Source organism: Burkholderia sp. FERM BP-3421 (assembly GCF_028657905.1).
GTDB lineage: Bacteria > Pseudomonadota > Gammaproteobacteria > Burkholderiales > Burkholderiaceae > Burkholderia.
The window spans coordinates 1,549,750-1,607,087 of record NZ_CP117781.1 but is presented as its reverse complement, the minus strand read 5'-3'; the positions used below and the strand labels follow the sequence as shown (position 1 = coordinate 1,607,087).

Sequence of the window (57,338 nt, the reverse complement as noted above, 5' to 3'; positions counted from 1 at the left end):
TCCCGTGCGCGGCGTCGCCGTCGAGGAACGCGGCATCGACGCCGCGCATGCGCAGCAGATTCCGCGCGATCAACAGATGCCCGAGCAGGCCGTCCGGGACATCGAGACGCCATGCGATGCGGTGCGGCGCGTCGTCGCTGCGCTCGGCGAGCCAGCCTACGCGCGGCGCGGGCGTGCCCGGGGTCGCAGCGCCCTGCGTGGCGGGAATGCAAAATCCCGCGTCGACCAGATCCACGAACATCCGCACCGGATCGCGAACGTCGACCGGCAGGTCATCGACTTCGAGCAACTCGCCGAGCTTCGCGCCCGTTGCGTGCACATCGACTTTCACGTCTTGCCTCCGTCAGGAAGGGGCCGGATTCATTGCGGGGTGTCGAATGCGCCAAGCCATCGCGCGACGCCATCCTGCTCGAGCGCGTAAACGAGTGTCGATCCGGTCACCGATTCGACGCGCACCGGCCTCACCAACGCGCCGACCGACTGGTAAACCGACACCCAGTCGCCCTTCGCCGTGTCACCGATGCTGGGCCGTTCCCCCGCCCGGATAGCTATGCCGTGCTTCAGCTCGCGGACCATCACATCCGGCAGGTTTGCTATCCGGCTGCTGAATTGGTTCTGCTCATCCAGCAACGCGACCTGATCCCGGTTCAGAAAGGTCAGCCAGTTCACACGCTTGACGAAGGTTCTCCGCGCATATCGTGGGGCATCGCCGCCGGTCTGGGCTTCGATTCTCAGCAAGCGGTTCTTGATGCCGATCCCGTAGCCCGGCACATCGAGGCCCGGGTAACGCTGGATCGCGGCGGCAACACGCCGTCGCGCCTCGTTGGTCTGCTCCATCGTAGGGAGGTCGATCGAGAAATTCATGGCGATTCCACACGACCCTGAAATGAAGGCTTGATTCGCCACGATGTCGAGTTCGCCGAGCCAGTCGATCACCCCGTCCTCGACGAGCAGCGGATGGTCCAGCGGAATCGAGCACGCCACCGACGAATAGGGATAGACATCGCCCGGTTCAGGCTCCGTATCCGGTTTGCGCGGCCAGAATGCGATCTTGATTTGCGCGTCGCTCGTCCCCTCCGGCGCACCGCCGAGCAACATGAAATATTGCTTGCCGCGCGCATAGGTCGGATTGCCGCACCAGGTCGGCACCAAGGTTTCCGCGCGCGCCGACCAGCGCTTCGTGCGGCCGTCACCGAGATCGTAGTGCGACAGGCGCGTGCCGAGCAGTGCTCGCGCTTTCTCGTAGAAGTCGAGGACTTCCGGGCCTTGAGCATGCTCGAAAAATATTTCGAACCATAAACAAGGCCCCGCAAGCCGTAGGCCATCCTCTTCGTAAGTCAGGTTTTCCAGAATCGTCATATCGGTATCGAATAGAGAATCTCACTCGTCCGTTCTTCAGGGAAGCTCGAATATCGGCTCGCCTTCCATCACGCCGCGCCCGCCCATCCCGCCCAGCAACTCGCCGAGCCCCTGCAGTCCGCGCCCTGCCGCTGCAAGCCCCTGCTGCATCGCCTCCACCGTCCGTGGGTCCATGCCCTGGAACAGCAGCTTGTCTTTCGCATAAGACTCATCGGGTGCCACGACGAGCGCCTCCACTTTGGTTCCTTCGCCGCATCCGCAGCTTTTTGCGCTCAGCTCCGGCTTCCCACCATAAGGATCCTTGCCGCCGTTTTCCTGGGTATTGATGTCGTTGTAGTCATCGAGCTGCGTGTTTCCATTCGCCCCCACCTTGGTCCCCCACTTGTCCGGCGTCTTGTCGGCCCGTGTGAACTTGAGATCCACCACGCTCGTGTTGCCGTTCTCGGTGATCGTCAGGTCGGGCCGGCGCACCTGTTTCGCGACCTTGCCCATGAGGCTCCGGATCGCCTGCCACCAGTTGCCATAGCCGGACACCCAGCCGCCGCTTTCCAGCCCCCACGCTCTCTGCGGCGCCACCTTCATTCCGCCGACGTCCGTGACCCCCTTGACCGCCTCCCACGCCGCCTGGAAACACTTTTCCTTGTCCGACATCTTGCCTTGCGGCTTGTCTTCGTCGTCCACCATCATGTTCTCCTAGGCTTCCATACTGCCGCTGATCCCGCCCATCCTTTGCACGAAATCCTTCCCCATGGCCTCGTCCGCCTTGTCCTGATCGCACCAGCAAAAAATCCGGCACAGCAACCCACCCTGCGCGAGCAGGTTGCCCTGCGTTTCTGCCGGGCTACCGGTGTTCGGCCCATTGCCGTTCATCATCATCGGATCGGACAGGCGGGCCGCATTGCGCTGCTCGATCTTCACGTCGAAGCTGTAGTTCGTGAACTTCGCCCAGCCCCGGTTGACCCCGGACACCACGCCGCCCCCCGCGCCCGGCTCGTTGCCATAGCTCGGCCGGAACTCGGATTCCTTCAGCGCGGCAGGCACGCCGTTCGTCGTCACGGTTCGCGAGCCGTTCACGAGATCCTTCGAGAACGCGGTATTCACGTAAGGCACGACGCCCGCGCCCGGCGTCTTGCAGAAATCCGGCCCGGCGCTCATGACCGAGCCGTCGCTGTGCTGATGCACGATCGTGAGGTTATTGACAATCACTGTCGGAATCATCGCTTGCTCCCGCGCCTCGCAAGTCCAGCCGGACCGCCGCGCGCCACGGTTTGACATCGGACGAGGCCGCCACCATCGCGCGGCGATAGCCGTCCAGCCCATCCAGCAGGTCGTGGTGCGCGAGCAGACAGTTCAGCGCCGCCGAGGCCGCGCCGGTATCTCCCCACACCTCGGCCGGGTGCCGCAAGTCGAGCGGACTGCGGAACGCATGCCCATTGCGCAGGAATGCGAAGTCCCACTCCGCGCTGCGCCATGTCTCGCCGTTCAAGTCGGCGTAGCAGCAATCGATGCGCGCCGCCCCGGCAGGCGCCGACGCCTGAGTCTGAGCCAGCGCCAGCGTCAAGCCGCGCCCTTGCGTCGCCTTGCCCTCGAACCACAGATCGGGCTCGGCGCCGAAGCCGACGCCGCCCAGCACCACGCCCGGACGGCCGCTGCCCGCGACGCCCTGGTCCCGTCGCACGACGGCGAACGCGGCGCCCTCGCCGGGCGTGAAGCCATGCGGCGTATCGCGCGCCTTCACGCGCCGCCCTTGTTCCAGCCAGTGCAAATAGTCGAGATCCACGAGCGAATCCGCCGCGCCGACGACACAGGCCTCGTATCGCCCCCTCGCCGATCCAGTGCGCGGCCAGCGCGAGCGCCGAGATGAAACCGACATGCCCCGTATCGAACACACGGCTCGCCTCGCGATCCGCGCCCTCGTAAGCTGCGATGATCGCGCGCGCGATCGATCCCATGCTCGTCTTCGGCAAGCCGACGCGATGCGGCGGCAAGGCCAGCAGCAACGGCACGCCGGCGCGCAGCGCGCGCGCGGCGTCGAGGTCGCCAGCGCCCTCGCGCAGCGCCTGCGCGAGCGCCGTCCGGCCGAGTTCGACGATGCGCTCGCCGACCGGCAGGTCGTCGTCCAGGCAGTCGAGCTTCGCGACGACGAGGTCCGCGCCGAGCCACGCGCTCGGATGACGCCGTGAATGCGCGATGCGCGGGCATCCGGCCAATACGGCGTTGGCCGCTTCCGCTGCGTTCAAGCCCGCCGCGCAGATCGCGCCGAATCCGGCGAACGCCACCGGCGCGGTCGCCGTGGACGCCGGCTCAGATACCGAAGCGGGTGCGATCGTAGGCATGGCGTTTGGTGTCGATGTGCGTGACGTCCACGATGCGCGCGTCGCGTCCGCAATTGAGCGTGCTGCGCCACACGAGGATCAGGCGCGCATCGTCGGGTTCGAGCATGACGCGATCGAGCTGCACATCCTGCCGCACGCGTTGCTTCCCGAGGTAGGACTGGATATTGAAGAACACCCGCGGCAGCGTGAACGCAAGCCGCGCCTGCGGCGCGAGGTGCGACAGCACCGCCCGCTCGCCGCCGACCAGGGGCGCGTCGGTGCGCATGCCCGGCGCACCCGCATTGAAAAAGGCGGGCTGGAAGTCGTCCGGAACCAACGGTGCGCGGGTCCGCATCCACTGTTCGTCCGCCGTACCCGCCAGCCGCTTGCGCGCCGCCCATGCCGGCGGAATCGCAGCCCAACCGGCAGGGGGCGGTCGATCCCCGCCAACTGCGGATCAGCGACGCAGGCGCCTCGACCTGCGGCAACGGCCGATCGACGGCGGAAGCAGCGTTCGCATAGTAGCCGCACCCGACAGGATTAGGTTCGTAGACGCTGTCGTCGTCCGCGCACACGCCGCCGAACGCCTGTTCGTAGCGCAGCGGCACCCGCGCGAACGGTTCCGGCTCGGAGCTGCGCACTCCGGTAAAGCGCCGCTCCCAGCGGCGGCTGCCGAACACGCGCAGCCGCTGCGCGAGCGGCCCCACCTCGACACCCACGTCGAGCCGCCGCACTGGCGCACCGTCCGGCGCATGAGCGGATGCGTTGACGATCACGGCCGTCCCGGGATGCGCATAGACCAGTTCGGCGTCGCGTCGCAGCGTGGAAGCGCCGGCCTCGCCGAAGTACTCGGGCGCGCGCATCACCGGCTCCTGCGCGTCGGCTAGCTCGATCGAACCATCCGGTTCGACGCGGTAGGTCGCCTTGATCACGACCACCCAGATGTGGTCGCCGGCCGCGTTGTACACGACCGCGCGCTCCGCAGCGAACGGCGTCGCGTTGACGATCTGCAGCACGCGCGCGCCTAGTTGATCTCGACCGTCGCGCCGCGCAGGCGCTGCGTGCCGGTGGCATAGCTCGCGATCGTGCTGCCGCGCAAGACGATGCGCCCGTCGCGGCTCAGCGACAGGCTCGCGGCCCCGCACCGCAAGGACAGGTCATGCGCGGACTGGAACGCGAGCGACCCCGCGAGCGCGCCCGCCGGCTCGACGGATCGTCGGATCAGGCCCAGCACGATCGGGCGCAGCGGGTCCGCCTGCTGGAACAGCAGCGCAGCCTGACGCCCCACCGCCGCCGCATCGAGCGCCGCGGCGCACAGCGCCGCGAGCGGCGTGCCCGCTGGATTGCCCGGGTAGTCGACGTACACGCCGCGCAGCGCATCGACGCACGTGATCGTACCGATCGCGATGTCGCCATCGGTACGCGCCTCCGCGTGTTCGTCCAGCACGTGCAGTCTCTCGATCTTGCCCATGGAACCTCTCCCCGTTGTCCGGACCGTCGCCCGTCGGTGCTGCGAATGGATGTCCACCTTGTTGCCGTTGATGCGGATCGGCGCCGCCCCGTCGAACGCGATGCGCGCCCCGTGCGGGAAAAGGGCCGCTGCTGTCGAGAATCAGCGTCGCCTTGCCGCGCTCGTGGCCGGGGCGTCGAACCGGAAGCACGTCGGTTCGTCGCCCCGACCGGAGGAATCAAAGCCGCGCGGCCCGCCCTCGGCGTCTTCGTGCGTGAACGGCGCGGCGCAGCCGTGACAATGCCGCGCCGAACCGCCGGACCTGCCGCTCGATGCTTGCGGCGAAACCGTCGCGGGCGGCCCGATCAACGGCTTCACCGTTATGTTGGAATCGCGCGGAACCGGACCGCGCCGCACGTCGAACGGCGTCGATAATCCCTCGGCGCACTGAAAATCGCCGAACTCCCATGCGACGGTTCCGGAAAGCCATGTCTTGATCGTCAGCGGGCGACTGCTTTGCAGATTCAGGAAACCCGCAATATCTGACATTTGCATTATCGCCCCCGAATATCGAATTATTGGCGCCGATTAAGACGACGCATCATAGCGCCGCGCCGCCTTTAAAACCACTGCCATTTCGTCGAGCAACGCAACCGCCAGCACCAGCCGATACGATCCGGTAAATTCGACAAATCGAGCCAGATCATAATTTTTCGGAAAGGTAAATAATTCAAGCTTTCTTGCCTGGCAACATTAATTCCGCAAAATATCCGGAAATCCGAACCTCGATCGACCGAATGGCCTTAAATTGAACCGCGCATTATATTGATGAGCCGTAACGTGATGCATGCCGCGCCGACATTTACCTTTCACCGGGTTACGTTCGAATCATGCCGAAGTCCCCCGCTTTCCGGGAATCGTATTGCCGCCGTTTCAAAGCGGAATGCCATTTATCGAATTGCGCCGCGCGCGTCGCAAGCCGTCAATCCGGCGCGCTTGAGTTCGACGGCGTGAATGCCGCGCGCCTCGAATCGACCACCCCGCCGGCGCGAACCTCGGGCGGCCGCTCGATCCCAGGCTCCCCCTCATCCCGCGTACCTGCACGCGCCCGAGCAGCCGCAGTCCGGCGCGCCCCGTTGCGCGCCGCCCGCTGCGATTCCGCGCCGGGCTCAGCCCTCCCCCTGGAAACGCCCCATGACGGATCGTGTGCCCCACGCCGCCGCGCCCGAGCGTCCCGGCAACCGCCCGCCGGGCGCGCCGCGTCGGGCGACCGTCGCCGGCTGCGCGTTCCACGTCGGCGTCGGCATGACGCGCCGCCGTGCGAATGGGAACCGTCGGCGCGGCGCATGAGCGGCCATTGACGTCGACCGCGCCCGAAGCCACCACCCCGCCCCGATCCGCGAACGCCCACATGGATAACCTGCTGCCCTACTACGAACGCGAACTCGCGCTGCTGCGCGAGTCGCTCGGCGCGTTCGCGCTGCGGCACCCGAAGATCGCCGCGCGCTTCGCGGTGAGCGACGGCCATGCCGAGGACATCCATGTCGAGCGCCTCGTGCAATCGTTCGCGCTGCTCGGCGCGCGCATCGGCGAGGTGCTCGACGACGACATCCCCGCCTTCACCCACGCCCTGCTCGGCACGCTCGATCCCGCCACGCTGCGCCCGTTTCCCGCCTGTTCGATCGCCCGGTTCGAGCCCGGCGATGCAGCCGGCCAACTGACGACCGACATGACCGTGCCGCGCGGCACGCAGCTCGAAAGCCGGGTGGGCGCCTGCCGTTTCCGCACCGCCTACGACGTCGTGCTGACGGCGCTGACGGTTGCCGACGCGCGTTACGGGCCGCCCTCGAACGCGCCCTCGCATGCACGCCTGCCGGAGCGCACCGCCGGGATCCTGTCGATCGGCTTCACGCCGTCGCAGGCCGAACGCCCGTTCCCCGCGAGCGTGGCGCCGACCGTGCGCCTGCATCTGCACGGCGACCCGATGCTCGTGGCCGCGCTCAACGATGCGCTGCTGCTGAGGGCCTCCGCCTCCTTCATCGAGGTGGACCGCGACGGCCGCTGGAAGCCCCTCGCCAAGGTGCCGCTCGCCGCGGCCGGCTTCGATGCGCACGACGCGCTCGCGACGCCCCCCGAGTACTCGCACCCGGCCGCGCGCCTGCTCGGCGAATATCTCGCCTTCCCGGCCAAGTTCGCCTTCGTCGATCTCGATTTCGCGCGGCTCGCGCGCGCGGCCGGCCCGTGCCGCCACCTCACGCTGCATCTGCCGATCAGCGGCGCGGCCGACGACGCGCCCGCCCTGCGCGCGCTCGACGCCGTCGCGGCCGCGCACCTGAACCTGTTCTGCACGCCGATCGTGAACCTGTTCGAACTGGACGGCGCGCCGATCGCCGTCAAGCCGGGCGTCGCACACTACCCGGTGGCGCCGCAGACGCTGCGCGCGAGCGGCGTCGACGTGCATTCGGTCGACGCGGTCGGCATGCTGCGCCGGAGCGCGCCCGGCAGCGACGCGGGCACGCCCGTGCCGCCTTACTGGTCGCTCGGGCACGGCCGCGCCGCGTCGCGCAGCGCGTGCTTCTGGATCGCCGAAACACAAGGGCCGGCGGACCGCGCGCTCGCGATCACGCTCGTCGACCTCGACGGCAAACCGACCGCGCCCGACGCGGATCAACTGAGCCTGAGGCTGACCTGCTCCAACGGCGACCGGCCGCGCACGCTGCCCTATGGCGCGCCGGACGGCGACCTGCTCAACGAAAAGGACAACCTCGCCGCGCGCATCGCGATGCTGCGCCCCGCCTCGCCCCGGCAGTCGCCGCGCCAAGGCCGCGGTGCGCACTGGCGGCTCATCGCCGGCCTCGCGCCGCACGTCGTCATGCTGCTGCCCGCCGGGCTTGCCGCGCTCAAGGGTCTGCTGCTGCGCGGCAACGCGGGCGACGCGCCGCAGATCGAGGGCATCGTCGATCTCACGCACCGCGCGGTCATGCAATGGATGGCCGTGAAGCCCGTTTCCACCTTCGTGCGCGGCGTCGAGATCACGCTCACGCTCGACGAAGCCGCCTTCGTCGCGAGCAGCCTGCATACGTTCGCCGTCGTGATGGACGAATTCTTCGCGCCCTATGCGCCGCACAGCGGATTCATCCAGATCGTGCTGCGCGGCCGCGGCAGCCGCCGCGAGCTGTGCCGGCGTCCGCCCCGCATGGGCGAGATGCCCTTGCTGTAGCGCCCCCGTCGCCCGCGAGCACACGCGAGACGCTATCATCGTCCCCGCACCATAGTTTTTTTAAGCTGGCGCGCATTATTTTGACTTCGTTAGATGAATGACATTTTCGCCACACACGACAAATATCTAACACACCCTCATGCCGCCCGCCTTCGCCGAGACCGTCGAAGCCCGCTTTGCCGACCTGACGCCCACGGCGAAGCGCATCGCGAGCTACATGCTCGCGAACCTGGATCGCCTCGGTCTGGAGACGGCTGACCAGATCGCGCAGCAAACCGGCACCAGCGGCATCTCGGTCGGCCGTTTCCTGCGCAGCGTGGGCTACCGGAACCTGGATCACCTCAAGCGCGAGCTGCGCGGCGACGCCGAGCGGCCCTGGCTCATCACCGACCGCCTCGACGCTCACCGGCGCACGGCGCCCGCGATGGAGGCCCGCACGCTCGACGCCTCGCTCGCGCGCGAGCTGGACGCGATCCGCCACGTCTACCAGTTGGCCGACGGCCCGGTCTTCGCGCGCGTCGCCGACCGCATCGCGCAGGCCGACGCGGTATACATCCTCGGCATCCAGTCGACGCGCGGCGTCAGCAATGCGTTCCAGAGCTACCTCGAATACCTGCGCCCGCGCGTGTTCTATGTCGACGGCCTGTCGGGCGCCTACGTCGATGCGCTGAATTCGGAATTCGCGCAGCCTTATTGCATCGTCACCGACATCCGCGCCTACGCACGGATCGCGCGGCGCTATTGCACGGCGGCCGCCGAACGCGGCGTGCCGTTCGCGCTCGTCACCGACCCGTACTGCGCCTGGGCGCGCGAGCTGCGCTGCGACCTGTTGCAGGTCAAGACCGACGTGGGCCAGTTCTGGGATTCGCTCGCGCCGCTCACCTGTCTCTTCAACCTGCTGATCACGGCGGTGGTGGACCGGCTCGGTCCCGCCGTCGACGCCCGGGTTGCCCGCAACCGCGCGTTGCAGCGCGCCTTCGATCAGTTCGAATCCTGAGGCACCGCGCCATGACCCCATCCCGCCTCGTCGAAATCACCCCCGCCGCGCACGACGTCGAGCTCGATCTCGTCTACGCGACCGACCGCAACCTGACCGGCCGGCCGATCTACCGGCATGCGCATTGCCTGCTGCTGCCCGCCGCCGCGGCGGCGCTGCGCCGCGCGGTGCGGATCGCCGCGCAGGCCGGCCTCCGGCTGCGCCTCTACGACGCGTACCGCCCGCCCGAAGCGCAACGCATCCTGTGGAACTGGCTGCCCGATCCAGCCTACATCGCCGATCCCGCGCGCGGCTCCAATCACAGCCGCGGCGCGGCGCTCGACCTGACGCTGGTCGGCGCGGACGGCCACGCGCTCGACATGGGCACCGGCTTCGACGAGATGACGCCCGACTCGCAGCATTTCCGCGACGGGCTGCCCGAGGCCGTGCAGCGCAACCGCCTGCTGCTGCTCGGCGTGATGCGCGCGGCCGGCTTCGCGCATATCGCCGGCGAGTGGTGGCATTACGAACTGCCCGACGCGCGCGCCCTGCCGCAGATCGGCCATGCCGACTGCGGCCCGTGGCGGCTGATGTGAAGCCGCTCCGCCCCGGCCATGTCCCGCCCATGATTCACCGACTTCCGGAGTTCGCATGAAGCCCCTGCTGCCCAGGCTCGCCCTCGCGCTGGCCGTCGCGTCCGCCTGCCTTGCCGCGCCGCCCCCCGCGCGCGCCGCCACGCCGAAGGACATGTTCGTGATGGCGACCCTGCTCGACGAATTCACCTCGCTCGATCCGGGCGAGATCTACGAGCTGGTGCCGGAGGAATACGTCGCGAACACCTATGACCGCCTCGTGCGCGTCGATCTCGCCGACCCGGCGAAATTCAACGGCGACGTCGCGCAATCGTGGCAGGTGAGCCCCGACGGCCTCACCTACACGTTCAAGCTGCGCCCGGGCCTCGCGTTCCATTCGGGCAACCCGCTCACGGCCGACGACGTCGCCTGGTCGATCCAGCGCACGGTGCTGCTCGACAAGGGGCCGGCCGCGGTGCTGGCGGGCCTCGGGCTCACCAAGGCGAACGTGCTGCAACGCGTGAAGAAGCTCGACGACACGACGGTCTCGATCACCACCGACCAGAAATACGCGCCGACCTTCGTGCTCAACGTGCTCGGCGCCTGGCCCGCGTCGGTGCTCGACCGCAAGCTGCTGCTCTCGCACCAGCAGGGCGGCGACTTCGGCAGCGGCTGGCTGAAGACCAACGAGGCGGGCTCGGGTGCGTACCGGCTCGTCAAGTGGGCCGCGAACGACAGCCTCGTGCTGCAGCGCTTCGACGGCTATCGGCTGCCGCTCGCGATGAAGCGCATCGTGCTGCGCCACGTGCCCGAAGCGGCCAGCCAGCGCCTGCTGCTCGAAAACGGCGACGTGGACGCGGCGCGCGACCTGAGCCCCGACGATCTCTTCGCGGTGCAGAAAAGCGGCAAGGCGAAGGTCACGCCCTCGCCGCAGGCCACGCTGCTCTATCTCGGCCTGAACACGAAGAACCCGACGCTGGCGAAACCCGAGGTGCAGGAGGCGCTGAAGTGGCTGGTCGACTACAGCGGCATCCAGAGCCACGTCGTCGAGACGACCTACCAGGTGCACCAGACCTTCCTGCCCGACGGTTTCCTCGGCGCGCTCGCGCGCAATCCATACCGGCTCGACGTCGCGAAGGCCAAGGCGCTGCTCGCCAAGGCCGGCGTGCCGGACGGCTTCACGGTCACGATGGACGTGCGCAACGATTACCCGTACACCGACATCGCGCAGGCCGTGCAGGCGAATTTCGCGCAGGCGGGCGTGAAGGTGCGGCTGATCCCCGGCGACAACAAGCAGACGCTCGCGAAGTACCGCGCCCGCCAGCATGACATCTACATCGGCGAATGGTCGGCCGACTACATCGACCCGCACAGCAACGCGCAGGGCTTCGCCTGGAACCCGGACAACTCGGACCGGTCGAGCTACCGGATGCTCGCGTGGCGCAACGCCTGGGCCATCCCGCAACTCACCGCGCGGACCCAGGCCGCGCTCGCCGAGCCGTCGGCCGCGCGGCGCGCGCAGCTGTACCAGGCGATGCAGCAGGACGTGCTCGCGCACTCGCCGTTCGTGATCCTGTTCCAGAAGGTCGCGCAGGTCGCGACCCGGCCCGGCGTCGGCGGCCTCGCGATCGGGCCGATCAACGATCTCGTCTCGTACCGCAACCTGAACAAGCAGCCATGACGCCCGCGCCCGACCCGGTTCCCCGCTCGCCGCGCAGCCGGCCCGCCGCGCGCGCGCTGCTGCGCGCGCTGCGCTGGGCGCTGACGCTCGCCGTCACGTTCGCCGGCCTGCTCGCGCTGACCTTCGTGATCGGCCGCAAGGTGCCGATCGATCCCGTGCTCGCGATCCTCGGCGATCGCGCGTCGGCCGACGCCTATGCGGCCCAGCGCATCGCGCTCGGCCTCGACCAGCCGCTCGCGACGCAGTTCATGATCTATGCGCGCGACGTGCTGCACGGCCAACTCGGCATCTCGCTCCTGACCGCGAACCCGGTGCTCGACGACATCCGCCGCGTGTTCCCCGCGACCCTCGAACTCGCGACGCTGGCCACCCTGATCGGCATCGCGCTCGGCGTGCCGCTCGGCGTCGCGGCCGCGGTCCGCCACAACCGGCCGCTCGACCACGCCGCCCGGTTCGTCGGCCTGATCGGCAATTCGGTGCCGGTGTTCTGGCTCGGCCTGATGGGCCTGCTGCTGTTCTACGCGAAACTGCACTGGGTCGGCGGCCCCGGCCGGCTCGATCCGCTGTACGACGGCATGGTCGAGCCGCGCACCGGCAGCCTGCTCGTCGACGCGGCGCTGGCCGGCGAGTGGGAGGTGTTCCGCAACGCGCTGTCGCACATCGCGCTGCCCGCCGCGATCCTCGGCTACTACTCCGTCGCCTACCTGAGCCGGATGACCCGCTCCTTCATGCTCGACCAGTTGAGCCAGGAATACATCGTCACCGCGCGCGCGAAAGGCGTATCCGAGCGCCGCGTGATCTGGCGTCATGCGTTCGGCAACATCGCGGTGCCGCTGCTCACGGTGATCGCGCTCACCTACAGCAACCTGCTCGAAGGCTCGGTGCTGACCGAGATCGTGTTCGCGTGGCCCGGCATCGGCTCCTACCTGACGGGCGCCCTGCTGAACGCCGACATGAACGCCGTGCTCGGCGCCACGCTCGTGATCGGCGCGATGTTCATCACCGTCAACCTCCTGACCGACGCGCTGTATCGCGTGTTCGATCCGCGCGCCCGCTGAACCGGCCGCGCCCGCCTCTCCGCCTACGTCGACCCTCATGGCCACGCTTCCCGACTCCCCCGTCCCGCCGCCCGCGCCTCCCGGCCTGCGCGCCTGGCTGCTCACCGACGCGCCGCGCTCGCGCCGCCAGGCCGCGCTCGGTCTCGCCTACCGGCGCTGGCGGCGCTTCGCCGCGAACCCGCTCAACCTGTTCGGCCTCGCGATCCTCACCGCGCTCGTCGTGGTCGCGCTGATCGCGCCGTTCGCGATGCCGCACGACCCGCTCCAGCAGGTGCTGCCCGATCGGCTCCTGCCGCCCGGCACGCCCGCGCACTGGCTCGGCACCGACCAGCTCGGCCGCGACATCCTGTCCCGGCTGATGGACGGCGCGCGGCTGACGCTCGGCATCGCCTTCCTGGTGGTCGCGATCGTGGTGCCGATCGGCCTGCTGATCGGCACCACGGCCGGCCTGTGCGGCGGCTGGATCGACAGCGTGCTGATGCGCCTCACCGACATCGCGCTCGCGTTCCCGAAGATCGTGCTCGCGCTCGCGTTCGCCGCCGCGCTCGGGCCGGGCGTGCTCAATGCGGTGGTGGCGATCTCTCTGACCGCGTGGCCCGCCTATGCGCGCCTCTCGCGCGCCGAGACGCTGCGCATCGCGCAGGCCGACTTCCTGCACGCGGCGCGCCTGCAAGGCGCGTCCGGCCCGCGCCTGCTGCTGCGCTACGTGATGCCGCTGTGCCTGTCGTCGGTGATCGTGCGCGCCACGCTCGACATGGCGGGCATCATCCTGACCGTCGCCGGGCTCGGCTTCCTCGGGCTCGGCGCGCAGCCGCCGAGCCCCGAATGGGGCTTCATGGTCGCCTCGGGCCGCAACGTGCTGCTCGACGCCTGGTGGGTCGCGACGCTGCCCGGCTGCGCGATCCTGCTCGTGAGCATCGCCTTCAACCTGCTCGGCGACGGCTTGCGCGACGTCCTCGACCCGCGCCATGGAGCCTGACATGACGCCTCCATCAACGCCCGCCCCGCCGCCGCTATGCGAGATCGACGGGCTGCAAGTCAGCTTTCGCGGCCATGACGGCCGCGAGATCGAGGCCGTGCGCGACCTGTCGCTCACGCTCGCGCCCGGCGAACGGCTCGGCATCGTCGGCGAATCGGGCTCCGGCAAATCGCTGACCGGCCGCGCGCTGCTCGGCCTGCTCCCGGACAGCGCGCACTGGCGCGCGCGCGGCCTGCGCTTCGCCGGCCGCGACCTGCTCGCGCTCTCCCCGCGCGAACGCCGCCGGCTGTGCGGCAGTGAAATGGGCATGATCCTCCAGGATCCGAAGTTCTCGCTGAATCCCGTGATGACGGTGGGCGCGCAGCTCGCGGAGGCGTTCCGGCTGCGCGAGCCGCGCCTGCGCGGCGCCGCGCTGCGCGCGCGGATCGAGGACGCGCTGGCCGCCGTCGAGATCCGCGAGCCGCGCCGGGTGGCGGCCGCGTATCCGCATGAACTGTCGGGCGGCATGGGGCAGCGCGTGATGATCGCGATGATGGTGTCGACCGGGCCGCGCCTCCTGGTCGCCGACGAGCCGACCTCCGCGCTCGACGTGGCGGTCTCGATGCAGGTGCTGGCGGTGCTCGACGCGCTGGTCGCGCGCCACGACACCGGGCTGCTGTTCATCAGCCACGACCTGCCGCTCGTGATGTCGTTCTGCGATCGGGTGGCGGTGATGTATGCGGGGCGCGTCGTCGAGACCTGCGCGGCGCGCGACCTCGCGCATGCCAGCCATCCGTATACGCGCGGATTGCTCGCCGCGACGCCGCCGCTCGCCGATCCGCCCGACGCGCTGCCGGTGCTGCGGCGCGATCCGGCCTGGCTCACGGGAGAACCGCGATGATCGAAATCCGCCATGCCTCGGTACGCTTCCCGACCCGCGGCGGCCACGTCGACGCGGTGCGCGACGTCAGCCTCGACATCGCGCGCGGCGAGGCATTCGGCCTCGTCGGGGAATCCGGCTCCGGCAAGTCGACGCTGCTGCGCGCGCTGACGGGCCTCGCGCCGTTGTCGGCCGGCACCCTGGCCATCGACGGCCGCACGCCCGACGGCGCACGCGATCGCGCGCTACGGCGCGACGTCCAGATGGTGTTCCAGGATCCGTATGCGTCGCTGCATCCGCGCTTCACGGTCGATACCACGCTGCGCGAGCCGCTCGCGATCCAGCGCCTGCCGGATCCGGATGCGCGCATCGGGCGCGCGCTCGAGGAAGTCGGCCTGGATCCGTCGTTCCGGTTCCGCTATCCGCATCAGCTGTCGGGCGGGCAGCGGCAGCGCGTCGCGATCGCGCGGGCGCTGATCGTCGAGCCGCGCGTGCTGCTGCTCGACGAACCGACATCCGCGCTCGATGTTTCCGTTCAAGCGGAAATTCTGAACCTGCTGCGACGCCTGCATCGCGAACGCGCGCTGACGATGCTGCTCGTGAGCCACAACCTCGCGGTGGTGGGGTTTCTGTGCGGGCGGGTGGCGGTGATGCGCGACGGTGCGCTCGTCGAGCAACTCGACGTCGATGCGATTCGCGCGGGGCGCGTGGCGAGCGATTACACGCGCGGGTTGCTGCGCGCGACCCAGGGTTACCGTCGGCATGCGGCATCGGCCGCCTGACGCGATGCGCGCCGCTGAACTCCGCGGCCGCGCAACGGTCTATGATGATCTGCTGTTGTCAACAATGGGGGGCTTTTTTTCATGATCCAACTCATCGAAACACTGATCGTCGGCTTCGTCGTCGGGCTGCTCGCGCGCGCCATCAAGCCCGGCGACGACAAGATGGGCTTCCTGATGACCATCCTGCTCGGCGTCGCGGGCTCCGTGATCGCCGGCTACCTCGGCCGTGCGGCCGGCTGGTATCAGCCCGGCCAGGGCGCGGGCTGGATCGCGTCGATCATCGGCGCGATCGTGCTGCTGTTCGCCTACGGCGCGATCCGCAAGCGCGCGACGTGATGCGCTGAAGCACGGCGCGCCTCGCGCGCATACCGCTGCAAGCCGCGGCCTTCCTGTTCGGAAGGCCGTTTTTTTTGCCTGTCTCGGCACAACGCCATCCGTCGACGCCGACCATCCGCTTAAACGCGTACGTAGTCTCCTGACTTGCCCTCGATCATTCGCATTTCTATCTTTCACTTGTGATTCGGACAAGTATGATCTAACCGTCAGCTTCGCTGAATACTGCTTAAGTTTCTCCGGGAAATGTCGTTTACGCAGAGAGCACCGTGGCGTATCGGACTGCTGTTCGTCGAGAACCTTGGCCGCGCTGCGCACAATCGAAGGAGCTACACATGCTACGCCGCCCGACCCTCGCGTCTTTCGCCGTTGCCGCCACGTTGCTGAGCCTGTGCGGCGCGGCACTCGCACAAAGCGGCATGATCCGCTTCTCCGGCATGATCGTCGAACCGCCCTGCAACTTCAGCCTCGCCGCCGCGCCGGCGGATCGGCTTCAACTGCGCTCGGCGTGCCCGCGCCCCGCCTCCGGCAACGTCGCGTTCGTCGACAACGACAATCAGAAGGTCCTGCGCACCGTCCGCTTCACCGAAGCCAGCCAGCCGATCGGCGTGCCCGCGAACCAGCACGATCGCGGCCAACGCCTGATCGCGGTCGTTACCTATCAGTAATCTCGACGGCTCGGCGCCTGCTATGCACGGTGGGCGGCGAGCCACTCGCTGAGCAGCGCGACCTGGCGCGAGCGGGCGGCGCTGTCCGGATAGACGAAGTAATAGCGCGCGCCCGTGCGCAGTTCGATGTCGAACGGCTTCACGAGCCTCCGAGCAATGACGTCGTCGTCGCTCAGCGTGACGTCGCTGATCGCCACGCCGAAACCCTGTAGGGCGGCTTGGGTGGCCAGGTCCAGCGTTTCGAAACTGGGCCCGTGAGCGGGATCGACGTTCGTCACGGCGGCGTGGTCGAGCCACATGCGCCAGTCGCGGTGGTCTCGGGTTGGGTGGAGCAGCGTGTGTTGCGCGAGGTCGGCCGGGCCGACGAGCGGCTTTTCGGCGAGCAGTTCGGGCGTGCAGACGGGTGTCAGGCGCTCGTCGAACAGCGGCACCGCGCGCACGCCGGCGCCGGGCGACACGCCATAGACGATCGCCGCGTCGAACGGCTCGCGCTGGAAGTCGACTTCGTGCTGCCAGCTGGTGGTCATCTGCACCTGCGGATCGGGATGCTCGCCCTGGAAGCGCGTCATGCGCGGCAGGATCCAGCGCATCACGCAGGTTGGCACCTTCAGCGCCAGGCCCGCGTGTTGACGCGTGAGCCGCAGGGAAATCTCCTCGATGCGCGCGAAGCTGTCGGCGACGACCGGCAGCAGTTGCTCCCCTTCCGCCGTCAACGTCAGGCCCTTCGCCTGGCGGCGGAACAGCGGGAAACCGTAATGCGCCTCCAATGACTGGATCTGCCGACTGACCGCGCCCTGTGTGAGGCACAGGGCATCGGCCGCGCGCGTGAAGCTGCGGTGGCGCGCCGCCGCAACGAAGATTTGCAGGGCGTTCAGCGGAGGAAGACGACGCATGGCGGCAAGCGGAAAACGTGAAGCGGGACGCGTGCGGGTGGGCGCGCTTGGATCGTCACGATAAGCGAAACGAAAAGATTGCGCGAGCCGGCGTGTGCCGCGGCGTCTAGCTTTGGCTTTGCTTGCCCGGCAGGTACGGCATCGGGTCGACCGGGCGGCCGTCGCGACGGACTTCGAACAGCACCGCGACCTGACCGTTGTCGACGTCGCCCATTTCGGCGATCGCGTCGCCCTGGCGCACGACGTCGCCGGTTTTTACGAGCAGCTTGCGGCTGTGCGCGTAGGCCGTGAGGAAATCCGCGTTGTGTTGAACCAGGATCAACGTGCCGTAGCCGTTCAGGCCCACGCCCGCGTACATCACCCGGCCGGCCGCCGCCGCACGGATCGGATCGCCGGGGCGGCCGGAGATCTGGATGCCGCGATTGCGGCCCGGTGTGAAACCTTCGATGACCGAACCCTGCGCCGGCCACGCGAGTGCGACGCGCTGGGCGTGGCGGGTGGCATCTTGCGCGATGCGGCGCGCGGCGCCGCGCTCGACGGGGGCGGGTGTAGTTGTCGGGGCGGCTGCGGGGGTGGCTTGCGCGGTTTGCTGGACTTGGACGCGCGGGACGATCCTGAGTACCTGCCCTGCCGCGAGCCGGCTGCGACGGCCGAGCCGGTTCCATGCGCGAAGGTCTTGAACGCTGCAGTTGTTGGCTTTCGCGATCGTCGTCAGCGTGTCGCCGCGCTTGATCACATAGCGGATCGGCGCGGGTTTGGCCGCTGCTGCGACGCCGGCGGCCGAGGCGGCGTCCGGCGCAGCCGCCGAGGCGGGCTGCGCCGCCGACGCACTCGCCTCGTCGGGCGGCGTCGTGGTCTGCGGCCCCGCGCAACCCGCGAGGACAAACGCAACCGCCATGCCCGGCAGCCATGCCGCGCGCTTCGTCATTCCGCCTTTCTTCATGCTCGATCCAACTCCCCGCGTGCAACCCGCCAAGCATCTCAAAATTAGGCCGGCCCGCCTGTAACCGGATGAAAGCATTGGTGACAAGCCCCCTCCGGAGCGCGCCCCGTGGATGTAAGTACGGCCCGGGAAGGGAAAACTTTAGGCCGGGGCGGTCAGTTTTGCCGGTTTGCGTGGGGTTGGGTTGATGGAAGTGGTAAGAATCGGGGCGATGCGTCGAACAGGGTGATGACTGTGATCAAAAGCTCAACTAACACGCACTCATGATTCGACACGAGCGAATAGGCGGCCGCCGTTCAATCAGGGAAGCCTACTTAGCTCCAACGCTCGAAGCATTTCTGCGTGACGGTAGCCATCGAGCCGTGTGAAACTGAGATTGTTTTCCCCGAAGGCTGTCCCGATTGAGTCTCAATCCGATAAATTCCGATTGTTCAACGACGACTTCATCAAAATGGCTAATAACAGACCACGAAAGCGAAAAACAAATCCCCCTCGCAGAACGAAACTCACAAAAGAAAGCGCGATCGCACTGATACTCGCCGCGATTAGCGCGGCGTGCTCTTTATCTCAGGCCGGAGCAGACCCCAATGTCCATACCATGATCCGGCACGCGGCCAATGCACTTGGCATTGGCTTTCAAAAATCTGCAGCGATCATCGGGAACGACATGATGGGACGAGGGCTCCCGGAGGATCAAGTCGTCGTGGAAATCTGCATGCGCCTGCCCATCATTCTCGACGCAATCAAGGAACTGAGCCACGAGAACGCGCAGGCCTCCATGAGATACGTGATGGCGCACGGAAACGAAACGCGAAATGCTGCGCTACGCCGCTTACAGGAAATAACGATCGAGCGATTACGGGAAAATCGGGATCTAGCAGGGGTGGTGATCGCTGTCCTGGAGCAACACGCACTCGCCCCGGAAGCTCAAGGTTGAGCCGGAGTTCCACCACGCTGAACCAGCGCTTGCGACGCCAGCCACATTCAGCGGCAAAGAAACAGCCGAACATCGAGGCACCCATGTCGGCTGTTTCCAGCTTCGCAAACGCTCCAGCGAGCACTTGAAAAGGTACCTCCCGCCCTCTCAAGCCTGCTCACTCCCCCCAATCGAACTTGCGCCCGACGACGGAAAGGTCACGCTGCGCTGGAACATGTGGTCCAACATGCCGCCCAAGCTGCGCGCATTTTTCGATCGATTCGTCGCGACGGCGCGGGAAGCGATTCGGTAGCGGAGACGTACGAGCATGCGGGCGCGATCACCGTTAATCGGGCCGCCTGCAGTGCAACGGACGACGCGACGCCTGCGCGGGCTTTGCACACAGCCCCACCGCGACAGCTGACGACGTGGTTCGTCGACAAGCCCCGGCGGCCGCCACCAATCGTGCGGTCAGCGTGGCGTGTGGCAATTCCGGCGATCGACGCGAACCCGTTGGAGAGGCAGCAGCTACCGCGACGGTGGAGATTGATCCAGTTATCGGCATTGACACCGCTCTCGAACATCCTGATGGCTTGGCACCGCACGTGCCGTCGTCAGACCGTTCATTCACGGTTTCGATTCGTCGCTCGATAGGTTCCACATTCCCAGCTTACCGAGCTTCGACGCCAATTGCAGGCGAGCCGAACGCCAATCGGTCAGCGCTTGAATCCGCTGCCGCTTCGCGCTGGCCATTGACGACTGCGCGTTGAGCAATTCCAAAATCTGACCGATCCCAGTCCGATAACGGCGCTCTGCTGCGTCATAAGATCGTTGCGCCAGCGTGAGTAGCCTCTCACTGTTGTCGAGATTTTTCGTGGTGCTTTGCAGCGTCTGGTAGCTGGTCCAGACATCAAGTCCCACCTGTTGCCGAATTTCATCCAGTATGCTCCGCTGCAGTTCAATCTGAGCTTCGGCCTGCCGGACCTGATAAGTCCGCATGAAACCCTCGAAAATCGGGATCGTCACCTGAAAGCCGAGATACCACTCTCGATGCGTCGCGGGGAACACGGGGTATCCCAGTTGCAGGCTGGTTGGCTGGTTGTTGTAGTTATATTGAACGACGAGGCTCAAACGCGGCAGGCCTTCGGCCCGGGTCTGGGCCGCCTTGGCCTGCGCAGCAGCGACCTGCGCCTGCGCCGCCACGACGCCGGGATAGGTGCGTTTCGCCTCGTCGATCAAGGCCACTACCGAATCGCTGAACTCCGGCGTCGGCGTAACGCCATCACCAACATCCGGCAGCACGATCGCGATCGTCGGCGCCAGATTCATATCCGACGCCAGCGTACCCATCGCGCCCAGCCATTCGCCCTCCACCTTCGTGCGGCTCACGGTCGCCTCGGCATACGAAGTCTGCGCCTGAAGTTGATCGCTGATTGCTGCCACACCGCGGTCGACTCGTCGAGTCGCCGCATCAGCACTCGTACGTGCGGTCCGCTCGATTTCACGCGCGGCCGCGAGTGCGCCTTGGGCGGCTTGGGCTGCATAGAAGTCCTTCGCGACCGACGCGAAAACCGTTTCGAGGACGGCTTGCTGGTTCGCCTGTGCTGCCGCCAGCAATTCGGCGGCGTTGCGCAACGCCGCCGAGCGCCCGCCGAAATCGTAGAGCACCCAGCTGAGCGAAACGCTGGCATTCTGCAGGTTGGCCTGATAGTTCGAATCGTATTGTGGATAGCCCGTGATGTGATTCGTCGCGTTGTCGCGCGTACCTTGCCAGCTGCCGTTCACGGTAGGCAGGAACGCGGCCCGGCCCAAGCCGACCGCCGCCGCCTGAATTTTCACGTTCGCCCATGCTTGCCGCGTTTTCGGATGATTGCAAAGTGCCCGCTCGACGGCATCCTGCAAACGCAGCGGCGTTGGCAGATCAGTGAACGTGCACAGCTTCGCGGAAGCGGCCAGCATGTCGACAGCCGCGGTTGCCGGAACCGCGCCGTTTGTCAGCAGCGGGTCCAATGCCCATGCGCCCGTGGAAGCCAGGCCAACAAGCGCCAGCACGCATCTTGTCCACCACACGCCGACATGTTCATCGATGGACTTAACGCTCACGCAAACTCTCCTGCCCCGTCTGGATGACGGGATCCAGGAAGTAGTGTGCGACGCTGCGCTTTCCGGTCTTGACTTCGGCGGTGACCGTCATCCCCGGCGTGAGGTTGATCCAGGTATCGTTTGCTCGGATCCGATTGGTCTCCAGCCGAATCCGAGTGACGAAGGTCAGCCCGCGCTTACTTTCCTGCACGGCATCGTTCGACACGGTCTCGACCGTACCTTTCAGATAGCCATAGCGGGTGTACGGAAACGCCTCGATCTTGACGATCGCCAGCTGCCCGACCTTCACGAAGCCGATATCCTTGTTCTCGATATTGGCCGCGACTTCAAGCACGTCATCCGGCACGATCTCCATGACTGGATTGGCCGCCGTCGCGACACCGCCGAGGGTGTGAACCCGCAACTGCTGGACGGTCCCGTCAACCGGCGCGGTCAGACTGAGCAGCTTCTGCCGCGTATCGGCCTTGGTTTCGTCGTTTCGACTTTGCGCCAATTGCTGCGTGGCCTTGTCCAGCAGATCAAGCTGCGCGCGCCTGAAATCCGATGTGACCGAGGCGATTTCTGCACGCTGCTGCGCAATACCAGCCGTCAGTTCCCGGGCATGGCTGCGCTGGGCAGCGAGTTCGTGTTCCTGGCCCAATGCGGTTTGCTCCTTATCGAGATACTCCGTCCGCGCGACATATTTGTCCGATGCCAACGCGCGATAATCATCCGCTTGCTGGCGTGCCAAAGGCGCGGTCGCGACCAATTTGGCAATCTGCTGTTGCGTTGTGCCGAATTCGGCCTCGCGTTTCATCAGTTCTGCCCGAGCACTATTCAGCTTGTCGCGATATTCGTTATAGAAGCCCTCAGCGAAATGCTGGGCCTCCGATTGCTGCTGTTCGCTGGCACCCTCCACCAGGCCGAGCGTCGGCGCCTGTGCGTGGACCTGTGCCAATAGCAGCGCGCGCGACCGCTCCGCTGTTAGCGCGGCATCGATCCGGCTTAGCCGTGCCTTGTCGGAATCCGCCGCCGCCTGGGTCGTATCAAGCTCCATCAGCAATTGCCCGGCCTCGACCCGTTGTCCGTCACGGACCATGATCTGACGGACAACGCCCGTCAACGCCGGTTGAATGGTCTTGACCTCCTCGCGGGGAATCAGCTTGCCCGGCGCGGTGGCGACAATATCGAGTTTCCCGAAAAACGCGATCAATACCACCACCGCACTGAGCGCCACGAAGACGCGCATCGTCCAGAGTGGCAGCGGGTGAACCGGTGTTTCGACCAGCTCGAGACTGGCGGGCAGGAAGGCGCGCTCGTGTTCGAGGCGTGGTTGGGTGTCGAGCTCGCGGCGAATCAGCCACGATTCTCGGAAAACCGCGACGTAGCGGCCCAGCAGCGTGCTGACCCCTGGGAGTATTGATTTCATGGACAGCAACCGGAAGAAGAGGAAGAGTCAGGCGTTCTGGAGCGATACCAGATGTGCGTAGTACCCTTGTTGCGCCAACAGGCTGTCGTGCGTGCCGCGCTCCACAATGCGGCCCTTGTCCATCGCGACGATGTGATTGGCGTGCCGTACGGAACTGAGACGGTGGGCGATGATGATCACTGTCCGGCCGTTACACATCGCCCGCATGTTCCTCTGGATGATGTGTTCGGTTTCGAAGTCCAGCGCGCTAGTCGCCTCATCGAAAATCAAGATGCGCGGATTGGTGACGAGTGCGCGGGCAATCGCGAGCCGTTGGCGCTGGCCGCCAGACAGATTCGAACCATGTTCGCCGATGATCGTGTCATAACCTTCTGGCATCTCGGAAATGAAATCGTGCGCGCCAGCGAGCTGCGCTGCGTGCATGACGACGTCGAGGGCAATACCCGGATCCGTGACGGCGATGTTCTCGCGAATCGACCGATTGAACAGCTGGTTCTCCTGCAACACGACGCCGATCTGCCTGCGCAACCAGGCAGGATCGGCAAGTGCGAGATCGATGCCGTCGACCCGCACGCGTCCCTGTTCGGGTAAGTAGAGCCGCTGTGCCAGTTTGGTCAGCGTGCTCTTGCCGGAGCCGGATCGTCCGACGATGCCAACGATTTCACCCGCAGAAATGTCGAGTGAAATGTCATTGAGGATAGTCGGACCATCGGGGCGATAACGAAATCGGATGTTCTGGAAACTGATGTCGCCTCGAACCGTGGGCAGGGCCTGGCGACTTTGAGGCAGTTCGGTCCGGGTATTGAGAATATCTCCCAGCCGCCCCATCGAAATACCCACCTGCTGGAAATCCTGCCAGAGCTGGGCGAGCCGCAGCACGGGCACCGCGACGTGCTGCGACATCATGTTGAAGGCAACGAGCTGACCGACCGACAATTTGCCTTCAATCACAAAGCGCGCACCGAGATAAAGCGTCACCAGCGTAACAAGCTTTCCGACGAGTTGGATCAGCTGCTGGCCGACGTTGCCAAGCGCACTGACACGAAACCCCGCCGACACATAGCCGGCAAGTTGATTGTCCCAGCGCCGTGTGAATTGCGGCTCGACAGCCATCGACTTCACGGTTTCGACACTTGATACGGTTTCCACCAGAAAGGACTGATTGTCGGCGGTCCGGGCGAACTTCTCGTTCAGCCTGGTGCGCAGAATCGGCGTGATCGTCATGGAAATCGCTGCATACACCGGCAATGAAATGACTACGACCAGCGTCAACCACACGCTGTACAGGCACATGACCCCGAGGAAGATGATCGAGAAGAATAGATCGATTACGGCAGTGACTGCCTGTCCCGTCAGGAAGCTGCGGATGTTCTCCAGTTCCCTGACCCGGGCGACCGTATCCCCGACGCGGCGCACACCGAAGTAGGCAAGTGGCAGCGTCAGCAGATGCCTGAACAGCTTCGCGCCAAGTTCGACGTCGATGCGGCTCGCGGTGTGTGCGAACACATAATTGCGTACGCCCGACAGCACCACCTCAAAGATCGCGCTTACCAGTAAGGCAATGCAGACGACATTGAGGGTAGTGAAGGCACGGTTGACTAATACCTTGTCCATCACGACCTGGAACATCAGCGGCGAGACCAGGCCAAACAATTGCAGCACGGCTGAGACCAGCAGAACTTCCAGCAGGAGCTTCCGGTACTTGACGACAGCTGGGACGAACCATGAGAAGTCGAAATGCGCCAACGCCCCGGTAAGCGATGCCCTCGACGCAAACAGCAGCATCTGGCCGCCGGATCGGGAGATCACTGAGGCGGGCTCGCAAATTGATGGCCCGGACGCCCCGGCATCGAGAACCAGCGCTTTATTCTCATCGCATTTTGCGAGAATAAAATGTTTGCCGCGCTCGTCGATCACCAGGGCAGGCAACGGGGTCTTGGGCAACCGACTTTCAGTGATCCGAACCTGGCGGATCTTGAGACCAAGGCTGCGTGCCGCTAATAGGAGATCGCTGACTGAAAGCTGATCGCCCGTTGATCCCGAGGCATGCCTTATTTGCGCGGCGTTTGCCGCGATACCGTGAAACTGTGCAATCAATACAAGCGCCGACAGGCCGGGATCGTCCGGCGGCTGCGGCAATTCTTGCTGAGGAGCATACATGCGTGGAAATCGCGTCAGCGTTTCAGGAGGACAATACCTCCCCTGCCGATACAGGGGAGGCTGCATAACTACCGGACCGGCTTAGCGGCCAACTGCCAATTGCAGCGTTGCGTGCGAATCATTTATCGCACTCAGGTGGCTGACAACTGCAGCTTGAGGCTCGAAAGCTCCCATCGCGCTGATCAGGTTGCTGAGCGTCCGGGCGGCCAATGTCTGGCCAGCACTGACGTCAGGGAGATTGGCGGGCGACATTCCCATCTGGTAAGTGTCACCCGTGATGATCTTGCCGCCGCTCCATTCGGCATAGGTGTAGGTTCCATCACCCTTGGGCGTGCTGTGTTCTGTCGGGTTCACTTCGTTTGGCAACCCGAACCCGAGATGGTTGTAGCGTAACGTCTCCCCCAGGTCGGTGGCGATGAGATCCTCTTTGGCCACCGCGTATTTTTCGGCATCATTGTCGTACTGCGCATTAAGGGTCCCACTATGCGTTGCCAGATCTGGATCCGTCGAATGCGCACCTTCATGAGCCAGACCGAGCGCTGCGGATTGGACGCCCACGGCCTGTCCTGTTGCGTTATCTTGGACCGTCAGTGCCGAGTGGGGATCCCAGGCAATAGTATTGCTGTCAGGGGAATAATGATCGTCGCCGTTGTGAATAATCTCGATTGCCACCTTGTTGGCCTTCATACCCTGAATGATTTTTAGGGCATTCGCACTGGTTTCGAGATAAGCGAGACTGGTATTTAGATCAGCAATGTCTTGGGCTGTAGCGCCCTTCACCACGAAATCATCAGCAGTGATAGCCGTTGCTGCTGTGTTCGCTACTCGCTCGAGGTTGATTGGATTCGCCTTCGGAAAAATTCCCTCTGACACTTTCGGAGGAAAACCTGATCTCCCATGGCTCTTGAGGAAATCTTCCAGAGAGAAAGCAGTCGCTTCGAAATCTTTGGTCGTCAACAAGGCAATGCTCCTTCGACATAAACTGGCCAAAGTTCATGTTGGCCAAAAAAATCACTCGATTCACTTGAGATCGAGTGACGCCAGTTGAGTGCACAGCCTTTCTTGCGCACTCAAATTTGCATACCCGCAAATCAAATAATCTGATTTAATTCATATGATTGAGATTATTCATCCACCCAAGACTGAAGTGCGCGCGGAATCGAACTTCTTGCCGTAATCGGCCTTCCATTAAACGACCCTTGCACCGTCGAAGCGCCTTCATATTTTTTTGAAAAAAGAAACTTATAAATTTCACCATCTTTTGAAAATAAATAAATCCCCTCTCTCGGCTCAAAATCATTACTCGAAATATCGGATGCAGCGACACCGGAACCAACGCGATCATGAACATCGGACTCCTCAATGATTTTTATAAGACCAGAAATTCGATCGCGATCTTCCGTGCCATACAATTTACCTACTTCCTGCATTTTTTCTTCGCTTATACGCACCCGAAAATTCAAACTCGGATCAACGATAATCACTTTCGCAGAATTTATTTGCTGCTGATTTTTTAAAAATGAAGTAAATTTAGCCATCACGTCGCTCGGCGGCAGCATAGCAAAACCCAAAAATAGAAAATATTTAACCAAATAAAAATACCGACGATGAATTCGACCTTTAAACATTCAACCCCCATCTCTACGGTCAATATATTTTTGCAGACGGCGCACTCGCTCCAAAATTAACACTGACGAAATACGCCCACCGCCGGATGGCAGTGTTATATCAATCCGGACACGTGGCGGTGACGTTTTCGCGCAACGACTGGGACGATGCCTCTGATTCATAGACCGTGTTTCGCTTGCCACTGCGCGCCCTGCAGGGTTTTGCGCAAAGTTTGCACGATCTGGCCTTCGCCACCTTGCCGATACCGAACTACGCAACGCCGACTCGCCGCGCACAAACGCTTGATGTACAACTGCCGATCGTTCGCGACGGCGACCCAATTCATTTGGAGGTCGACACGGCGAAGGCGAATGAGGTCCGCCAGTATGGCTATTCGAAACGCTGCACGTGGCGCGAGGTGTATCTCGCGCTCGACACACGCACCCGTCAGGTGCAGGCCGCGCTGATGACGCATCATGACGTTGCTGACGGCAATGTCTTGGCCAATCGATCGACTGGATTCCGGCCGACGAACGATTTGATAGCGCACGAGGCGATGGTGCGTACGACTCGAAGCCGTGCCATGCCGCGCGAGGGCGCCGGTCACTGGAAGGCGACCGTGTCGGGCGCCGCAAGGTGCAACGGAGCGAGCGACGCGATCGTACGGCTCGGCCGCCGGGAATGGAAGAAGGGCTCCGGCGGCTATTACTGTCGTTCGTTGGCCGAGAATGCGATGCCTCGGCTCAAAACGTTCACGGGTTTTTACCTGTGGGCACGCCGAACCGACTCGCAGGCGGCCGACGTCGCGATCCGCGTGGGCGTACTCAATCGCATGACTGAGCTCGCCCGCCTGCACTCCGTACGCATCACATGAAATCATGAACAAAGGCTCCACCTCGTCATCACGAAGGATTTATGCAACAACGCCGATGTATGGCAGAAGCAGCTATGCACGTGCGATAGTAGTTCTCAATAAATTATTGATCCGCAATTTAATTGTGCAGAAATGTATAAATTTCCAGTACATTAATATACAAATTAAATAAAATTATGATCGCCACTGATACGGAATATAAAACACGCTGCCTTTATTTTTGATGCCGATCTTCGATCATCGAGCAGAAGATGCATCCTTTTCAAGGAGTCGACGCTGCCGCGCGGCCTAGTGACGCTGCACATCGAGCCGAAGCGGCCGGGCCCGTGCGCTAGAGCGCGTCAAGCGCAAAGTGCTGGTCGGCTACGTGCGCACGCCGGCGCGCGAGGACCCAGCGACCGACGCGTTCGACCGGGTCGTTGATGACTTGATGGTTGCGATCGCGTTGATCGCGGAACAATAGCGTTGCGTTTCAGAAAGTGACGCCTGGGCAAACATCGGTGGCGTGCGTTGGATTTGGTAGCGGGTGCGTCTTATAGTTTGCATCGCGCCTACTCATATCTTCTGGCGGAAGGCGGTGATCTCCAACTCCGCGCTCTGGATGAAGGTGTTCAACGAACTTAAAACACGCGGCGTCCACGATGTCCTGATCGCGGTGACCGACGGTCTCAAAGGGATGCCCGAGGCCCTGGCTGCCGTGTTCCCGGCGACCACGCTGCAAACCTGCATCGTCCACCTGATTCGAAACAGCCTCGATTACGCAAGCTGGAAGGACCGTAAGGGGCTGGCTGCCGCGATCAAACCGATCTGCACGGCCCCCCGTGCGGAAGCCGCTCAGGCCGCTTGATGCGTTTGCTGAAGGTCCCTGGGGCCAGAAATTCCCGCCTGTCAGTATCGCCTGGCGCAAGGCCTGGGATCGCGGGATTCCGTTCCTTGCATTTGCGCCGGATATCCGCAAGGTTATATACACACGAATGCCATTGAGAATATCAATTCGCCACTGCGCAAGATCATCACGACGCGCGGGCACTTCCCGACCGATGACGCAGCAGCGAAGCTCATCTGGCTGGCGCTGCGCAATATCACCGATGTCGGGGCGCTGTACGTCAAGATAACCGGCCAACCGGTCCGGCCGATAAAACTGGCCGAACCGGGTGTCTGCCTTTAAAACTTCCAGTTCAGATTGCCCGTCACGGCATGATCGGATTCACGACTCGCCAGCGAACCTGCATATCCCACACTCAGCATGCCGTTCTTGCCGAGGGCCAGTCCCGCACTCACGTTCACCACCGCTGCGTCCTTCGCCACCGGTACGCCCGACACGCTAAACGGCGAGCTGCCCGCCACGAACGACAGCGTGCCTACCGGCTTCCCATCGCCCAGCGCATGCTGCCAGCCCGCCGATCCGCGCAGCGTCAGCTGGACCTTCGCGCACAGGTCCAGCTGCGTCGTCCCCCGCAACCCCAGCGTCGAGAACGTCACGTCGTTGTTGCCGCCCTGCACCTGCAGGGCCGCCGCTCCGCCGCTCTCCGTCATTCCGTGGTTGTTCAGATGCACGAATGCTACCCGCGCGAACGGCTCGACCACCGAGGCAGCCCCCACGTTCAGCCTGTACCCTGTCTCGCCGAATACCTGGGTCGTTTCGGCTTCCAGCGTCCCTGTCTCGCTCTCCGGCGCAGCGCCGTACTGCACGGCCCGGTCCACCCCGCCCCGGTGCCACGAATGGATCGCACCGATCCGCAGGCCGAATGGCCCCGGCTGCCAGCCCGCGTACGCCCCGAGATGGAAGCTGTCGAACGAAGCCGATGCAGGCTGGTCGTCCAGACTCACCGAGTTGTGGCTATATCCTGCCAGCGCCCCCACGCGCAGGTCCTCGCGAACCGCACCGTCGACCCCGGCCAGGAAGCCCCCCGTCGAGCTCTTATAACCACTTGCGTTGCCATTGCCTCCCGTGCTGCCCCACGAGCCCAGTACCTGCGCCCATGCCCCCGTACGGCTCGCCCCGGGTACCGCATCGCGAATTACCGTCCACAGACGGTCCAGCGCTGCATCGCGCACCTTGCGGCTCTCGTTGATCAGCATCCCGTATGCCGCCGGGTAAATCTCACCCGAAAGCTGATGGAACGCCGCCTGCGGCACTGCCGCGTCCGAGGCCAGCAGCACGCTCCGGTACACCGCGTTGTTCCCGTTCACCGTCTCCAGCGCGTTTGCCACGCTGCGACCGTTGGTCGTGTCTGCCACGCTCGCAAACGGTGTCGCGTTGCGGTTCACGGAGAGATTCACGCTGTTCGGGCCGTAGGTCAGCGCCGTGCCGACGAACAGGTAACGCTGCGGCATCGCGTCGAACCGGCCATCGATACCGCCGGCCGCGTTCAGGATCGTGAAGCTGCGGCCCAGCAGCGTGCCCATCTGCGACAGGCTCAGCGGCGGAGGCAGACTCTCCAGCGCTGCGTTCACCGTGCCACCCGAGAGGCGTGCGCGGCCGCCTACATCGATGCGGTCGCTGCTTCCGTTCGGCGATACTTCCACCGCATAGGTGGAACCCGGCGCAAAGCTGGCGTCATGCGCCACGTTCAGGCTGCCGATCGAGTGGCCCGGCGCTACTGTACCGCCGGCTTGCGCGCTCAGCGACTGCAGTGAACCGTTGCCGCTGACGACTCCGCCGTTGCCCACCGATACCGCACCGCTCGCTCCGTCCAGCCACGCCCGTCCGCCGTTCACGGTGACGTCCGCACTCTTGCCAGTGATCCTCGCAGTGCCCTGCGCCGTAATCGATACGTTCGCGCTCGTGCCTGAGATCGATGCCAGCCCACCGTTGACCGCGACATCGGCACTCGTGCCGTTCACAGTCAGGAGGCCGTTAGGATTGACTACCGTGCCCGAAGTGACGGACCCGTTGATTCTCAACTCTCCGCCATTGACCGTCGTCAACCCGCGATATGTATTGGCACCCGAGAGTGTCAGCAGGCCATCACCGGACTTCGTCAAACTGCCCTCGTAGGCGCGATGTTGATACGCATACTCACGGATCGTACCGACCTCGAATATGAATCGGTCGTCGGCGCTGGCATTGGCGGGGAGACCATTCTGCCAGCCCTTGTCCTTGAGCGTTTCCACCCACTGCGCGTGTTCCGCGCCATCTTCCTGCTTGCGCTGAACGAGTGCGTTGTCCGTGATGTTGTTAGACCAGGTATCGCTGACGCCCTTGTCCAGCTTTGCTTCAAAGAGGCCGGTCAACTGCCCCGGGCCTTTCATCGCAGCACGAAGATCGATATTCCCCCACCCATCGATTTCGTTCGGCTTTTGCGTGAGCACTCCGTTATGACCCGCAGTAGTCAGCAGAACGCTGAGGGCCTGCTCATTCGTCATGTAGGGAAATCGTTGCATGATGACGGCCAGGGCTCCCGATGCATGCGGTGCCGACATCGATGTGCCGTCAACTGATTCATACAGCCTCCCTTTATGCGAGCCATCAAATGGATAATTGGGATTGACTGTGCTTTTGATGCGACTCCCCGGTGCATCCACACACCAGTATTTGGCAGCACCGCAGCGATTCGAATACGATGCAATCGTCGAGTCAGCCGTCTGTCCACCGGGTGACGTTGACGGAGGCGGGTCTGATGCCGCCACCGCCAGCCAGCGACCTTCCACATCGGGCCGGAAATATGGAATGCTGGCATTCATGTCCGGGTTGGCGCCAATACCTGCACTCGACGTTCCATCGCCACTGTTGCCCGCCGAAACGACCTGAATAAATCCGTGCTCCTTGACCGCTTCGGTCATGGCCTCCAGCCACGTTTTCTGTCCTGCCTGATTTTTATCCCAGAACCGACGGTATGCAGTCGTCATACTCTGGACACTGCTCATGTCGTTGTCCAAAGGATTTGCCGAATTTTGTCCCCAGGAATTATTAACCATACGGACACCTTGACTGGCAAGCGCCTGATAGGCCGCCTTGAAATAGCCATAATCAAGAAAATCTGGCCCCTGCATGGCATTGTCGTCCGTACCATTGGTATTCGCGACATATACCTGCGATCCAAAGGCGACCCCGTGCATCCCAACACCATCGCGCGTCGCGCCAATGGTACCGCTCACATGAGTTCCGTGCGTGTTGTTGACTTCATCAATGAACGTTCCAGGAACATTGAATGGTTGTCCCTTTTTAAACGCGCCAGTTATATCATCCTTGGTGTATTTCGGATCGTAGCTCAAACCATTGGCGTCATCCGATCCATCACTCAAAGACCCATTGGAAGAGTAGGTGCCGACTGTCGAAACAGGATGGAAGCGATCTGATGAAAATTCAGGGTGTTGAATATAAATCCCGGAATCCAGCACGCCAGCCTTGACGTTTCCTCCGTTATAGCCTTGGGCGTAGGCGTACTCGGCATTCATCTGATTCAATCCCCAATCGGCCTTGAATTCCGGTGTTTTCCAGCTACCCGGATCTCCGAGTCGACCCGGATCAACGTAGCCTTGTGCGTGCGCCGCGGGAGTAATAATGGCGAACAAGGCCATCACGCCCACTGAAATCGCACGCAACCCCGAATTATTAAATGATATATTATGGTGAGCTAAGTTATTCATTTTTGATCTTTTACCCCATCATCTGTCAAGGGGAGGCTCCCCCTGTAACACCCGGCATCAAATAGCGAGGGCTGCTGAGAAGCTAAGAGATCAAAATGATGACTGGCGTCAAGAAATGTCGAGAAATGTCGCGAATCGACACAATTGGGCCTGAGCCGTTTCGACAATGGATGATCGATGGCGGTCGCAGACAACAGGCCTTGACCGAGCGGCGTTCCCTGGCAGACGATGTTTCAGATTACCGGATCGAGGCAGCATTGATCTGTGTCTTGAACATCAAGGTGATCCGCATGACCGGGCAGGTTCGCGACACGCCACGCGCAACGTGATGGACGAATCCCGGAAAAATCAGCAACCGGTTTGGCTTTGGATAGATCGCTGCCAGAATGTCGTCCTTCTGCTCGTTAAACAGGATGGTCTCGCCACCCCAATCCGGATCCCACTCGGTGTGCGGGTAGTACACCGCCGTGCAGGCGCCTGGAGCAAGCGAGTCAGTGTGAAGTGCACCGTCGGTGCCATATGGCAAACCATTTGCATAGCAGCTATGCAGGTCATGCGCGCTCAGATACGACGTTGACAACCTCCCCCAGAACGCGTGCAACAGCGGCGCGTCACGAGCGAGTTTCTCCTCGCCTTGTTCCTCCTGCCCGGTTTGCAAGGAGCCTTTCGGGCCAACAAAATGTTGATGCCAGAATGGCTGTGCACCCTCGCCACTGCGTGAACGCCACCCGTGAGTCCATGCTCCGTTGGACAGCGTGTGGTAGATCGCTGATTGCTCTGCGCCAGGCAAAAAATTATCGACAACCGTGATGTCCTGCCATAACCGGGCTGTATTGTCTGATGTTGCTTCGTTCATTTTTCTTCCCGTGGTGGGTCAATGTGGAGACAAGCGACGCTCGATACTCGCACAATCGATATCGCAATCGCCATGTTTCAATTCGAAGGTCAGATACCGTTCACGCGTCCAGCCGCTGCGGCCAACGGCAATGATGCGCGTCTCGGGGGGCAGGCTGCTGTGCAGATGCGCCATGTAGAGCGCCGGAAGCGGCTTGCGCGCGGCCAGATCGCCGGCGCCGCCGAAAATCACCATGTCGAGCGGCCGCTCGGGCGCGGAAGAAAAGGCGTGCGTGTTCATCGTCTACTTGGTGAATCAATGGTTGGCAAACCGGGGGACCGGCACGCCTGACAGGCGCATCGTCGATGTTCGCGGCGTCAGTCAGCCGGCCCGCCGACGATCGCGTCGCGCACCTGCCTAGCACTGCCGAGCTTCAGCACGCGCCGGGCCAATGCGCGGCACGCGTCGAAGTCGAGCTTCGCCAGTTCCGCCTTGATCGCGGCAATCGCGGGCACGCTCACCGATAACTCATCGACGCCCAGCCCGACGAGAATCGCCGTCGTGGCAGGATCGGAGGCCATCGCGCCGCATACGCCGACCCACTTTCCGTGGGCGTGCGCGCCCGCCACCGTCAGGTCGATCATCTTCAGCACGGCCGGATGCAGTGTATCGACCTGAGACGACAGCTTCGCATGCCCACGATCGATCGCAAGCGTGTATTGTGCGAGATCGTTGGTGCCGATCGAAAAGAAGTCGACCTCCCGCGCCAGCGCCTCGACGATCGCCACCGCCGCAGGCACTTCGACCATCACGCCGATTTTGACCGGATGCGGGTATTTCTGCTGCTCGTCCTGCAGGATGCACTTCGCGGCCAGCACCTCGTTGAGATCCGAAACCATCGGGAACATGATGTGAAGGTCTCCGTGCGGCGCCGCGCGCAGCATCGCGCGCAACTGATTGCGGAACAGCTCGGGATACGCGAGGCTGACGCGAATGCCGCGCAGGCCGAGGAATGGATTGGCTTCCTTCGGGAGCGGCAGGTAGCGCAGCGGCTTGTCGCCGCCCACGTCAAGCGTACGCACGACGAACTTCCGCGCTCGCCCGAGTTCGGCCGCAATGGCCTCGTAGGCGGCGGCCTGCTCGTTTTCGTCGGGCGCGGTCGCGCGATCTTCGAACAGGAATTCGGAACGCAGCAGTCCGACTCCTTCGGCGCCCGACGCAACCGCCTCCTTCGCTTCCACCACATCCCGCACGTTCGCGACAACTTCCACGCGATGACCGTCGCGTGTGCTGCCGATCCGATGTGCGGCCTGCTCGTTCGCCCGCCGCTCAGCGACTTCGGCATCCATGCGCCGCGTCACGTCGGCGAGCAGTTCGGGATCGGGATCGATCCGTAGCAGCCCCGCCGTGCCGTCGAGCACCGCGGTCGCACCGTCGCTCAGGGACAGCGCCTCCGCGTCGATTCCGCAGATCGCCGGAATCCCCATCGACCGCGCGAGGATCGCCACGTGGCTCGTCGGGCCGCCGGATACCGTGCACAGGCCGATGACCTTGCTGCGGTCCAACGATACCGTGTCCGATGGCGTCAGGTCATCGGCGAGAACGATCGACCGGTCTCCGAAGACTGGCATTGCGCGCCGAACGCCGGTCAGCAACGACAGTACGCGCGTGCCGACGTCACGGATGTCCGTCGCCCTCTCGCGCAGCAACGGACTCGGGTGGCCGGCCAGCCGCCGGGCGACGGCCTGGCACGCTTGGTACCACGCCCCCGGTGCGCTCGCACCGGTGCGCAGATTGGCTTCCGCGGCATCAAGCAGCACCGGATCCTCGAGCAACGCGAGATGCGCATCCATGATCTCAGCCCGACACGCGGCCGATTCGCCGCCGCCGGCCACAAGCGCCTGAATCTGCTCGCCCGCGAGCCGCAGCGCCGTGGACAGGCGCGGACGCTCGTCGTCAAACGTACCGCCCGCTTCGTCGAACTCGAGCTCGGCTCCGCGCCACTGTACGATGCTGCCGACGGCGAGCCCAGGCGACGCGCCGACGCCCGCGAACGTTCCCACCGCCGCATCCGCGGCTGCGGCGCGCGCCGTGTCCTGCCACCGTGGACCGGACGCGGCGACATGGTCGATACGCTCGCCGCACCCATCCAGCAGCACACCCACGAGGCGCTCGAGCGCCTGCGCGGCATCGCCGCCGCGCGCGCTCACGCACACTTCGTCACCCTGCCCCGTTGCGAGTGCCATCACGTCGACCGCCGATTTCGCATCGGCGTCGAGCGCCCCGCACGACAGCACGACGTGCGCGGAGAACTGCCGCGCCTCCCGCGCGAGTACCGAGGCAGGCCGAGCATGCAAGCCCGCGGGGTTCGGCAGTAGGATAAACGGGGAATACAACCACTCCCCGTCCTGCTCGGGCGCTGCACCGCCGGTGGTCTGCGATGCGAGATGCAGCGTCAGCAGCACGCTCTTTCCCGCTTCGACGGCGCCCACGCTCTTGTCCATCCGCGACACGCACTCGCTATTCACGACGACGATTTCCGTGAGCATGCTCGCCGCATACGCGGCCACGTGCGCCAAGTCGAAACGCAGCAGCGGTTGACCGGCGAGCACGTCGTCCCCCTTCGCGACGAGCGCGTCGAAGCCCTCGCCGTCGAGCATGACCGTGTCGATGCCGACATGCACCATCACCCTGACGCCCCATTCGCCCTCGACGACGACCGCATGCCTCGATGCGTGAAGATCGATCACGCGCCCTGCGATCGGCGACAGCACGATATTGGTCTGCGGATTGATCGACAGGCCGTCGCCGACCATCTTCTGCGCGAACGCGGGATCCGGGACCGCTTCGATCGGCACGACCGTGCCCGACAGCGGCGCAAGCACGCTCATCTGAATTTGTTTAGACAACATACGCACTCCTGAAAATCGCAACGTTGAAAACGACACGCTGGAAGCCCCGGATCACCACCAGCTTTCGACTTGCGCACCGATCATGTTCGTCGAATTCCGGCCCGCCGACCACGAACCCCAGTTCATCCCCTGCGCGTCGAGCGCCGCCTGATTCCACGCGACATGGGTCGCGTAAAGGCGCAGCTCGGGGCGCGTCATCAACTCGGGCCCTGTACTGAATGCAAGCGCCGCTGTATATTTGTCTAGCTTCTGAAGCGGCCCACCGTTGGCGCGCAGCGTCGTCCAGCCGCATTCCGTCAATAGCTTTACGTTGTGCGCGACCGCATACGACAGGCGGCCTCCGAACGACGTGCCCGTAGCGCTGCCGGAATCGTGCTGACCCTGACTACGCTGGTACACCGCCAGCGCCTGACCGCCGAAGCGTCCGAATTGCCAGTTCACCGAATCGACCAAGCGCACGCTGCGCGTGCCGCTCGGGTTCTCGAGCCCGCCGAATCCCGTCTCAAGCGACGCATAACCGGTGCTGCCCTGCAGCCATACCGAATTCGTCACGCCGGGCAGCAGGAAATTCGCGTGGTCATATTTGAACGTCAGTGCGGCGCCCGAACTGCCGCCGGGGAAATCTCCGCGCATCACTTCGCCGATTACGCGCAGCTTGCCGCCCTGCGTGACGGGAATGTCGTAGACGTCGACGTTCATCCGCGTCGCGTCCTTCCGGTTCAGCGTCGGGCTGTAATGCTGTTCGCTGCGGAACAGGCTGACGCCAAGCTTGCTCGATCCGATGAACGGGATGTTGGTCGCGCCGATGCCCGGATCGATCGTCGGGCCGCCAACACTGTAGAAGAAGTGGTCGACGATATGCACGTCCTCGCGCTCGATATAGCGCCGACCAGCCCAGAATTCCGTTTGCGGCGAGAATGCGTAGCCGCTCGTCGCGACGTACATTTCCTTGCCGAAATACTGGCCCTGGCCCTGCATCCCGCGGAAATTCGCCTGCGGGTTCCAGTAGGTCGCAGTATAGGCCGCCGACCATGTGATACCGCCGTCGAAATGAAACGTCTTCTTGAAAGTGAGTTCCGCGTAGGTGTCGCCTTCGTTGCCGAGGCGGAACAATTCGGCACCATTACCGAGCGCGTATTTGTTGACACCGCCAGTATCCGTCTTGTGCCCGGACACGAAGCCCGCGCGAACGTAGCCGTTGAAATTGAAGTCGTCGCCGAGATCCACCGCGAAAGCCCTTGTGCACGGGCAAAGCGAAGCCACCGCGATCAGCGTGCTGATCCACGTTTTCATGAAAGTCTCCAAATAATTATTGATTTAAATATTCGAGAACGTCTTCGCTACGCGTCTCTTTTTTGTAAAGGCCACATGCAGGTGCGATGCAGCGTCAGCGGATGCATGGCGCTCACTCGTGGCAAAGCCAGCTCCGACGTGGGGTAACAGCGCGTCGTGAACACCTCTTCGCCATCGTTCACGAAGATCTCGACCGAACTACTGTCGACAAATAGCCGAAGCCGCGTGACGTCCGATGCGCTCTCGCACTCCGCGAGGTCGTCGAAATGCCCGGCCATCGGGCAATGCCGAATGAGCGTGAGCGTGCCGCGACGTCCGTCGTGCACGATGCGCAGAGTTTGCTCGTCGCTTTCGAAGACGTGCAGCACCCAGTCCGCTCCGGAGCCCGCGTGGATCGACACGTCCAGTTCCCATGCCGCGCCCGGCGCCCGCGGCAGCGCTGCGGATTCGCCCGCCGCGAGGGCGGTCTCAGGCATCGTGACGGCCGCCCCACGCAGACGCTCGAGTTCGCGCAGCGGCCGCTGCCGTAGCCGCCTGCCTTCGAGACTCAGTTCGCGCGGGATCGTCAGGCAGTGAGTCCAGCCAGACGCGATTGTCGGCGTATCCGGCTGTAACGGCAGCCCCATCCAGCCGATCATCAGCCGTCGCCCATCCGGCGCAAGCAGCGTCTGGGGTGCGTAAAAATCGAAGCCGCGGTCGAGCACGCGAAAGGCGCCATACGAAAATTTCGGCGCGTCCAAGTCCACGTCGCCGACCAAATAACCAGCAACATCATCGCGGCGCGTCTCGCCGCCACGGGTTTCCTCGCTCTGCCAGCAGCCAATCAACACCGTGCTGCCACCGAGCTCGAACAGATCCGGGCACTCGACCATGTAGCAGGATGCAACCGACTCGACCAGTTCACCGACGATGCGCCAAGAACGCAGATCCGCGCTCTTGGCGAGCACGACGGTCCCGGTCAGATCGTCCCGCTGCGCACCGATCACTGCGTACCATGCATCGTTTTGCCGCCACACCTTCGGGTCGCGGAAATGGTCCGTATAGCCGGGTGGCGCGCCGTCGATCACTGGCCCGAGCTTGTCGAACCGCTCGCCGTCGGACGACCGTGCGAGACACTGATAGCTCGAGCGGCCGCCCGCGTCATCGCGCACGTTGCCGGTATACATCAGCACCATCGCACCGCCGTCGTCGATCGCGCTGCCGGAATAGCAGCCCTGCGCGTCGTACGGCATGTCCGGCGCGAGCGCGATCGGCATGGACTCCCAATGAATCAGGTCCGTGCTTTTCGCGTGAGCCCAGTGCTTGTTCAGATGCACGCAACCACTCGGATTCCATTGATAGAACACGTGATACGCGCCTTGCCAGTAGATCAGTCCATTCGGATCGTTGATCAGCCCTTGCGGCGGACACAGATGGAACGACGGCCGCCAGCGATCGGCGATGACATCGAGATCGGTCACGTTAGGCACCGGCGATCTCTCCGTATGCCACCTTCGCCTTGACGCCGCGCAGCCACGTACCGGCAAATGCAACCGAGAATGCGAGCACGCCGCCGATCAGGTAGTTCAGAATGCCGTCCGGGCGGACGATTGCCAGCCCCGGCAGGCCGGTCAGGCCGATGCCCGTCATGCCGACGTGCGTCGCAACCACCCAGCCGCCGCCGACCGCACCGCCGATCGCCGCGAACACGAACGGCCAGAAGAACCGCAGGTTGACGCCGAAAATCGCGGCTTCGGTGATCCCCATCAGGCACGACAGCGCAGAGGGCACCGCGATTTGCCGGATCTTCTCGTCGCGCGTCGTGAAAAACACGGCGAGCGCCGCGCCACCTTGCGCGACATTGGCCATCGACCAGATCGGCAGCAGGAAATTAACCCCGATCGACGGATTAGTGAGCAGACCCGTCTCGATCGCATGGAAACTGTGATGGATGCCCGTGACGACGATCGACGAATAGAGGCCACCGAACACCACGCCGGCGAGCGCGCCACCATGCTGATAGATCGCCTGCAGGCCGAACGACAGGCCATCGCCAAGCGCGCGCCCGATCGGGCCGACCACCGTCAGCGCGATCGCGCCCGAGATCAGCAGCGTCAGGAACGGCGTGAAGATCAGATCGATCGCGTTCGGCATGAATCGCTTCACGCCACGCTCGATCCACGACATCATCCAGACCGCCAGCAGGATCGGCAGCACCGTGCCCTGATAACCGACTTTCGCCACGTGCAGGCCGAACAGATCCCAGTATTCGTGCACGCCGCTGCCGAGCGTCCAGGCGTTCTGCAGGTCCGGGTGGATCATGATCCCGGCGAGTGCCGCCGCCAGGAATGGCGATACGCCGAAATCGCGGGCCGCCGAGAATGCGATCAGGATCGGCAGGAACACGAACGCCGTGCTCGCGAAGATGTTCAGGATCTGGAACACGGCGCTGTCGCCGGTGATCCACCCCATGCTCTTCAGCATGCCGAGCAGGCCCATCAGCAAGCCCGATGCGACGATCACCGGAATGATCGGCACGAAGATGTTCGACAGCGTGCGCGCGAGCTTCTGCGCGGCGTTCTGCTGGGCGACGGCGGCCTGCTTCACGTCCTCGAGCGATCCGGTTGCCGACGCACCCAGCAGCGCTTGCAGCGCATCGTGAACCTTCTCGACGGTGCCCTGGCCGATGATGATCTGCACCTGTCCGGCGCCGCTGAACGACCCTTTCACGAGACCGAGCGCGCCGATCGCCGTATGGTCGACCTGCTCGGCGTCATGGACGACGAGCCTCAGTCGGGTCGCGCAGTGCGAGAGCCGCGCAATGTTCGCGGGACCGCCCACCAACGGCAGCAGCGCCTGTGCGGTGTCGATTTCAGTCATTTGTCTCCTCCACTTCCTGGTTGTCATGGTATCGGTGCCATATGGTATCGATACCACATTACCGAATAGTTCAACCGGCTCGTTCGCGACCCGCATCTTCGGTCAAACACCATCGTAATGGGACCGGCTCAGGTGCTCCGCCGCAATACGAGCCGATACGGCATCACCACCCGCGCAACGTCGCCGCTCTTGGCTTCGCGCATGTCCAGCATCAGGCGGGCAGCCTTCGCGCCCGTGTCCGCATAGTTGTAATGGACGGTCGTCAACGCAGGACGCACCATCCGCGCCATGTCACTATCGCCCATGCCCGCGACCGCCATGCCGTCGGGTACCCGGATGCCGTGGTCGTGCAAACACGCCATCACGCCAACCGCGAGCCGGTCGGTCACGGCCAGAATCGCGGTGCAGCGCGCCTTGCCCGTCGCTCGCAAGAGACGCTCCACCGCTTCCTCGCCTGCTTCGGCCCGGAAGCTCACGCGGACGACCAAATCCGGATCGACCAGTAATCCATGCGCCTGCAACGCATCGACATAGCCGGCCGTTCGCTCTCCGCCGACCTGAAAATCCTCTTCGCCCACCGTCACCAACCCGATCCGCGTATGCCCGCAATTGAGCAGATGCTCGGTCATCTGGCGTGCCGCCGAGCGTTCGTTCTGAATCACGCTCGTGACGCCCAGATGGCTCGCGTCCTGCCCGATCATCACGATCGGGAGGCCCGCCTCGCGGATCGCATTGATCAGACCGCCGTTGACGGTCGTCGCCAGATGCAGCACGCCCGCGACCCGCTGCCTGCGGAACAGATCGTAGGCGGCCTCTTCTTCCGCCACCGAATTGTCCGTGTTGGCCAGCAGCATCTGGTACCGTAGCGGCTCGAGTGTCGACGAAATGCCGGCGACGACCTCCCCCCGTCGTATACGAGTTGATCTTTGGAATGATCACGCCGATCAGCCCGGACCGATGGGATTTTAGCTGCTTCGCCAGTTCCGACGGCGTGTAATGCGTCTGCGATATCACGGCTTCGATGCGCTCGCGCACCTCGGCCTTCACATATCCGGAGTTATTCAGTACCCGCGAAACCGTCGACGTCGATACACCAGAGAGCGTCGCAATATCACGGATCGTCAGTCTTTTATGTGGCATCGTTACCATGTGCGGAAGATACGATGTGCCGACCGATCTGTAAAATGGGGTAAACACGGTAATGCCGTTCAGCTATGGGCCGGGCCCCCCTCGGCCTCGCCGATATCGAGTTCGCACGCGAGGCATGCAAGACATCGCTGACATCCACCGCGATCCGCTACGCGGAGCTGACGGACGACGCCATCGCGGTCATTCTGAGCACGGGCCGTGTCATTGGCAGCCGGGGCGACAGCTACGACAATGCGCTGGCTGAAACGATCGACGGCCTGTGCAAGACGGAACTGATTCATCGGCGCGCCCCTTGGAAAACGAGGGAATCCGTCGAACTGGCAACGCTGGAATGGGTGGCCTGGTACAACCATCATCGCCTGATGGAACCGCTCGGCTATATCCCGCCTGCTGAAGCTGAGGCAAACTACTACAGGCAATTCAGAAATGCCGCTGACGTGTCCGCATTAACTTAAACCAACCAGCCTCCACGATTCCCGGTACGGTTCATTCCGGTGCGAACACTGTGGCCCCACCAGTTGATGAAACTGGACTGACCGGGGCGCGACCATTGGGCCACCGCACGGTTTGCCTGGGCTTGCGGGATCTTGCCGATGCCCGCCAGCGTGCGGGTTGTTGCCGAGTTCCCGGTCCTAAAATGCTCTGGATCGATCAGAGCCACGCACGCGACATCGCCATCCCGACGGCGGCCGGGCGCATCGAAGCGATTGTCATCGATATGACGGCCGTCCATGAATTGCGAACTGCCCGCCGGGCGAAAATCGTCGATGACCTGTTTCGTGGCGTGACCAAGCCGTTGACCGCGACCAGACCGGCCAGCTTCGGCATGATTGTCCGGCGCGCAGCGCTGCCGCGCAGCCGGCGACAGCTTGCGATATGGGGCCCTCGATCAAATCAAACCGAGTGCCCCATCCATCAATCAAAGGCCCTTGGTTGGAATGGTGCTGAAGAGCGTTTTCATAAACGGCTTCCCCGTTGTCGAGTACATCCACATCGTGTACTCCATACCGAATCCGACCGTAACTTTTTCAGCCTCGATCACCGAAACCGGAAGCTGAAAAACGACAAACTCACCATTTGGAATACTTCCAGTGTATTTGTCAGCCGTATAAATCCACGAGACATTCGCCTGGCCATTTTGGCGCTGGTCAACGCTCAGATTCGGCATGGATCTCGACGAACCGAAACTAAACGAGGGAGACAGGCTAACCGCGCCCTTGGGATCAATCGACCCGCCAAAACTGAATCCGTCATTGTAGCCAATCGTCCCCACCGAACTTGATGGCGTGACTGTAGAGACAGATACGCCGCCAAGACTTGTACATTCGTATGGCAAGGACGGCGCTCTTCCGCCACTGACGAAGCAAGCAAATTTCGGATCCTTGTATGTGTTCTCGTCGGATGAATCACTATAGACCCGCAATTTATCCAGGCCGGAATCATGCGCGAAAACTCTGATGCCGACAGATTTCGAGAGTGTGTTTGACGCATTGCACTCACCTTTCGGATTTGATTGACCCGCGCTATTACCCCTTTTTTGATAGAGGACATCTCCACTGCACTGCTTGTAGGCATTTCCAAGAACTTGAACGGCCAACCTTGGGATACCGTCGCTACCCTTCCAGATAACGCTGACAATCTCGCCAGACATGCTGGCGTAATTTAGATTCTTTCCGTTGTTTGGCACTCCGTCATCGGAGGGAGATGATGCAATCGATGTCCTGGTATACGAGCACGCCATTTTTCCTTTGTTCTGGGACGCCAGTTTATTCGCGTCCGCGCATGCCAGGCCGATATCCTCAAACTTCGAGGTGGAAAAATTTGAGGCAGCCATCACATCGAAAATAAAGAATTGAGAAAAAATCAATGCCGATAAGGCAACTTTTACGTCATTCATATCGATCCCTTTTTATTAAAAAACACCTTGACCGCCCGGCGGCGCCATGCGCCTTCTTGGCGGCTCAAAGAATCCCGCTACCCATGCAAATTTTGAATTGAGTGCCCGGCGACGGGAAATTCAAGTCTTCCGGTCGAAATTAATTCGCCCATGGTTCTTCGCGGCACCTTCGCCGCAATTCAGCAGGAAGGCGTCATTTCACCGTCACGTAATAATTGACGCTACCCGTCAGCACCGGGATAGGAACGCTTGGAGGCGTATTAGGCGGAAGAAGGCTTGGGTCTTGATAATAAATGACGCTCCCGCCCAAAAAGATACTCCCAGCCGTGCTTTTTGGCGAGATTTGGACCAATGGCCGAAACTCGATATCCCCTTTTACGTTAACCACGCCATTTGCCTGAGGATCAATCTTGCACTGCAACTCGGTATTGCTGGCATTTGTCTTGCAATTGGTCGCCAAGCTGATACTGTTGCTCACAACAGCAACCGTGTATTGAGGCAAGAAAGTAAACGTATTGGGAGGCGCCGTGAATATCACATCCAAAGGCTCCCGTCCAAAATGAATGGGATCCGAGCCGGGAACGGTCAGCTTATATTTGACGCTAACCAATAATACTTGACCAGGCACTCCGCCAGCATTGGCCGGAGGACCATCTTGAGCAAAAATGGGCGGACCTGCCATTGCCGCCGTCGATCCAAAAAGCAGGGCACCCCAAAAAACCAGAGCAGACACCAATGACGATAGCCTCGGCATGATTAAACACTCCTTGAATTATATTTTCATGGCCCTTATAATTCCTGAACATCGCAACGAATGACACCGCGATTGTGAAGGGGGCGCAAAAACACTTTCAAATACGCCTCAACACCATTTCAAAATAATTTCTAATCGCCCGAGAAAGCATAAGCAATACGACACACTTCTTTCCAATTGCGACTTTATGCACTTCGGATATCTAATTTTTAATAAATCGCCAATTTGCTTCTTCGCGCCGTTTAATTTTGATTGCTGTCGCACAAACGCGCTTGGAAGCGAGACGGCTTACCTTGTTAACCGCCAATCCCCCTAAAGCAAAAACGGCGGAGCCCCCACCGGGACCCCGCCGTCTCAATCCAACCAGCCCTACACCCCATCCTCAGCGCAACGCCTTCACATCCCTCGCACTGACATTCGCCGGCTGCCCGCCCCAGCTTGCCCTGAGGTAATTCGCGAGCAACGCCAGATCCTGATCGCCGAGCGTCCGCGCGAACCCCGGCATCGCCTGCATGTTCTCGACCCCGGCGAACCGCTGCTCCTCGATCCCATCGAGCATCGCGACCAGCAGGTTGTGCGGATCGGCCTGTCTGAGCGTCGAATTCCCGCGCATCGGCACGGCCACATGCGGCTTGCCCTCGCCGGACAGTCCATGACACCCCGCACACACCGCGAGATACACCGAACGCCCCGCCGCGAGCTGCGCGGCATCCGCCGAAACAGCCTTGAGCGGTTCCGGCGCGGGCGGCGTATCGCCCATCAAATACACCGACAACGCGCGCAAATCATCCTGCGTCATATATTGCGTGCTCAGATGCACGACCGGATACATCTCGCCGAACGCCGACCCTTGCTGCGCGATCCCGACACCGAACAGCGTCTGCAGATCGGCCCCGGTCCAGCCACGCGCGGCCAGCCCCGTCGGCGTGATATCCGGCGCGATCACGCGCCCGAGCGCCGCGCCATGCAGCGGCTTGGCCTTATCCAGCTGCCCGAACACCCCGCGCGGCGTATGACACTCCGCGCAATGCCCCAGCGCATTCGCCAGATACCGCCCGCGCTGCCAATCCGCCGACTTCCCCCGCGACGCATCGGGCAGCGTGTCCGACAGGAACATCATGTTCCAGACCGCCATCCCGAAGCGCATGTTGTACGGGAAGCTCAGCTCGTGCGCGCGGCTCTCGACCGCCACCGGCTTCACCGTCATCAGATACGCATACATCGCGTCGGTATCCGCGCGGCTCAGCTGCCGATACGACGTATAAGGCATCGACGGATACAACTGCTTGCCCGGCGCTTTCCCATCATGCAGCGCGGCATAAAACTCCGCCGCGCTCCACTTGCCGATCCCGTCATCCTTGTCCGGCGTGATGTTCGAGCCATAAAACGCGCCATACGGCGAATCGAGCTTCACCCCGCCCGCAAACGGCGCGCCGTCCTTCGCGGTGTGACAGGCCGCACAGTCGGCCACCTTCACGAGATATCGGCCGCGGGCGATCAATTCGGGCGTCGGCACGGCCGCAACGCTCGGCGTATCGTGCGAGCCGCACGCGGCGAGCGCCGCCGCGCACAGACCAAGCAGCGTCGCATGGCGCGCCGCGCGCGCGAACCGGGCCCCCAGTGTCGTCATCGTGCTCATGCCGCGTCCTTCACGAGTCCGGGCGTGCCGAGCACGAGATCCTTCACCGCCTCGTAATAGCGCACATACCCCGTGCAACGGCACAGATGCGGATTCAAGGCCTCGGTAATCACGCTCTCGACATCGGCGCGCGCGATCGGCGCGAGCTTCAGCCGTTCGAGCAGCACGGTCGCCGCATTGACGAACCCCGGCGTGCAGTACCCGCACTGGAAACTGAAGTGCTCCAGGAACTTCTGCTGGATCGGCGAAAGTTCGACCACGTCACCCGCGTCGTTGCGCTTCGCGTGCCCCTCGACCGTCCGCACCCGTCGGCCGTCGAAGAAATGCGCGCCGGTAATACACGTGCGCACTTCCTCGCTGCTGCCGTCCGGCTGATCGACGATCACGACGCACGCGTGACAAATACCCTGCCCGCACCCGAGCCGCGAGCCGGTCAGGCCGAGATACTCGTGCAGGAAATCGATCATCATGATCCCGGCCGGCACCGGCATCGGCCCGACCGACTGGCCATTGACCGTCATGCTGAGCGGCTGCGGCCGATACTGAACGAGCGGACGCTCGACCGGCGCGGCCGCAGACGCGCCGCTGGCCGGCGCGGCCGCAGCCGCACTCGCGGCCGAAGCGTTTTGAACCTGGGAAGCCGTCGGCGCGCCGGCGGCGCCCTGGGTCGCCGATGCGGCAGGTTGGGCGGCCGTCATGCAAGTACCTCCTGAATGTTCTGCGGGGTCACCGGCAAATCGGTGAAACGGTGGCCGATCGCGTGCGCGATGCCGTTGACGATCGCGCCGACGACCGGAATCATCACGACCTCGGCGACGCCCTTCGGCGGATCGGTTTCGGACAGCGGCGGCAGGGTTTCGCCGGTCTGCGACCAGACGGCGACGTCCTTCGCGCGCGGCAGCTGGTAGCGGTTGAAGTTCCACGTACCGTTGCCGGGGCCGTCCTCGTAAAGCGGCAGATATTCGTGCAGCGCGTGACCGATGCCCATCGCGAGGCCGCCTTGCAACTGCCCCGACACGAGTTGCGGCGAAATCTGGTTGCCGCACTCCATGATCGAGTGGTGCGTCAGCAGCTCGACCTGCCCGCTCGCTTCATGCACGGTCAGCTCGACCAGCGTGCCGACCGCCGTGTAATAGGTCACGGCCGCGTTGTTGCGTTGCACGGGCGGAATGAACACACGCCGACGGTCGAGCACGTGATAACCGTTCGCAGTCGTCGGCAACGTGGACTTCGCAACCGCCGCGGCCGGCTTGCGCGACGCAGGCGCAGGCGCCGCCGCCGCACCGCTCGCCGCGGCACCCGCCGGCGTCCCGCCGCCCGCGCCATAGCGCAGCGACAGCCCGTCGATCGGCAGCCGATCCACGGTCCCGCCGACCTCGAACTCGGCCTCGGTCCATTGCCAGCGGTTGAACACGTGGACGACCGCGCCCGTCGGCAGGCCCAGTTCATAGGCCTTCTTCACGAGCCGCTCATACGGCAGCGCCTCGAGCCCGGCGGCCGTCAGACTGCCGTCGACCCAGCGCGCGTCCTCGAAGCGCACGACGAGCGGCGCGGCCTGGCCGCCGCCGATGCCTTGCCCCCAGATCGCGAGCGCCGCCGGCCACAGGCCGTAGCGGAACACCGCGCGCGCGGCTTCCTGCGTGCTGTGCGTGAAATAGAACGCGGAATTGGTCGCGCTCGACGGCGACGCATAGCTCGGCGTCCAACGCGGGTTCGCGCTCAGCCGGTCCTGATCGGCCTGCGACATCAGGTACGGATCGCCGCTCGTGACGACCGGCAGATCCGGCCATTCGGTCACCGCGACGCGCACCTCGGCAGCCGGCCGCCCAAGCCACTTCGCGACCGCGACGGCCTGCGAGGTCGACATCCCGGTGCCGATCTCCGCGCCCGTGTGATGCAGCGTGATCGCGCCGTTCTCGTCGAACTCGACTTTCGCCAGCGACGCCTCGGCGCCCGTGCCGAAGTCTTTCTGCACGCACGCGAAGCCGACGCCATAGCGCCGCCCCGGATGCGCGGCTTCGTAATCGGCCTTCTTCTTCTCGCGCTGAGTCCACAGCGGATGCTTCTTCGCGCGCTCGAGCACTTCGTCGGCGCGCACCGCACCGGCCGGAATCGCGCCCTGCGTGTTCTTCATCCCGGAGCGCAGCACGTTGCGCAGCCGGAATTCGATCGGATCGATCCGCAATTGCGCCGCGATCTCGTCGATCGCCATCTCGGTCGCCGCCATGCTCTGCAGCGTGCCGTAGCCGCGTGCGGAACCCGCGTCGATCGCGCGCGAGGCGATCGCGACGGCGGTGAAGTCGTTCTTCGGGAAGTAATAGATCGATTGCGCGGCGGTCGCGCCGACCATCGCCACCGACGGCGAAAAATTGCAGCGTCCGCCGCCGTTCGCCTCGAAGTCGCCCTTGAACGACTTGAGCAAGCCGGTTTCGCGCTCGACCGCGATGCGGTAATGCATCTTGAACGCATGCCGCTTGAGCGAGGTCTGGAACTGTTCGAAGCGGTCGTTCGCGAGCCGCACCGGCCGCCCGTCGCCATACAGCGCGGCCACGAGCCCGTAGAACGGCATGTTGCAGTGGTCCTTCGAGCCGTAGCCGACCGTGTAGCACGGGTGCACGAACATCTGCCTGACCGGGAAGCGGCACTTCGCGGCCATGCCGGCCGCGTTCTCGACCACTTCGAGCGGCGACTGGGTCGGCACCACGAGGTGCAGGGTCTGGGTCGCCGCGTCGTACCAGCAGTTCGCGTTGTCGGGTTCGAGCGCGGCGGTGTCGACGGACTGGGTCTGGTATTCGCGGTCGAACACGAGCCAGCCGGCATCCGGCTGGTCGAGTTCGTGCGCGATCCCGGCCGCGTGGAACATGCCCTGCTCGTCGAGCTTGCCGTGTTCCTTGCCGTCCGGCCAGACGGGCTCGTGCTTGCGCATCATGCTCGGAAAGATCGGCGCGTCCTTGAGGCTCGAGAACACGTCGTCGTCGTACGGCGTCGCGCCGCCCACCCGCACGTAGCGGAAGGTGCCCCACGGGTCGCGTTCGAGCGGCCCGGTGCTCGCGCCGTAGCGGATCACGTCGTCACGGAATTTCAGCGTGCTCTTGGCGAAACTGAAGCGCGCGAAATCGTGATAGATGAGGATCGCGACCGCATGGCCGAGATACGCGGGCGTCTTGCCGGCCGGCAGCAGCATGTCGTCGCCGTAGAACGCCGGAAACGCGAGGCCGTCGCGCGCCAGGTCGTCGGCCGTCACGATCCGGTCGGGTTGCAGGTCGTCGCCGAGCGACGTCAGGTCGAAGCCCTGGTACACACTGTCGGCCCGCGTGGCGCGCAGCACCAGCGCATGGGCCTGTTCCTTCGGCCAGTGCGGCATGTCGGACGCGCGGATGTCGCGCGCGAACACCTTCGCGCCGGTGACTTTCGCGATGCCGTCGATGCGGAATTTGGCTTGGCCGGTGGCGCTGTTCCATTGCACCGGCGTCAGGATTTTCTCTTCGAATAGCGCCGCAAATGCGCGGCTGCCGATCGGCGCAACGTACACCGTCACGCCAGCCAGCACGCTGGCTTTCAGAAAAGCACGCCGCGACAGGCCGTGTTTTCTCATGGAATCCTCCTACTGCGGCGCGCCATGCGCACCGCGCCCGCCCGCGGGCGGCCGTCTCAGAAACACGAGCCGTTGTGGGGGCCGGCTCGCAAAGGCGCGCATTATCGCGCAGCGCGCCGGCAAGCGGCTATGGTTTACTTCACATCCCGAGATTATCGGAATGCTTATGTGTCGAGCGGCGGCGGGCGGAGGAACGCCGCCCGCTCAGCAATACGGCTCGATCAGTACAGAATAGGCAACCGCGGCGCCCACGCAGAGGAAGAACAGGTGCAGCGCGATCTTGAACGACGCGAACCAGGACGGATCGTTGCGCATAGAAAGCTCCAGGCTGGCGAACGGTTCTCATCATGCGGCCGCGTCGATGCGCGCAACATGCGGAAGCGGCGAAGCGCCGCTCAGGCACAGACTGAACGCGCGGGCGCGCATTCCTGTTACCGTATCGGCCGAACAACACTCATCCCGCCCCAACACCATGCGATTCGATCTGACCGATCTGCGCCTGTTCATGCACGTCTGCGAAGCGGGCAGCATCACGGGCGGCGCCGAGCGCACCCATATCACGCTGCAATCCGCGAGCGAGCGGATTCGCGGCATGGAAGACGAACTGGGCGTGCCGCTCCTGCATCGCACCCGGAACGGCGCGCAGCCTACCGATGCGGGCCGCTCGCTCGAACACCACGCACGCGCGGTGCTGCAGCAGATCGAGCAGATGCGCGGCGAGCTGCAGCAGTACGGCGAGGGCCTGCGCGGCCATATCCGGCTGCTGTGCAACACCGCGTCGCTGAGCGAATACCTGCCCGAAGCCCTCGCCGCCTACCTGCCCCGCCATCCCAAGCTGACGATCAGCGTCGAGGAGCGCTCCAGCCAGGACATCGTCCATGCGATCCGCAACCGGGTCGCCGAATTCGGCATCGTCGCCGATTCGGTCGGGCTCGACGGGCTCGAACAGATCCCGTTCCGCGAGGATTGGCTGATCGGGATCGCGGCCGCCGGCCATCCGCTCGCGCGCCACGAACAGATCGCGTTCGCGGATCTCATCGACACGGATTTCATCGGCATGACGGACGGCAGCGCGCTGCAGGTGCACCTCGCCGAGCAGGCGAAGGCGCTCGGCAAGCGGATCCACTACCGGGTCCAGCTGAAGAGCTTCGACGCGATCTGCCGGCTGGTCGCGAGCGGCGTCGGCATCGGCGTGGTGTCGCGGCACGCGGCGCTGCGGGCGCGCGCGACCATGGACGAACTTCGCTTGGTGGAACTGACGGACAGCTGGGCGCACCGCAAGCTCACGCTCTGCGCGCGGCGCTTCGAGGACTTGCCCCGGCATACGCGCGATTTCATCGCATTCCTGTCGAACCCGCCGCAGTGAGGCGCGGCCGCCGTCATGCGCGCGCGGCCAGCATCATGTATACGCCGAGCGCGGCGAGCCCCGCGAAGAAGCAGCGCCGGAATGCGCGTTCGCTGATCACGCGCCGCAGGGCCTGGCCCAGCGCCATGCCGGCCAGCGCGGGCACGAGCGCGAGCGCCGACAGCCCGAGATCGACCGGCTGCAGGCTCGACGACAGGCCCAGTTGGACCGCGAGCGCGAGCGTCGAGGCGGTAAACGACAGGCCCAGCGCCTGAATCAGATCGTCCCGGCCGAACCGCAGCGACTGCAGATACGGCACGGCGGGAATCACGAACACGCCGGTCGCGGCCGTGACCGCGCCGGTCAGGTAGCCCACGAGCGGCGACAGCCAGATCTCGTGGCGGCCCGGTTCGGGCAGGCGTGCGGCCGCGAGGCCCCAGGCGCCGTAGGCGGCCAGCACCGCGCCCAGCGCCGCATGGGTCCACGCGGGCGCGGCGGCAAGGGTCGGCAGCCCGCCGACGAGCGTCCCGGCGACGAGGCCCGCGATCAGCGTCCACAACCGGCGCAGCAGCGCGCGCACCGACGGCCCGAGCAGCAATTGCCAGACATTGGTCACGAACGACGGCACCAGCAACAGGCTCGCCGCCGCCGCGGGCGGCATCGCGAAACTCAGCAGGCCCATCGCGATGGTCGGCAGCCCGAGCCCGACCAGCCCTTTCACGAGGCCCGCCAGCAGGAACACGCTCGCGACGATCGCGGCCGGCTCGACATGCATGCGCCTCTCCTTGTGACGGCATCCAAGGCGCGATGATCGCAGCGCGAGACCGCGAAGACCTATGCGGCTTTGCCTGAGCATTCCTGAGGCGACGCCCGCCGGTCCCGGGTTCGGGTTCGGGTTCGGGTTCGGGTTCGGGTTCGGGTTCGGGTTCGGGTTCGGGTTCGGGTTCGGGCTTGCCGCTGCTTGCTGTCTGGATATCCCGTTCACACGGTGCGGATAGCCTCCGCGGCCCGGGGACGCCCCAACTTATGCGGCCTCGCCCGAGCGATTCAGACGCAGCGCACAGCGCTTCGCCCAGTCCCGCCGCTTGCTGCCGGGCGCCCAATCCGCGTGTTCGGACAACCTTCTCGGCCCCGGGCGCCCCAACCCGTACGCCCCGCCGCCCAAGCAACCAGGAGGCCGCCCGCCGCCTCGCTCAGCCCCGCCGCTCGCTGTCGAGATGCGCCATCTGCGCATCCGGATAGCGTTCTCCGGCCGCCGCGCCGGCCGGCACCGCGGCCTCGATGCGCGCGAGGTCGTCGGCCGTGAGGCGCAGTTCGAGCGCGGCGGACAGGTCGGCCAGCTGCGCGCGCCGACGGGCGCCGACAAGCGGCACGATGTCCACGCCGCGCGACAGCGCCCACGCGATCGCGACCCGCGCCGGATTGCTGTCGCGCGCGACGGCGATGTCGCGCAGCGCCTCGACGAGCCGCAGGTTGTGGTCGAGGTTCGCCCCCGAGAAACGCGGGCTCGCGCCGCGGAAGTCGCGCTCGCCCTCGCGCGCCTTCGTCCATTGCCCGCCGAGCAGCCCGCGCGACAGCACCCCGTAGGCGGTCACGCCGATTCCCGCCGCCCGGCAGGCCGGCAGGATCTCCGCCTCGATCCCACGCGACAGCAGCGAGTACTCGATCTGCAGATCGCTGATCGGCGCGACGGCCGCCGCGCGGCGCACCGTCTCCGCGCTGGCCTCGGACAGTCCGATATGACGCACGTAGCCGGCCTTCACGAGGTCCGCGATCGCGCCGACCGTCTCCTCGATCGGCACCGTCGGATCGACGCGCGACGGCCGGTAGATGTCGACGTAATCGGTGTCGAGCCGCTTCAGCGTGTACGCGAGGAAGCTGCGCACCGCGGCCGGACGGCCGTCGTAGCCGAGGAACGCGCCCGCCGGATCGCGCAGCGCGCCGAACTTCACGCTCAGCACCACGGCTTCGCGCTGCCGGCCCCGCAACGCGTCGCGAATCAGCAGTTCATTCGCGCCCATGCCGTAGAAATCGCCGGTGTCGAGCAGGGTCACGCCGGCATCGAGCGCGGCGTGCAGCGTCGCGATGCTCTCCTCGCGATCGGCCGGCCCATAGAAATCGGACATGCCCATGCAGCCGAGGCCGAGGGCGGAAACGCGCGGGCCGGTGCGGCCGAGTTGACGGGTATCCATCGTGTGCTCCTTGCTTGATCGGGTGGGAATGAACGCATTCTGGGCGGTCGCCGCGCGCCGATAAACGCGCGTTCCCCAACCAAATCGTTCGACGCCGGTTAACAATGGCGCTTTCCCTTCACCCGCCGGACGTCTCCCTCATGGATCACCTGCAATCGATGCGCATCTTCGTGCGCGTCGCCCACCTCGGCAGTTTCACGAAGGCGGCCGAACAACTGCTGATGCCGCGCCCCACCGTCAGCAATGCCGTGCAATACCTGGAAAAGCATCTGGGCGTTCGTTTGCTGCAACGCACCACGCGACGCGTCGCCCTGACGCCGGAGGGCGCGACCTATTACGAGCGCTGCGTGCGCCTGCTGGCCGACCTCGACGATACGGAATCGCTGTTCGACGGCGCGGGCGCGACGCCGCGCGGGGTGATCCGGGTCGATCTGCCGGAGCGGCTCGCGCTGTACAAGGTGATTCCGGCGCTGCCCGCGTTCCATGCGCGCTATCCGGACATCCGCATCGTGCTGAGCGCGTCCGACCGCTACGTCGACCTGATCGCGGAAGGCATCGATTGCGCGGTGCGGGTGGGCGCGCTGAGCGACACCTCGCTCGTCGCGCGGCGGATCGGCGAGATCGCGCAACTCAACTGCGCGGCGCCCGACTATCTGGCGCGCCACGGCACGCCGCGCACGCCGGACGACCTGCCGGACCATGTCGCGGTCGGCTATTTCTCGACCCGCACCGGGCGCGAGCTGGACTGGGAGTATCGGGACAGGGACAGCGGTGAAAACCGCACGGTGAAGATGCGCAGCGTGGTCGCGGTCAGCAGTTCGCAGGCGTACCTGGCGTGCTGCCTGGCGGGCCTCGGGATGATCCAGGCACCGCGCGACAGCCTCGGCGAGGCGCTCGCCTCGGGCCGGCTGGTCGAGGTGCTGGCGGACTGGCAGGCGGACGCGCTGCCGGTGTCGGTGGTGTTTCCGCATGGCCGGCAGGTGCCGCCGCGCGTGCGGATCTTCATCGACTGGGTCGCGGAAACGCTCAGCCGGCCCATGCAGGCCGGCTGAGCGCAATCCCGCCGAGACGCGAACGGGCGGACGCCCGCTCGCACAACGGCCGCTTAGAACTTGTGGCGAATCGCCGCGCGGACCGCGAACTGGTTCGACGAAGCCGACGGGCCGTCCGTGCCGACCACGTAGCCACCGTCGAGGATCGTGCCGGTCTTGTCGCCCGCGACCTTCTGCCATGCGCCTTGCAGGTAGACGTCGGTGCGCTTCGACAGGTTGTAGTCCGCCATCACGCCGACGGTGTGGTACTTCGGCTTCACGCTGTTGTTCGCGTCGAACTTGGCGTCGGTGTACACGTATTGCGCGCCGATGAAGAATGCCGGCGTCAGTTGGTACATGCCGTTGATTTCGAAGTTCTGGAACTTCGTCGCCGTCACGCCGAGCGCCGCCAGCGAGAAGCTCGTCGGCAGATACACGGTCGAGACCGGATTCTTGATGTCCGTCTTCGTGTAGACGAAGCCGACCGTCGCCGGGCCGAACGTGTAGTTGATGCCGCCGCCGAAGATGCGCAGGCGGTCAGCCGTGAAATTCGCGTCGTTGGTCGCGATCGCGCCGCCCGTCGACTTGCCCGGGTTGTTCGCCTGCAGGTAGGCTGCCGCGAGGTTCAGGCCGGCCAGTTGGTACTGCGCGCCGATGCTGTACTGGCGGTTGTTCGAGAAGCCGGTGTCATTGCTGAAGCTGTACGTGCCGCCGAAGGTCAGGCCGTTGAAGTTCGGGCTCGCGTACTTCACCGTGTTGTTCACGCGGAACGAGTTGTCGGTGTTGTCGTTGTCATACGGGTGCGAGAAGAACGTGCCGCCCCAGTTGCCGTTCGCGGTCAGCGGCGCCAGGTAGTCGACCAGCGAGTCGTACTGGCGGCCCAGCGTCAGCGTACCGTACTGCGCGTGCGACAGGCCGACGAATGCCTGACGGCCGAACATGCGGCTGCCTTGCCCCAGGCCTCCGTTGTTCACGTCAAAGCCGTTTTCCAACGTGAAGATCGCCTTCAGGCCGCCACCGAGATCTTCGGTGCCGCGCAGGCCCCAACGGCTGCCCTGCGCGTAGCCGCTCGCCAGCTTGTAGCTGGTCTTGCCCTGGCCGTTCACGCTGACATTGTTCGTGTAGTTGAAGCCTTCGTCGATCACGCCGTACAGCGTGACGCTGCTTTGCGCGAAAACCGGTGCGGCGCAGGCGACGAGTGCGGCTGCGGCAATGACGTGTTTCTTCATGTTGGAATCTCCAGACCTTATTGATTGTTTGCCTCTTGACGAGGCCTTCACGCGATTTCTTTTATTCATGCCCGTTTCGGGCCGCCGACCCCCGATCCACCCGGGATTCGTGCAGTGCGCGCAATAGTGTCATGCAAAAAATAACGAGTCCACGTTAAGGCACCACTTTTTTACAGCACGTTGCAAATTGCCAACTACGCTGTAAGGTACCCTGCGCGCCGGCCTTGCCACGCCGGGCGCGGCCGGCCGCCATTCGCGTAAACCCGTGATTTGCGCCATCAATGGCAAAATGCGCGACCATCGTCATTTCGTCACGGTCTTATGCTGTCGTTCCCCGTCATGCGTTTCCCACTTCCCGCCGCCCGCGCGGCCGGCCGCGCATGAACGCAGCCGCCTCATCGCCGCAGCGCTACCTGGAACTCGATTTCTTTCGCGGCCTGGTGTTGCTCGTCATCATGGTCGACCACATCGGCGGCAGCATCCTGTCGCGCGTGACGCTGCACGCCTACGCGCTGTGCGATGCGGCCGAGGTGTTCGTGTTCCTCGGCGGCTTCGCGACCGCGATCGCGTACAACTCGCTCGCGGAACGCAAGACCGTCGCGGCCGCGCGCCAGCGCTTCATCCGGCGCGCGTTCGAGATCTACCGCGCGTTCCTCGTCACGGCCGGCCTGATGCTGCTGATCACCGCGGTGCTGAACGCGCTCGCGATCGACGGCCCGAACATGCCGACCAACGATCTCGAGGGCCTGCTGCACACCACACGCCGCTCATCGTGCTGCGCGACATCCTGCTGTTCCGCCGCCAGCCCTATCTCGCCTCGGTGCTGCCGATGTATGCGTTCTTCGCGCTGCTGGTGCCGCTCGCGCTGCCGGTCGCGCGCAACCGGCCCTGGCTGCTGCTCGCGGTCAGCGTGCTGCTGTGGCTGTCCGCGCGCCGCATCTCCGGCTACCTGCCGACCGTCGGCGGCATGCCGTGGGACTTCAATCCGTTCGCCTGGCAGCTGCTGTTCGTGCTCGGCGTGCTCGCGCGCTGCCAGCCGATCTATCCCGCGCTGTCGAAGCCGCCGCTCGGCTGGCTGATCACGGTCGCGGCGCTCGCGGGCGTCGCGGCGGGCGCGTACTACCGCCTGCGCATCGAGCCGTTCCCCGCCGATCCGTCGCTCAAGCAGAACCTCGGCGCGCTGCGCCTCCTGAATTTCCTCGCGATCGCCTGGCTCGCCGCCAAGCTGGTGCACCTCGGCTGGATGCACACGATCGCCCACGCGATGCCCTGGATCGGCACGATCGGCCGCCAGGGCCTGCTGTGCTTCGTGGCCGGCACCGCGATCTCGCTCGCCGTCGATTCGCTGCTGTACTACACGACCGGCGGCTATCTCAACGTGCCGCTCGGCCTCGCCGCCGACGCCGCCGCGATCGGCCTCCTGTACGTGGTCGCGAAACTGTACGCCCCGCTCGTCGCGCGGCGGCCGTTCACGGCGCGCAAGCGCTGAAAACGCCCGGCAACCGTCATCGGCACCTGCTAGCATTACCAGAGCTTTATTCCGACACTTTTTTTCATGCGCCGATTTCTCGTTGCCGCCCTGGCCGCCCTGTGCGCGGCCTGCTCGTTCAGCGCGGCCGCCGCGCCGGGCAGCGTCGTCACCCGTACGTTCCGTTCCGCCGCGCTGCACCGCGACTGGTCCTACATCGTTTACCTGCCCGCCGGCTACAACCCCGAAGGCGCCCGCTACCCGGTGCTGTACCTGCTGCACGGCAATGCCGGCGACGCCAACGACTGGGTCACGCAGGGCCGCCTGCCGCTCACCGCGGACGCGCTGATCGAGCGCAAGGAGATCCCGCCCGTCGTGATCGTGATGCCGCAAGGCGGCACCGACTGGTACGTCGACCGCAAGGAACGCATGCAGACCGCCTTCCTCGACGATCTGATCCCCGACGTCGAGGCCCATTACGCGGTGTCGAACCAGCGCGCGGGGCGCGCGATCGGCGGCGTGTCGATGGGCGGCTACGGCGCGCTGCGCTTCGCGCTGCTCGAACCGGAGCGGTTCTGCGGCGCGCTGCTGCTGAGCCCCGCGATCTACTCGGGCGAACCGCCGTCGACCTCGGCCGCGCGCTATGTCGGCGTGTTCGGCGACCGGCAGTTCGATCCGAAGGTCTGGCACGAACTCAATTACCCGGCGCTGTGGCGCGGCTACTTCGCGCAGCCGCTGCGGCTGCCGATGTTCATCGCGGCCGGCGACGACGACCTGTCGATCCAGGCCGAGTCCAGCTACCTGTATACCCACCTGCGCCGCGCGCAGAACCCCGCCGCGCTGCGCATCATCGACGGCGCGCACACCTGGGACGTATGGCGACGCCTGATCGGCCCCGCGCTCAAGTACACGCTGGAATGCGTCAAGTAGACGAGCACGCAGGCGGCGGGCGGCCTCGCCCGCTGTTTTCCCCCCATTAAGCGACCCGGCCGCCGGCACGCCCCCGCGCCGGCCCCGGTTGCACCAGGGAGTTGCGCCGTCCGGGACGGTCGGACACAATCTCCCGCGTCGCGCGGCCCGCGTCGAAGTCGTCCGAATCGTCGCGCGGCCCGGCGCCCCGCCGTCCTGTTCAACGCTTACCGGTGCGCCTCATGCAAATCGATACCTACGGAACCCTGGTCGCGGCCACGCTCGTCCTCCTGCTCGGCCACGCGCTCGTGTCGCGCCTCGCCGTCCTGCGCGCCTACACCATTCCCGAGCCGGTCGCGGGCGGCCTCGTAATCGCGCTCGCGCTGACCGCGCTGCGCGGCGTGGGCGGCGTCGAAGTCCGCTTCGACGCCGCCTTGCAGACCCCGCTGATGCTCGCGTTCTTCGCATCGATCGGCCTCAA

The 57,338-nt window shown here is 64.4% G+C and carries 47 protein-coding genes and 7 pseudogenes (2 of these 54 only partly in view); 20 read left to right on the top strand and 34 right to left on the bottom strand.

Features of this window, described 5'->3' with window-relative positions:
- The 5 genes in view from Bsp3421_RS10100 to Bsp3421_RS10080 are tightly spaced (at most 36 nt apart) and all read right to left on the bottom strand, a layout consistent with a single transcriptional unit that may run on beyond the window.
- Nucleotides 1-331: the 5' portion of a hypothetical protein gene (locus Bsp3421_RS10100; RefSeq protein WP_273995782.1), read on the bottom strand. Its footprint begins 392 nt before the window's first position; 331 of the gene's 723 nt are visible here — the first part of the coding sequence; the start codon lies at nt 329-331; its stop codon lies off the left edge, out of view.
- Nucleotides 332-360: 29 nt separating this feature from the next.
- Nucleotides 361-1,359, bottom strand: coding sequence for a type VI immunity family protein (locus Bsp3421_RS10095; RefSeq protein WP_273995781.1), 999 nt, complete (start codon nt 1,357-1,359; stop codon nt 361-363).
- A 36-nt stretch (nt 1,360-1,395) separates the two neighbouring features.
- Nucleotides 1,396-2,043 carry a hypothetical protein gene (locus Bsp3421_RS10090; protein ID WP_273995780.1) on the bottom strand — a complete coding sequence of 216 codons (648 nt, stop codon included), beginning with the start codon at nt 2,041-2,043 and terminating at the stop codon, nt 1,396-1,398.
- Nucleotides 2,044-2,052: 9 nt separating this feature from the next.
- Nucleotides 2,053-2,565, bottom strand: a complete 513-nt coding sequence (locus Bsp3421_RS10085; RefSeq protein ID WP_273995779.1) for a DUF4150 domain-containing protein — start codon at nt 2,563-2,565, stop codon at nt 2,053-2,055.
- On the bottom strand, nt 2,552-3,139 hold the full coding sequence (locus Bsp3421_RS10080; protein WP_273995778.1) for a hypothetical protein: 588 nt from the start codon (nt 3,137-3,139) through the stop codon (nt 2,552-2,554). The genes Bsp3421_RS10085 and Bsp3421_RS10080 overlap by 14 nt, the downstream gene beginning before the upstream one ends.
- Nucleotides 3,140-3,230: 91 nt before the next feature.
- Here Bsp3421_RS10080 and Bsp3421_RS10075 point away from each other — a divergent pair, with 91 nt between their 5' ends.
- Nucleotides 3,231-3,542, top strand: a complete 312-nt coding sequence (locus Bsp3421_RS10075) for a hypothetical protein (RefSeq protein WP_273995777.1) — start codon at nt 3,231-3,233, stop codon at nt 3,540-3,542.
- Nucleotides 3,543-3,663: 121 nt separating this feature from the next.
- On the opposite strand, the gene Bsp3421_RS10070 is transcribed toward Bsp3421_RS10075, so the two are convergent.
- The 4 genes and pseudogenes from Bsp3421_RS10070 to Bsp3421_RS10060 all read right to left on the bottom strand — a co-directional run bounded on the left by Bsp3421_RS10070 (nt 3,664) and on the right by Bsp3421_RS10060 (nt 5,673).
- Nucleotides 3,664-4,056, bottom strand: a complete 393-nt coding sequence (locus Bsp3421_RS10070; protein ID WP_273998343.1) for a DUF2169 domain-containing protein — start codon at nt 4,054-4,056, stop codon at nt 3,664-3,666.
- A gap of 121 nt (nt 4,057-4,177) precedes the next feature.
- Nucleotides 4,178-4,606, bottom strand: a pseudogene (locus tag Bsp3421_RS34305) (DUF2169 domain-containing protein); the annotation flags it as partial.
- Between the two features lie 92 nt (nt 4,607-4,698).
- Nucleotides 4,699-5,145 (bottom strand): DUF6484 domain-containing protein, encoded by a 447-nt coding sequence (locus tag Bsp3421_RS10065; RefSeq protein ID WP_273995776.1) that lies wholly within the window; start codon nt 5,143-5,145, stop codon nt 4,699-4,701.
- Nucleotides 5,146-5,286: 141 nt separating this feature from the next.
- Complete coding sequence (locus Bsp3421_RS10060) at nt 5,287-5,673, bottom strand: hypothetical protein (protein ID WP_273995775.1); 387 nt, start codon at nt 5,671-5,673, stop codon at nt 5,287-5,289.
- Between the two features lie 862 nt (nt 5,674-6,535).
- On the opposite strand from Bsp3421_RS10060, the gene tssF reads away from it, so the two are divergent.
- From tssF to Bsp3421_RS10010, 10 genes are all read left to right on the top strand, one after another.
- The gene (gene tssF, locus Bsp3421_RS10055; protein WP_273995774.1) at nt 6,536-8,344 is read left to right on the top strand and encodes a type VI secretion system baseplate subunit TssF; all 1,809 of its coding nucleotides are present in this window, start codon (nt 6,536-6,538) and stop codon (nt 8,342-8,344) included.
- 139 nt (nt 8,345-8,483) lie between these two features.
- Entirely contained in the window at nt 8,484-9,341 is an 858-nt protein-coding gene (gene sapR, locus Bsp3421_RS10050) for a sap1 transcriptional regulator SapR (protein ID WP_273995773.1), read from the top strand.
- An 11-nt stretch (nt 9,342-9,352) separates the two neighbouring features.
- Complete coding sequence (gene ddpX, locus Bsp3421_RS10045; RefSeq protein ID WP_273995772.1) at nt 9,353-9,916, top strand: D-alanyl-D-alanine dipeptidase; 564 nt, start codon at nt 9,353-9,355, stop codon at nt 9,914-9,916.
- Between the two features lie 55 nt (nt 9,917-9,971).
- A complete protein-coding gene (locus tag Bsp3421_RS10040) occupies nt 9,972-11,573 on the top strand; it encodes an ABC transporter substrate-binding protein (protein WP_273995771.1) in 1,602 nt (533 codons plus the stop codon).
- Entirely contained in the window at nt 11,570-12,631 is a 1,062-nt protein-coding gene (locus tag Bsp3421_RS10035; RefSeq protein ID WP_273995770.1) for an ABC transporter permease, read from the top strand. Before Bsp3421_RS10040 ends, Bsp3421_RS10035 begins: the two co-directional genes overlap by 4 nt.
- A 37-nt stretch (nt 12,632-12,668) precedes the next feature.
- Nucleotides 12,669-13,610, top strand: coding sequence for an ABC transporter permease (locus Bsp3421_RS10030; RefSeq protein ID WP_273995769.1), 942 nt, complete (start codon nt 12,669-12,671; stop codon nt 13,608-13,610).
- 1 nt (nt 13,611) lies between these two features.
- Complete coding sequence (locus Bsp3421_RS10025; protein WP_273995768.1) at nt 13,612-14,490, top strand: ABC transporter ATP-binding protein; 879 nt, start codon at nt 13,612-13,614, stop codon at nt 14,488-14,490.
- Nucleotides 14,487-15,251, top strand: a complete 765-nt coding sequence (locus Bsp3421_RS10020; protein WP_273995767.1) for an ABC transporter ATP-binding protein — start codon at nt 14,487-14,489, stop codon at nt 15,249-15,251. Before Bsp3421_RS10025 ends, Bsp3421_RS10020 begins: the two co-directional genes overlap by 4 nt.
- 81 nt (nt 15,252-15,332) lie before the next feature.
- Complete coding sequence (locus Bsp3421_RS10015) at nt 15,333-15,587, top strand: GlsB/YeaQ/YmgE family stress response membrane protein (RefSeq protein ID WP_273995766.1); 255 nt, start codon at nt 15,333-15,335, stop codon at nt 15,585-15,587.
- A gap of 332 nt (nt 15,588-15,919) precedes the next feature.
- Entirely contained in the window at nt 15,920-16,252 is a 333-nt protein-coding gene (locus Bsp3421_RS10010; RefSeq protein ID WP_273995765.1) for a type 1 fimbrial protein, read from the top strand.
- A 20-nt stretch (nt 16,253-16,272) separates the two neighbouring features.
- Here Bsp3421_RS10010 and Bsp3421_RS10005 read toward each other — a convergent pair whose 3' ends face one another.
- A complete protein-coding gene (locus tag Bsp3421_RS10005) occupies nt 16,273-17,145 on the bottom strand; it encodes a LysR substrate-binding domain-containing protein (RefSeq protein WP_273995764.1) in 873 nt (290 codons plus the stop codon).
- 106 nt (nt 17,146-17,251) lie between these two features.
- Complete coding sequence (locus tag Bsp3421_RS10000) at nt 17,252-18,088, bottom strand: peptidoglycan DD-metalloendopeptidase family protein (protein WP_273995763.1); 837 nt, start codon at nt 18,086-18,088, stop codon at nt 17,252-17,254.
- A 364-nt stretch (nt 18,089-18,452) separates the two neighbouring features.
- On the opposite strand from Bsp3421_RS10000, the gene Bsp3421_RS09995 reads away from it, so the two are divergent.
- On the top strand, nt 18,453-19,025 hold the full coding sequence (locus tag Bsp3421_RS09995; protein WP_273995762.1) for a hypothetical protein: 573 nt from the start codon (nt 18,453-18,455) through the stop codon (nt 19,023-19,025).
- Nucleotides 19,026-19,631: 606 nt separating this feature from the next.
- On the opposite strand, the gene Bsp3421_RS09990 is transcribed toward Bsp3421_RS09995, so the two are convergent.
- The 5 genes from Bsp3421_RS09990 to Bsp3421_RS09970 all read right to left on the bottom strand — a co-directional run bounded on the left by Bsp3421_RS09990 (nt 19,632) and on the right by Bsp3421_RS09970 (nt 26,213).
- The gene (locus Bsp3421_RS09990; protein ID WP_273995761.1) at nt 19,632-21,107 is read right to left on the bottom strand and encodes a TolC family protein; all 1,476 of its coding nucleotides are present in this window, start codon (nt 21,105-21,107) and stop codon (nt 19,632-19,634) included.
- Entirely contained in the window at nt 21,097-22,515 is a 1,419-nt protein-coding gene (locus Bsp3421_RS09985) for an HlyD family type I secretion periplasmic adaptor subunit (RefSeq protein ID WP_273995759.1), read from the bottom strand. Before Bsp3421_RS09985 ends, Bsp3421_RS09990 begins: the two co-directional genes overlap by 11 nt.
- A 27-nt stretch (nt 22,516-22,542) precedes the next feature.
- The gene (locus tag Bsp3421_RS09980) at nt 22,543-24,675 is read right to left on the bottom strand and encodes a type I secretion system permease/ATPase (protein WP_273995757.1); all 2,133 of its coding nucleotides are present in this window, start codon (nt 24,673-24,675) and stop codon (nt 22,543-22,545) included.
- A gap of 81 nt (nt 24,676-24,756) precedes the next feature.
- Nucleotides 24,757-25,635, bottom strand: a complete 879-nt coding sequence (locus Bsp3421_RS09975; protein WP_273995755.1) for a hypothetical protein — start codon at nt 25,633-25,635, stop codon at nt 24,757-24,759.
- Nucleotides 25,636-25,799: 164 nt separating this feature from the next.
- Nucleotides 25,800-26,213, bottom strand: coding sequence for a hypothetical protein (locus tag Bsp3421_RS09970; RefSeq protein ID WP_273995754.1), 414 nt, complete (start codon nt 26,211-26,213; stop codon nt 25,800-25,802).
- 254 nt (nt 26,214-26,467) lie between these two features.
- On the opposite strand from Bsp3421_RS09970, the pseudogene Bsp3421_RS09965 reads away from it, so the two are divergent.
- Together Bsp3421_RS09965 and Bsp3421_RS09960 are read left to right on the top strand one after the other, a co-directional pair.
- A pseudogene (locus Bsp3421_RS09965) lies at nt 26,468-27,157 on the top strand (IS5 family transposase); the annotation flags it as partial.
- 601 nt (nt 27,158-27,758) lie between these two features.
- Nucleotides 27,759-28,325, top strand: a pseudogene (locus Bsp3421_RS09960) (transposase).
- Here the strand turns inward: Bsp3421_RS09960 and Bsp3421_RS09955 are convergent.
- The 9 genes and pseudogenes from Bsp3421_RS09955 to Bsp3421_RS09915 all read right to left on the bottom strand — a co-directional run.
- Nucleotides 28,322-31,750, bottom strand: a complete 3,429-nt coding sequence (locus Bsp3421_RS09955) for an autotransporter domain-containing protein (protein WP_273995753.1) — start codon at nt 31,748-31,750, stop codon at nt 28,322-28,324. The pseudogene Bsp3421_RS09960 and the gene Bsp3421_RS09955 overlap by 4 nt on opposite strands.
- Before the next feature lie 238 nt (nt 31,751-31,988).
- Nucleotides 31,989-32,606: a 2OG-Fe(II) oxygenase gene (locus Bsp3421_RS09950; protein WP_273995752.1), complete on the bottom strand. Its 618-nt coding sequence runs from the start codon at nt 32,604-32,606 to the stop codon at nt 31,989-31,991.
- A gap of 90 nt (nt 32,607-32,696) precedes the next feature.
- Nucleotides 32,697-32,885 (bottom strand): annotated as a pseudogene (locus Bsp3421_RS09945) (glucose-6-phosphate dehydrogenase); the annotation flags it as partial.
- A 77-nt stretch (nt 32,886-32,962) separates the two neighbouring features.
- Nucleotides 32,963-35,497: a phosphoenolpyruvate--protein phosphotransferase gene (ptsP, locus tag Bsp3421_RS09940; protein ID WP_273998340.1), complete on the bottom strand. Its 2,535-nt coding sequence runs from the start codon at nt 35,495-35,497 to the stop codon at nt 32,963-32,965.
- A 51-nt stretch (nt 35,498-35,548) separates the two neighbouring features.
- Complete coding sequence (locus tag Bsp3421_RS09935; RefSeq protein WP_273995750.1) at nt 35,549-36,790, bottom strand: maltoporin; 1,242 nt, start codon at nt 36,788-36,790, stop codon at nt 35,549-35,551.
- Nucleotides 36,791-36,837: 47 nt separating this feature from the next.
- Nucleotides 36,838-38,250, bottom strand: coding sequence for a glycoside hydrolase family 32 protein (locus Bsp3421_RS09930; protein ID WP_273995749.1), 1,413 nt, complete (start codon nt 38,248-38,250; stop codon nt 36,838-36,840).
- A 1-nt stretch (nt 38,251) separates the two neighbouring features.
- A complete protein-coding gene (locus Bsp3421_RS09925) occupies nt 38,252-39,649 on the bottom strand; it encodes a sucrose-specific PTS transporter subunit IIBC (protein WP_273995747.1) in 1,398 nt (465 codons plus the stop codon).
- A 128-nt stretch (nt 39,650-39,777) separates the two neighbouring features.
- Entirely contained in the window at nt 39,778-40,503 is a 726-nt protein-coding gene (locus Bsp3421_RS09920; RefSeq protein ID WP_273995745.1) for a substrate-binding domain-containing protein, read from the bottom strand.
- Nucleotides 40,504-40,693: 190 nt separating this feature from the next.
- Nucleotides 40,694-40,789, bottom strand: a pseudogene (locus Bsp3421_RS09915) (LacI family DNA-binding transcriptional regulator); the annotation flags it as partial.
- A gap of 212 nt (nt 40,790-41,001) precedes the next feature.
- On the opposite strand from Bsp3421_RS09915, the pseudogene Bsp3421_RS09910 reads away from it, so the two are divergent.
- Nucleotides 41,002-41,253: pseudogene (locus tag Bsp3421_RS09910) on the top strand (integrase core domain-containing protein); the annotation flags it as partial.
- Here Bsp3421_RS09910 and Bsp3421_RS09905 read toward each other — a convergent pair.
- The 6 genes from Bsp3421_RS09905 to Bsp3421_RS09880 form a co-directional block, all read right to left on the bottom strand.
- Nucleotides 41,250-41,531 (bottom strand): hypothetical protein, encoded by a 282-nt coding sequence (locus Bsp3421_RS09905; RefSeq protein WP_273995743.1) that lies wholly within the window; start codon nt 41,529-41,531, stop codon nt 41,250-41,252. The pseudogene Bsp3421_RS09910 and the gene Bsp3421_RS09905 overlap by 4 nt on opposite strands.
- 186 nt (nt 41,532-41,717) lie before the next feature.
- Nucleotides 41,718-42,695, bottom strand: a complete 978-nt coding sequence (locus tag Bsp3421_RS09900; RefSeq protein ID WP_273995742.1) for a hypothetical protein — start codon at nt 42,693-42,695, stop codon at nt 41,718-41,720.
- A gap of 193 nt (nt 42,696-42,888) precedes the next feature.
- On the bottom strand, nt 42,889-43,449 hold the full coding sequence (locus Bsp3421_RS09895) for a hypothetical protein (protein ID WP_273995740.1): 561 nt from the start codon (nt 43,447-43,449) through the stop codon (nt 42,889-42,891).
- A 382-nt stretch (nt 43,450-43,831) separates the two neighbouring features.
- Nucleotides 43,832-45,079 (bottom strand): cytochrome c, encoded by a 1,248-nt coding sequence (locus Bsp3421_RS09890; protein WP_273998339.1) that lies wholly within the window; start codon nt 45,077-45,079, stop codon nt 43,832-43,834.
- Nucleotides 45,080-45,084: 5 nt separating this feature from the next.
- Entirely contained in the window at nt 45,085-45,786 is a 702-nt protein-coding gene (locus Bsp3421_RS09885) for a (2Fe-2S)-binding protein (protein WP_273995739.1), read from the bottom strand.
- Entirely contained in the window at nt 45,783-48,683 is a 2,901-nt protein-coding gene (locus Bsp3421_RS09880) for a xanthine dehydrogenase family protein molybdopterin-binding subunit (protein WP_273995738.1), read from the bottom strand. The genes Bsp3421_RS09885 and Bsp3421_RS09880 overlap by 4 nt, the downstream gene beginning before the upstream one ends.
- Nucleotides 48,684-49,155: 472 nt before the next feature.
- Between Bsp3421_RS09880 and Bsp3421_RS09875 the strand changes: the two genes are divergently transcribed.
- Nucleotides 49,156-50,049 carry a LysR family transcriptional regulator gene (locus Bsp3421_RS09875; protein WP_273995737.1) on the top strand — a complete coding sequence of 298 codons (894 nt, stop codon included), beginning with the start codon at nt 49,156-49,158 and terminating at the stop codon, nt 50,047-50,049.
- 13 nt (nt 50,050-50,062) lie between these two features.
- On the opposite strand, the gene Bsp3421_RS09870 is transcribed toward Bsp3421_RS09875, so the two are convergent.
- Entirely contained in the window at nt 50,063-50,803 is a 741-nt protein-coding gene (locus tag Bsp3421_RS09870; RefSeq protein ID WP_273995736.1) for a sulfite exporter TauE/SafE family protein, read from the bottom strand.
- Between the two features lie 418 nt (nt 50,804-51,221).
- Nucleotides 51,222-52,220: an aldo/keto reductase gene (locus tag Bsp3421_RS09865; protein WP_273995735.1), complete on the bottom strand. Its 999-nt coding sequence runs from the start codon at nt 52,218-52,220 to the stop codon at nt 51,222-51,224.
- A 140-nt stretch (nt 52,221-52,360) separates the two neighbouring features.
- Between Bsp3421_RS09865 and Bsp3421_RS09860 the strand changes: the two genes are divergently transcribed.
- Nucleotides 52,361-53,272 carry a LysR family transcriptional regulator gene (locus Bsp3421_RS09860; protein ID WP_273995734.1) on the top strand — a complete coding sequence of 304 codons (912 nt, stop codon included), beginning with the start codon at nt 52,361-52,363 and terminating at the stop codon, nt 53,270-53,272.
- A gap of 53 nt (nt 53,273-53,325) precedes the next feature.
- On the opposite strand, the gene Bsp3421_RS09855 is transcribed toward Bsp3421_RS09860, so the two are convergent.
- On the bottom strand, nt 53,326-54,480 hold the full coding sequence (locus tag Bsp3421_RS09855) for a porin (protein WP_273995733.1): 1,155 nt from the start codon (nt 54,478-54,480) through the stop codon (nt 53,326-53,328).
- 380 nt (nt 54,481-54,860) lie between these two features.
- Between Bsp3421_RS09855 and Bsp3421_RS09850 the strand changes: the two are divergent.
- From Bsp3421_RS09850 to gltS, 3 genes and pseudogenes are all read left to right on the top strand, one after another.
- A pseudogene (locus Bsp3421_RS09850) lies at nt 54,861-55,969 on the top strand (OpgC domain-containing protein).
- A gap of 66 nt (nt 55,970-56,035) precedes the next feature.
- The gene (locus tag Bsp3421_RS09845) at nt 56,036-56,878 is read left to right on the top strand and encodes an alpha/beta hydrolase (RefSeq protein ID WP_273995731.1); all 843 of its coding nucleotides are present in this window, start codon (nt 56,036-56,038) and stop codon (nt 56,876-56,878) included.
- Between the two features lie 221 nt (nt 56,879-57,099).
- On the top strand, nt 57,100-57,338 hold the start of the coding sequence (gene gltS, locus Bsp3421_RS09840) for a sodium/glutamate symporter (RefSeq protein WP_273995729.1). The gene runs 967 nt beyond the window's last position; 239 of the gene's 1,206 nt are visible here — the first part of the coding sequence; its start codon is at nt 57,100-57,102; the stop codon falls past the right edge of the window.

What these genes read in the sequence shown, in the direction of transcription:
- Bsp3421_RS10095 (WP_273995781.1), bottom strand. Translation starts at nt 1,359, where the DNA reads ATGACGATTCTGGAAAACCTGACTTACGAAGAGGATGGCCTACGGCTT.
- Bsp3421_RS10090 (WP_273995780.1), bottom strand. Translation starts at nt 2,043, where the DNA reads ATGGTGGACGACGAAGACAAGCCGCAAGGCAAGATGTCGGACAAGGAA.
- Bsp3421_RS10075 (WP_273995777.1), top strand. Translation starts at nt 3,231, where the DNA reads ATGCCCCGTATCGAACACACGGCTCGCCTCGCGATCCGCGCCCTCGTA.
- Bsp3421_RS10065 (WP_273995776.1), bottom strand. Translation starts at nt 5,145, where the DNA reads ATGGGCAAGATCGAGAGACTGCACGTGCTGGACGAACACGCGGAGGCG.
- Bsp3421_RS10060 (WP_273995775.1), bottom strand. Translation starts at nt 5,673, where the DNA reads ATGTCAGATATTGCGGGTTTCCTGAATCTGCAAAGCAGTCGCCCGCTG.
- tssF (WP_273995774.1), top strand. Translation starts at nt 6,536, where the DNA reads ATGGATAACCTGCTGCCCTACTACGAACGCGAACTCGCGCTGCTGCGC.
- sapR (WP_273995773.1), top strand. Translation starts at nt 8,484, where the DNA reads ATGCCGCCCGCCTTCGCCGAGACCGTCGAAGCCCGCTTTGCCGACCTG.
- ddpX (WP_273995772.1), top strand. Translation starts at nt 9,353, where the DNA reads ATGACCCCATCCCGCCTCGTCGAAATCACCCCCGCCGCGCACGACGTC.
- Bsp3421_RS10040 (WP_273995771.1), top strand. Translation starts at nt 9,972, where the DNA reads ATGAAGCCCCTGCTGCCCAGGCTCGCCCTCGCGCTGGCCGTCGCGTCC.
- Bsp3421_RS10035 (WP_273995770.1), top strand. Translation starts at nt 11,570, where the DNA reads ATGACGCCCGCGCCCGACCCGGTTCCCCGCTCGCCGCGCAGCCGGCCC.
- Bsp3421_RS10030 (WP_273995769.1), top strand. Translation starts at nt 12,669, where the DNA reads ATGGCCACGCTTCCCGACTCCCCCGTCCCGCCGCCCGCGCCTCCCGGC.
- Bsp3421_RS10025 (WP_273995768.1), top strand. Translation starts at nt 13,612, where the DNA reads ATGACGCCTCCATCAACGCCCGCCCCGCCGCCGCTATGCGAGATCGAC.
- Bsp3421_RS10020 (WP_273995767.1), top strand. Translation starts at nt 14,487, where the DNA reads ATGATCGAAATCCGCCATGCCTCGGTACGCTTCCCGACCCGCGGCGGC.
- Bsp3421_RS10015 (WP_273995766.1), top strand. Translation starts at nt 15,333, where the DNA reads ATGATCCAACTCATCGAAACACTGATCGTCGGCTTCGTCGTCGGGCTG.
- Bsp3421_RS10010 (WP_273995765.1), top strand. Translation starts at nt 15,920, where the DNA reads ATGCTACGCCGCCCGACCCTCGCGTCTTTCGCCGTTGCCGCCACGTTG.
- Bsp3421_RS10005 (WP_273995764.1), bottom strand. Translation starts at nt 17,145, where the DNA reads ATGCGTCGTCTTCCTCCGCTGAACGCCCTGCAAATCTTCGTTGCGGCG.
- Bsp3421_RS10000 (WP_273995763.1), bottom strand. Translation starts at nt 18,088, where the DNA reads ATGAAGAAAGGCGGAATGACGAAGCGCGCGGCATGGCTGCCGGGCATG.
- Bsp3421_RS09985 (WP_273995759.1), bottom strand. Translation starts at nt 22,515, where the DNA reads ATGAAATCAATACTCCCAGGGGTCAGCACGCTGCTGGGCCGCTACGTC.
- Bsp3421_RS09980 (WP_273995757.1), bottom strand. Translation starts at nt 24,675, where the DNA reads ATGTATGCTCCTCAGCAAGAATTGCCGCAGCCGCCGGACGATCCCGGC.
- Bsp3421_RS09970 (WP_273995754.1), bottom strand. Translation starts at nt 26,213, where the DNA reads ATGGCTAAATTTACTTCATTTTTAAAAAATCAGCAGCAAATAAATTCT.
- Bsp3421_RS09955 (WP_273995753.1), bottom strand. Translation starts at nt 31,750, where the DNA reads ATGAATAACTTAGCTCACCATAATATATCATTTAATAATTCGGGGTTG.
- Bsp3421_RS09950 (WP_273995752.1), bottom strand. Translation starts at nt 32,606, where the DNA reads ATGAACGAAGCAACATCAGACAATACAGCCCGGTTATGGCAGGACATC.
- ptsP (WP_273998340.1), bottom strand. Translation starts at nt 35,497, where the DNA reads ATGTTGTCTAAACAAATTCAGATGAGCGTGCTTGCGCCGCTGTCGGGC.
- Bsp3421_RS09935 (WP_273995750.1), bottom strand. Translation starts at nt 36,790, where the DNA reads ATGAAAACGTGGATCAGCACGCTGATCGCGGTGGCTTCGCTTTGCCCG.
- Bsp3421_RS09925 (WP_273995747.1), bottom strand. Translation starts at nt 39,649, where the DNA reads ATGACTGAAATCGACACCGCACAGGCGCTGCTGCCGTTGGTGGGCGGT.
- Bsp3421_RS09920 (WP_273995745.1), bottom strand. Translation starts at nt 40,503, where the DNA reads ATGCTGCTGGCCAACACGGACAATTCGGTGGCGGAAGAAGAGGCCGCC.
- Bsp3421_RS09905 (WP_273995743.1), bottom strand. Translation starts at nt 41,531, where the DNA reads ATGGACGGCCGTCATATCGATGACAATCGCTTCGATGCGCCCGGCCGC.
- Bsp3421_RS09900 (WP_273995742.1), bottom strand. Translation starts at nt 42,695, where the DNA reads ATGAATGACGTAAAAGTTGCCTTATCGGCATTGATTTTTTCTCAATTC.
- Bsp3421_RS09895 (WP_273995740.1), bottom strand. Translation starts at nt 43,449, where the DNA reads ATGCCGAGGCTATCGTCATTGGTGTCTGCTCTGGTTTTTTGGGGTGCC.
- Bsp3421_RS09890 (WP_273998339.1), bottom strand. Translation starts at nt 45,079, where the DNA reads ATGACGACACTGGGGGCCCGGTTCGCGCGCGCGGCGCGCCATGCGACG.
- Bsp3421_RS09885 (WP_273995739.1), bottom strand. Translation starts at nt 45,786, where the DNA reads ATGACGGCCGCCCAACCTGCCGCATCGGCGACCCAGGGCGCCGCCGGC.
- Bsp3421_RS09880 (WP_273995738.1), bottom strand. Translation starts at nt 48,683, where the DNA reads ATGAGAAAACACGGCCTGTCGCGGCGTGCTTTTCTGAAAGCCAGCGTG.
- Bsp3421_RS09875 (WP_273995737.1), top strand. Translation starts at nt 49,156, where the DNA reads ATGCGATTCGATCTGACCGATCTGCGCCTGTTCATGCACGTCTGCGAA.
- Bsp3421_RS09870 (WP_273995736.1), bottom strand. Translation starts at nt 50,803, where the DNA reads ATGCATGTCGAGCCGGCCGCGATCGTCGCGAGCGTGTTCCTGCTGGCG.
- Bsp3421_RS09865 (WP_273995735.1), bottom strand. Translation starts at nt 52,220, where the DNA reads ATGGATACCCGTCAACTCGGCCGCACCGGCCCGCGCGTTTCCGCCCTC.
- Bsp3421_RS09860 (WP_273995734.1), top strand. Translation starts at nt 52,361, where the DNA reads ATGGATCACCTGCAATCGATGCGCATCTTCGTGCGCGTCGCCCACCTC.
- Bsp3421_RS09855 (WP_273995733.1), bottom strand. Translation starts at nt 54,480, where the DNA reads ATGAAGAAACACGTCATTGCCGCAGCCGCACTCGTCGCCTGCGCCGCA.
- Bsp3421_RS09845 (WP_273995731.1), top strand. Translation starts at nt 56,036, where the DNA reads ATGCGCCGATTTCTCGTTGCCGCCCTGGCCGCCCTGTGCGCGGCCTGC.